At 70.2% G+C, this 47,156-nt stretch carries 38 protein-coding genes and 1 pseudogene; 13 read left to right on the forward strand and 26 right to left on the reverse strand.

Annotated elements, in window-relative coordinates:
• Nucleotides 1–589: 589 nt before the first annotated feature.
• Together VXC91_RS15655 and VXC91_RS15660 are read left to right on the forward strand one after the other, a co-directional pair.
• Nucleotides 590–1,459, forward strand: coding sequence for an alpha/beta fold hydrolase (locus VXC91_RS15655; protein WP_329507901.1), 870 nt, complete (start codon nucleotides 590–592; stop codon nucleotides 1,457–1,459).
• 169 nt (nucleotides 1,460–1,628) lie between these two features.
• On the forward strand, nucleotides 1,629–2,162 hold the full coding sequence (locus VXC91_RS15660; protein WP_408057391.1) for a TerD family protein: 534 nt from the start codon (nucleotides 1,629–1,631) through the stop codon (nucleotides 2,160–2,162).
• Nucleotides 2,163–2,321: 159 nt separating this feature from the next.
• Here the strand turns inward: VXC91_RS15660 and VXC91_RS15665 are convergent, their stop codons facing one another.
• From VXC91_RS15665 to VXC91_RS15685, 5 genes are all read right to left on the reverse strand, one after another.
• Nucleotides 2,322–3,374 (reverse strand): SPFH domain-containing protein, encoded by a 1,053-nt coding sequence (locus VXC91_RS15665; protein WP_329507870.1) that lies wholly within the window; start codon nucleotides 3,372–3,374, stop codon nucleotides 2,322–2,324.
• Between the two features lie 4 nt (nucleotides 3,375–3,378).
• Nucleotides 3,379–3,810: an NfeD family protein gene (locus tag VXC91_RS15670; protein ID WP_329507871.1), complete on the reverse strand. Its 432-nt coding sequence runs from the start codon at nucleotides 3,808–3,810 to the stop codon at nucleotides 3,379–3,381.
• Between the two features lie 205 nt (nucleotides 3,811–4,015).
• Nucleotides 4,016–5,113, reverse strand: coding sequence for a 2-keto-4-pentenoate hydratase (locus VXC91_RS15675; protein WP_329507872.1), 1,098 nt, complete (start codon nucleotides 5,111–5,113; stop codon nucleotides 4,016–4,018).
• A complete protein-coding gene (locus tag VXC91_RS15680) occupies nucleotides 5,110–5,658 on the reverse strand; it encodes a hypothetical protein (RefSeq protein ID WP_329507903.1) in 549 nt (182 codons plus the stop codon). The genes VXC91_RS15675 and VXC91_RS15680 overlap by 4 nt, the downstream gene beginning before the upstream one ends.
• Before the next feature lie 174 nt (nucleotides 5,659–5,832).
• The gene (locus tag VXC91_RS15685; RefSeq protein ID WP_329507873.1) at nucleotides 5,833–7,992 is read right to left on the reverse strand and encodes a RecQ family ATP-dependent DNA helicase; all 2,160 of its coding nucleotides are present in this window, start codon (nucleotides 7,990–7,992) and stop codon (nucleotides 5,833–5,835) included.
• A gap of 197 nt (nucleotides 7,993–8,189) precedes the next feature.
• On the opposite strand from VXC91_RS15685, the pseudogene VXC91_RS15690 reads away from it, so the two are divergent.
• Nucleotides 8,190–9,968 (forward strand): annotated as a pseudogene (locus VXC91_RS15690) (helicase-related protein); the annotation flags it as partial.
• 234 nt (nucleotides 9,969–10,202) lie between these two features.
• Nucleotides 10,203–10,841, forward strand: coding sequence for a hypothetical protein (locus VXC91_RS15695; protein WP_329507874.1), 639 nt, complete (start codon nucleotides 10,203–10,205; stop codon nucleotides 10,839–10,841).
• A gap of 379 nt (nucleotides 10,842–11,220) precedes the next feature.
• Here the strand turns inward: VXC91_RS15695 and VXC91_RS15700 are convergent, their stop codons facing one another.
• The 3 genes from VXC91_RS15700 to VXC91_RS15710 form a co-directional block, all read right to left on the reverse strand.
• Nucleotides 11,221–11,823: a hypothetical protein gene (locus VXC91_RS15700; protein ID WP_329507875.1), complete on the reverse strand. Its 603-nt coding sequence runs from the start codon at nucleotides 11,821–11,823 to the stop codon at nucleotides 11,221–11,223.
• A gap of 69 nt (nucleotides 11,824–11,892) precedes the next feature.
• Nucleotides 11,893–12,594, reverse strand: a complete 702-nt coding sequence (locus tag VXC91_RS15705) for a ribonuclease HII (RefSeq protein ID WP_329507876.1) — start codon at nucleotides 12,592–12,594, stop codon at nucleotides 11,893–11,895.
• 116 nt (nucleotides 12,595–12,710) lie between these two features.
• Nucleotides 12,711–13,334: a TetR/AcrR family transcriptional regulator gene (locus tag VXC91_RS15710; protein WP_329507877.1), complete on the reverse strand. Its 624-nt coding sequence runs from the start codon at nucleotides 13,332–13,334 to the stop codon at nucleotides 12,711–12,713.
• A gap of 175 nt (nucleotides 13,335–13,509) precedes the next feature.
• Here VXC91_RS15710 and VXC91_RS15715 point away from each other — a divergent pair, with 175 nt between their 5' ends.
• Nucleotides 13,510–15,057 carry an MFS transporter gene (locus VXC91_RS15715; RefSeq protein ID WP_329507878.1) on the forward strand — a complete coding sequence of 516 codons (1,548 nt, stop codon included), beginning with the start codon at nucleotides 13,510–13,512 and terminating at the stop codon, nucleotides 15,055–15,057.
• Nucleotides 15,058–15,311: 254 nt separating this feature from the next.
• Here VXC91_RS15715 and VXC91_RS15720 read toward each other — a convergent pair whose 3' ends face one another.
• From VXC91_RS15720 to VXC91_RS15730, 3 genes are all read right to left on the reverse strand, one after another.
• Entirely contained in the window at nucleotides 15,312–16,217 is a 906-nt protein-coding gene (locus VXC91_RS15720; RefSeq protein ID WP_329507879.1) for an ADP-ribosylglycohydrolase family protein, read from the reverse strand.
• Nucleotides 16,218–16,229: 12 nt separating this feature from the next.
• Nucleotides 16,230–16,889 carry a histidine phosphatase family protein gene (locus VXC91_RS15725; RefSeq protein WP_329507880.1) on the reverse strand — a complete coding sequence of 220 codons (660 nt, stop codon included), beginning with the start codon at nucleotides 16,887–16,889 and terminating at the stop codon, nucleotides 16,230–16,232.
• A 140-nt stretch (nucleotides 16,890–17,029) separates the two neighbouring features.
• Nucleotides 17,030–17,635 carry a YdbC family protein gene (locus VXC91_RS15730; RefSeq protein WP_329507881.1) on the reverse strand — a complete coding sequence of 202 codons (606 nt, stop codon included), beginning with the start codon at nucleotides 17,633–17,635 and terminating at the stop codon, nucleotides 17,030–17,032.
• A gap of 153 nt (nucleotides 17,636–17,788) precedes the next feature.
• Between VXC91_RS15730 and VXC91_RS15735 the strand changes: the two genes are divergently transcribed.
• Nucleotides 17,789–18,322, forward strand: coding sequence for a TerD family protein (locus tag VXC91_RS15735; protein ID WP_329507882.1), 534 nt, complete (start codon nucleotides 17,789–17,791; stop codon nucleotides 18,320–18,322).
• 190 nt (nucleotides 18,323–18,512) lie between these two features.
• Here VXC91_RS15735 and VXC91_RS15740 read toward each other — a convergent pair whose 3' ends face one another.
• Nucleotides 18,513–21,398, reverse strand: a complete 2,886-nt coding sequence (locus VXC91_RS15740) for a vitamin B12-dependent ribonucleotide reductase (RefSeq protein WP_329507883.1) — start codon at nucleotides 21,396–21,398, stop codon at nucleotides 18,513–18,515.
• Between the two features lie 151 nt (nucleotides 21,399–21,549).
• Entirely contained in the window at nucleotides 21,550–22,113 is a 564-nt protein-coding gene (gene nrdR, locus VXC91_RS15745) for a transcriptional regulator NrdR (RefSeq protein ID WP_329507884.1), read from the reverse strand.
• A gap of 557 nt (nucleotides 22,114–22,670) precedes the next feature.
• On the opposite strand from nrdR, the gene lexA reads away from it, so the two are divergent.
• Nucleotides 22,671–23,450, forward strand: coding sequence for a transcriptional repressor LexA (gene lexA, locus VXC91_RS15750; RefSeq protein WP_329507885.1), 780 nt, complete (start codon nucleotides 22,671–22,673; stop codon nucleotides 23,448–23,450).
• Nucleotides 23,451–23,638: 188 nt separating this feature from the next.
• On the opposite strand, the gene VXC91_RS15755 is transcribed toward lexA, so the two are convergent.
• The 4 genes from VXC91_RS15755 to VXC91_RS15770 form a co-directional block, all read right to left on the reverse strand.
• Nucleotides 23,639–25,612, reverse strand: coding sequence for an ATP-dependent DNA helicase (locus VXC91_RS15755; protein ID WP_329507886.1), 1,974 nt, complete (start codon nucleotides 25,610–25,612; stop codon nucleotides 23,639–23,641).
• A gap of 201 nt (nucleotides 25,613–25,813) precedes the next feature.
• Entirely contained in the window at nucleotides 25,814–26,692 is an 879-nt protein-coding gene (locus VXC91_RS15760) for a GNAT family N-acetyltransferase (protein ID WP_408057392.1), read from the reverse strand.
• 36 nt (nucleotides 26,693–26,728) lie between these two features.
• Nucleotides 26,729–28,678 (reverse strand): IucA/IucC family protein, encoded by a 1,950-nt coding sequence (locus VXC91_RS15765; protein ID WP_408057393.1) that lies wholly within the window; start codon nucleotides 28,676–28,678, stop codon nucleotides 26,729–26,731.
• A 151-nt stretch (nucleotides 28,679–28,829) separates the two neighbouring features.
• Complete coding sequence (locus VXC91_RS15770; RefSeq protein ID WP_329507906.1) at nucleotides 28,830–30,239, reverse strand: diaminobutyrate--2-oxoglutarate transaminase family protein; 1,410 nt, start codon at nucleotides 30,237–30,239, stop codon at nucleotides 28,830–28,832.
• 654 nt (nucleotides 30,240–30,893) lie between these two features.
• Here VXC91_RS15770 and VXC91_RS15775 point away from each other — a divergent pair.
• Nucleotides 30,894–32,120 (forward strand): trypsin-like serine peptidase, encoded by a 1,227-nt coding sequence (locus tag VXC91_RS15775; RefSeq protein ID WP_329507887.1) that lies wholly within the window; start codon nucleotides 30,894–30,896, stop codon nucleotides 32,118–32,120.
• A 120-nt stretch (nucleotides 32,121–32,240) separates the two neighbouring features.
• Here the strand turns inward: VXC91_RS15775 and hflX are convergent, their stop codons facing one another.
• From hflX to miaA, 6 genes are all read right to left on the reverse strand, one after another.
• A complete protein-coding gene (hflX, locus tag VXC91_RS15780; protein WP_329507888.1) occupies nucleotides 32,241–33,731 on the reverse strand; it encodes a GTPase HflX in 1,491 nt (496 codons plus the stop codon).
• 173 nt (nucleotides 33,732–33,904) lie between these two features.
• Nucleotides 33,905–35,407 carry a M1 family metallopeptidase gene (locus VXC91_RS15785; protein ID WP_329507889.1) on the reverse strand — a complete coding sequence of 501 codons (1,503 nt, stop codon included), beginning with the start codon at nucleotides 35,405–35,407 and terminating at the stop codon, nucleotides 33,905–33,907.
• Between the two features lie 108 nt (nucleotides 35,408–35,515).
• The gene (locus VXC91_RS15790; protein WP_329507890.1) at nucleotides 35,516–37,711 is read right to left on the reverse strand and encodes a RelA/SpoT family protein; all 2,196 of its coding nucleotides are present in this window, start codon (nucleotides 37,709–37,711) and stop codon (nucleotides 35,516–35,518) included.
• Between the two features lie 430 nt (nucleotides 37,712–38,141).
• Nucleotides 38,142–39,035, reverse strand: a complete 894-nt coding sequence (gene dapF, locus VXC91_RS15795; protein WP_329507891.1) for a diaminopimelate epimerase — start codon at nucleotides 39,033–39,035, stop codon at nucleotides 38,142–38,144.
• Between the two features lie 89 nt (nucleotides 39,036–39,124).
• Entirely contained in the window at nucleotides 39,125–39,613 is a 489-nt protein-coding gene (locus tag VXC91_RS15800) for a hypothetical protein (RefSeq protein ID WP_329507907.1), read from the reverse strand.
• Between the two features lie 108 nt (nucleotides 39,614–39,721).
• A complete protein-coding gene (miaA, locus tag VXC91_RS15805) occupies nucleotides 39,722–40,660 on the reverse strand; it encodes a tRNA (adenosine(37)-N6)-dimethylallyltransferase MiaA (RefSeq protein ID WP_329507892.1) in 939 nt (312 codons plus the stop codon).
• A gap of 181 nt (nucleotides 40,661–40,841) precedes the next feature.
• On the opposite strand from miaA, the gene VXC91_RS15810 reads away from it, so the two are divergent.
• Both VXC91_RS15810 and VXC91_RS15815 read left to right on the forward strand, forming a co-directional pair.
• Nucleotides 40,842–41,102, forward strand: coding sequence for a hypothetical protein (locus VXC91_RS15810; protein ID WP_329507893.1), 261 nt, complete (start codon nucleotides 40,842–40,844; stop codon nucleotides 41,100–41,102).
• Between the two features lie 25 nt (nucleotides 41,103–41,127).
• Complete coding sequence (locus VXC91_RS15815) at nucleotides 41,128–41,376, forward strand: antitoxin (RefSeq protein ID WP_329507894.1); 249 nt, start codon at nucleotides 41,128–41,130, stop codon at nucleotides 41,374–41,376.
• A gap of 102 nt (nucleotides 41,377–41,478) precedes the next feature.
• Here VXC91_RS15815 and VXC91_RS15820 read toward each other — a convergent pair whose 3' ends face one another.
• The gene (locus VXC91_RS15820; protein WP_329507895.1) at nucleotides 41,479–42,198 is read right to left on the reverse strand and encodes a class III extradiol dioxygenase subunit B-like domain-containing protein; all 720 of its coding nucleotides are present in this window, start codon (nucleotides 42,196–42,198) and stop codon (nucleotides 41,479–41,481) included.
• A gap of 120 nt (nucleotides 42,199–42,318) precedes the next feature.
• Nucleotides 42,319–43,842, reverse strand: a complete 1,524-nt coding sequence (miaB, locus tag VXC91_RS15825; protein WP_329507896.1) for a tRNA (N6-isopentenyl adenosine(37)-C2)-methylthiotransferase MiaB — start codon at nucleotides 43,840–43,842, stop codon at nucleotides 42,319–42,321.
• A gap of 384 nt (nucleotides 43,843–44,226) precedes the next feature.
• Between miaB and VXC91_RS15830 the strand changes: the two genes are divergently transcribed.
• Both VXC91_RS15830 and VXC91_RS15835 read left to right on the forward strand, forming a co-directional pair.
• Nucleotides 44,227–45,135, forward strand: coding sequence for a LysR family transcriptional regulator (locus tag VXC91_RS15830; protein WP_329507897.1), 909 nt, complete (start codon nucleotides 44,227–44,229; stop codon nucleotides 45,133–45,135).
• A 78-nt stretch (nucleotides 45,136–45,213) separates the two neighbouring features.
• On the forward strand, nucleotides 45,214–45,444 hold the full coding sequence (locus VXC91_RS15835; protein WP_329507898.1) for a hypothetical protein: 231 nt from the start codon (nucleotides 45,214–45,216) through the stop codon (nucleotides 45,442–45,444).
• A 218-nt stretch (nucleotides 45,445–45,662) separates the two neighbouring features.
• Here the strand turns inward: VXC91_RS15835 and VXC91_RS15840 are convergent, their stop codons facing one another.
• The gene (locus tag VXC91_RS15840; protein ID WP_329507899.1) at nucleotides 45,663–46,067 is read right to left on the reverse strand and encodes a pyrophosphohydrolase domain-containing protein; all 405 of its coding nucleotides are present in this window, start codon (nucleotides 46,065–46,067) and stop codon (nucleotides 45,663–45,665) included.
• A 94-nt stretch (nucleotides 46,068–46,161) separates the two neighbouring features.
• Between VXC91_RS15840 and VXC91_RS15845 the strand changes: the two genes are divergently transcribed.
• On the forward strand, nucleotides 46,162–47,156 hold a 995-nt coding region (locus VXC91_RS15845), incomplete at its 3' end, for a TAXI family TRAP transporter solute-binding subunit (RefSeq protein ID WP_329507900.1).

The raw sequence follows: 47,156 nt of genomic DNA on the forward strand, positions 1-47,156 counted from the left end.
ACCGCAGCCCTCGTCCTGCTCCAGCTCGAATACGACCGCACCATCTGAACGATCACACACAGGCATGATCGCTTACCGGGAAAGGCTCATTGGGCTGCCGCAGGTTGGTCTCGAGTGGCTTCGGTCGACTGTCGGTGGGGCATGAGAGCCTCCCGGTATGAGCTACGACCTGGCTGTTTGGTAGGGCGAACGGCCAGCGGACGACAAGACCACCGGCCGCATCCTCGTCGACCTGTACAGGCGCTACATCGACGGGGAGGCCGACCCCTCCGCTGCTGCTCCGGCTGGCGAGGAAGCAGCAGGCCCGGCGGCTTGCGCCGACCGGCGTGGCGGACGTCCACGGCACGCTCGGGAAAGCCCCCGTACTCGTACCGTGGATCGATGGATCACCCGTGTGGACCAGAGACCCTGTGACCGCACTCGACTTCACGGCCGAACACGATCAAGCGCGGCTGACCTACCTCGTCATGGCGTCCAAGCCCCGCAGCCACTAGCGGATTCGTTCGAACCGTCATCCATTCCCTGTGGGCGGCTACATTCGCTGCGACAGCGTGTTCGCCGGTTCACCGGGAGGTGCAGGCGCGTGGTGATGGGGACGGAGCGGGCCACGAGTGTCGTACGGCTGGACGAGGGCCCGGTCGAGTACCGGTTGGAGCGTAGGGGCCCGGCCACCGTGGTGGTGCTGCACGGCGGCCATACACGGGCCGGGCTGGCGGTGGGCGAGGAGATGTTCGCCGAGGCGGGATACACGGTGCTGGCGCCCTCGCGGCCCGGCTACGGCCGCACCCCGCTGTCGACCGGCACCGCGAGCGGATTCGCGGACGTTGTCCCAGCCCTCTGTGCCCATCTGGGCATCACGGAGATCGCCGCGGTGGTGGGCACCTCAGGGGGTGGGACGACGGCGGTGACCATGGCCGCCCGCCATCCCGATCTGGTACGGCCGCTGATCCTGCAGAGCGCCGTCGGCTGGCTCGCCTGGCCCGACCGCCGCACCCGGCTCGGCGCGCACATCGCGTTCGCCGCGCGCACGGAGGGAGCGACCTGGGGCGCCGTGCGGGTGCTCCTGCGCCATGCGCCCGAGACGGGGCTGAGACTGCTGCTGCAGGGCCTCACCACCCTTCCGGCCAGAAGGGTGACGGCGCGCCTGGGGCCTGAGGAGCGCGCGGCGATGGTCGAGCTGTTCTGCCGGATGCGGTCGGGCCACGGCTTCCTCAACGATCTGCGGCCCACCCCGGATCTCACCGCCGAGGTCCGCCAGCCCACCCTGGTGATCGCCACTCGGACGGACGGCGGCGTGCCGTTCGCCCACGCCCAGTCCCTGGCTGCGGCCATCCCGCATGCGGAACTCGTCGAGAGCCGAGCCGACAGCCACCTGGTGTGGTTCGGGGCCGACTGGCCGGAAATCGCCACGAGAGTCTGCGCCTTCCTCGCCGACAGCCCCAGCGGAGGGACAAGTTGACGGCCCGGTACCTGTGGCGACCGACTCCGGACGTACTACAGCTTTTCCGCCGCCGCTAGTTCAGCAGGAAGGCTGTCAAGCGAGCATCAAGTGGCTGTTCACAGGCCATACTTGACGAGTGGTGGCCAGGTGGGTCCCGCCGCGGTTCGATACGGGGAGGCGATGCCTGGTGAGCAGTGCCGACAAGGGCCTCAGGAAGGTCGAAGTGCGGCTCAAGTGGGACCCGAGTCCCTTCGGGGAGCCGCCTCGACATCTCGACATCGTCGCCGCGACCTACTCCGCGGACGATCCCCAAGGGCGGCCGGTGTACGTCGTCGCTTACGACAGCCGGTCGCCGGACGGCACCATCAACATGACCCGGCACAGCCAGACCGGGCAGGGTTTCGGCTTCGTCGAGGTGATGGTGCTGGAGCTCGACCGGCTGGCGTCCTCGTTCGGCCGGGTCGTGGTGGGGGTGGTCATCCACCAGGACCGCGGGCGTCGGACCTTCGGTGACATAGAGAACGCCGCGGTTCTGGTCGCCGAGAAGTACACGGAGCTGCTGGCCGACGACTTCGCCCAGGTCGCCGACTCCACCGCCACCACGATCGCGGAGTTCGCCCGCAACGGCTCCGGAGAATGGGAGCTGCACGAGATGATCCGCGGCTTCGACAGCGCCCCGCCAGCCTTCGCCATGGAGATGGGCGCGATCCGACCTACCTGACCGGACCATATCCCAGAGGCGAGGACAGCCACCTGCGCACCCGGGGCCTCGAACCAGTCGTCTCCGCCCTCACGCACGACACCCGACTTCCCATGCTCCTGGTCAACTCACTCGAAATCGGCGGGGAATGAGGGATCGCCCGGAGGCCGGGTGCGGCGATCACGGGTGCTGCGGAGGGTGCGGTGGCGGCATGGTGGCCAGGTCGGGGGTGGCACGGTCGGCCTTGGCTGCGTCGGCGAGGGCGGCGGCTGCGGCTTCCGCGGCCTGGGCGGTGTCGCTGGCCGCTCCGGCGGCCGTGTCGTCTGCGGGTTTCTCGCGGGTGGCCGGTGACTGCGGCAGTGCCTCGGTGAACGCGCGGGATACGCCCTGGAGTGCCGAGGTGACCTCGCTGGGGATCACCCAGAAGGTGCTGCCCGGGCCCTGCGCGAGTTGAGGCAGAGTCTGGAGGTACTGCCAGGCGAGCAGCTTGGGGTCGGGGTCGTTGCGATGCACGGCCTGGAACACCTCGTCGATGGCGCGGGACTGGCCCTCGGCCTGGAGGATCGCGGCGGTACGGTTGCCCTCGGCACGCAGGACGGCGGCCTGTTTGTCGCCTTCGGCGGTGAGAATCTGCGACTGGCGTTGCCCCTCGGCGTTGAGGATCGCGGCCCGCTTGTCCCGCTCGGCCCGCATCTGCTTTTCCATCGCGTCCTTGATGGTCTTCGGAGGATCGATGGCCTTGATCTCCACGCGGTTGACCCTCAGCCCCCACTTGCCGGTGGCTTCGTCCAGCACACCACGCAGCTGGCTGTTGATGATGTCCCGCGAGGTGAGGGTCTTTTCCAGGTCCATGGAGCCCACGACATTGCGCAGGGTCGTGACGGTGAGCTGCTCGACCGCCTGAAGGAAACTGGCGATCTCGTAGAAAGCCGCTCGTGGATCGGTGACCTGGAAATACAGGACGGTGTCGATCTCGACGACCAGATTGTCCTCGGTGATGACCGGCTGCGGCTTGAAGGAGACGACCTGCTCCCGCAGGTCGATCAGGGGATGAACCCGGTCGATGTACGGGATGACGAGGCTCAGGCCGGGATTCAAGGTCCGATGGTAGCGGCCGAGCCGTTCGACATTACGAGCGCGCGCCTGGGGGACGATACGGACCGCCCGCACCACGGTGAAAACCGCGAACAGCGCGACGATCAGGCCGACAATCAAGAACGCGGAGGTTTCCATGGTTTCAGTCCCTGGGGTAGACGATCGCGGTGGCGCCGCTGATCTCTATGACGTCGACGGTCTTTCCGGCAGGAATCACCAGCGTCTCGTCGTAGGCGCGGGCCGTCCATTCCTCGCCGTCGATACGGACCCTGCCGCCCACGCCCGTCACCTCCGAGACGACGTTGGCAGTCTTGCCGACCAGAGCGTCCACACCGAAGCGCGCCGATTGAGGCTGGAGCACATGGCGCAGCGCAATGGGGCGCACGAACAGCAGGGTGACTGTAGAGACGGCGGCGAACACCAAGAACTGGAAGGGCGCCGGCAGCCCGACCGCGGCGGACCCCGCCGTGATCACCGCGGCCGCGCTCAGCATTCCGAGCGCGGCGGTCAGGGTGAAGATCTCCGCCACAGCCAACACGGCTGCGATGATCAACCAGATCAGCCACAGATCCATTGCGTGCCTCTTCTGACCGGTGCGGGTGCGGAAAGGCTTGACTCCTCTCAGTGGACCCCGGAATGCGACGCCTGCGATACCCCTGAGCAAGAACACTCTGCCGATCCAGCGATGTGGGCCAGCCCAATACGCCCCAAACGGCTACTCCCCTCCTTTGCCTCTACTTTACCCACGCAAGGAAGATCACTACTCTCCCAGGGGCGAGTCAATCTGGTGTTGATCTTCCATGGAGAGGTCGCCGATCTGACGGGACCCCGGCATGCCCGCGGATGCCAACCGCGGTCGGATCAGGGGTGTTTGGCGGCGCCGGCTTGCTGTTCTGCTCACGACGGCCAATCGCTGGACGCCGCCGTGGGACACGATGGAGGGATAGGGCCTCGCGAGGGTGCGCTTCAATCGAGCGGCTGGAGGGGGTGTGCGGGCCAGTTCGACAGTGCGGGAAGCGGCCACGCGGCGTCGCCTTGTCCTTGAGTGTCTTGGCGTCACCCACGGGTTTCTCCTTCTGCTGGTTCCGAGCGCGTGGTGTTGAAGCGGACGCGGCCGAGGCCGGAGACGGTCGCGCTGACCGTGGTGTCCGCGGTCGGGTACGTGGCCGGTGTCGCGGCACCGGCGAGCAGGATGCCCCCGGTACCAGCGGGATCCCGTACCTGGCTGCCATGCGCACGGCCTCCGGGATGGCACGCAGGGGATCGCCCAGGATCTCCGCGGTCGAGCCGCACTCCACGAGCTGAGCGTCGATCTCGAGAAGAACACCACGGTTGTCGAGGCCGGAGGGCACCGGCTGCCAGCGGCCGACCACGAACCCGGAGGCCGAGGTGTTGTCCGCGACCACGTCGGGGAGGCTGAACCGGAAGTTCCGGTAGCGGGAGTCGATGATCTCCAGCGCCGGCGCCACCGCGTCGATGACATCGCTGAGGTCAGCGGTGCCGCGGCTCGGGTCGAAGTCCGGAGCCAGCCGGAAGGCCACCTCGGGCTCGACCCGGGGATGCACGAAGTCGGCGAGGTCGATGCGTCCGCCGTTGGCAACCATCATGCCGGAGGTGAGCGTCCCGACGTTCACGTCGTCGACGCCCATCTGCGCAGCCTTGCGCCGGCTGGTGAAGCCGAGCTTGATCCCCATCAACCGGTCGCCCCGGCCGAGACGGCGGGTGACGAGCGCGCGCTGGATCCGGTACGCGTCGTCCACGGAGAACGAGCGGTTGTCCGAGAGCTGCGGGTGCGCGATGCGGGTGAGGGCGGCGGTGTCGAGCTGGGCGGCCAGTTCCTCGACGGTGACCGCGTCCAGCACGGTGGCGGCCGTCATGATGCCGACTCCTTGGCTGCCGCGAGGTCGATGGCGACATCCACGATCATGTCCTCCTGGCCACCGACCATCTGGCGCTGGCCCAGCTCGACGAGGATGTCCCGGACGTCGATCCCGTAGCGGGCCGCGGCACGCTCGGAGTGGAGCAGGAAGCTGGAGTACACCCCGGCGTAGCCGAGGGTCAGCGTCTCGCGGTCGACGCGGACCAGACGCCGCTGCAGCGGGCACACCAGGTCCTCGGCGGCGTCCTGCAGCGCGAACAGGTCGCACCCGTGGTCCCAGCCGAGCAGGTCGGCCACGGCCACGAACGCCTCGATCGGGCAGTTGCCGGCGCCGGCGCCATGGCCGGCGAGCGACGCGTCCACACGGTAGATGCCGTGCTCCACGCCGGTCACGCTGTTGGCCACCGACAGCGAGAGGTTCTCGTGCGCGTGGATGCCGATCTGCGTCTCGGGCTCCAGCACCTCGCGGTAGGCGTCCACACGGGCCACGACATCCCCCTGGCCAGAGGCCCCGCCCGCCCCTTCGCTCCTGGGACCTTTCAGGGACTTTCAGCCCCGCCCGAGGGACTTCCGAGAGACTTTCCGACGCGTAACGCGGCAAGCCCCCGAAAGACCGGAAAGGGTCTCCGTTGCAGTTCAGAGGCCCTTTCTCAGGCAGCTCCGCAGGTAGCGGCAGACGAGTCGGGCTGTACGCCGGGCACAGACCGGTCAGGACAGTCAGCCCGCCGCAGCGAGCACCAGCGGCAGAACCTGGACGGCCCCCGCCCGCCTCAGCAGACGAGCGGCAACCGCGAGGGTCCAGCCGGATTCGGTGTAGTCGTCCACGAGCAGGACGGGCCCTGGCGTACAGGCCAGGGCGCCGGCCAGGTCCTCAGGGAGGGCGAAGGCGGCGGCCAGTGCCCGAAGCCGTTGAGCGGAGTTACTGCGTCGTGCCGCGTGCGCGCCGCTCGGCCCGGTGTACGCCAAGGTGCCCAGGAAAGGAAGCCGCCCGATGTTCGCAACTCCCTGAGCGAGGGACGCGACCAGCCGGGGGCGGCCCAGGGACGGCACGGCGACGACCCCTACCGGCCGGGCAGAGGCGTCCGGGCCGTCCGACATCCAGCCGCCCGGAGAGCGCGCCCAGTCGGCGAGGACCGTCACCACGGCCTTCAACACGTCATCGGGGACGGGTCCGTCGGACGCCTGCTCGGACAGCAGCGGGCGCAGCCGGTTGCCCCAGCCGATGTCGGACAGCCGTCCCAGAGCCCGGCCGGGGGAACACTGTTCCTGGGCCGCGATGCGCCCCTTGAGGTCGACGCCCAGTGCGGGCATGCCCGTTGGCCACATCCGCCGCGGCTCGACCTCAACTCCCGGGCGATCCAGTTCCTTCTTGGCCCCCGTCAGCGCCTCGGTCGAGACCGAGGAGTCGATCCAGGCGCCAGCGCAGTTGTCGCAACGGCCGCACCGGGTCGCTCCCTCGTCGTCCAGCTGCTGGCGCAGGAACTCCATCCGACACTGGGACATACTCACGTAATCGCGCATCGCCTGCTGCTCGGCCGCCCGCTGCCGAGCCACCCACGCATAGCGCGCGGAGTCGTAGATCCACTGCTGGCCGGTGGAAATCCAGCCGCCCTTCACCCGCTTGACCGCCCCGTCCACGTCGAGCACCTTGAGCATCGTCTCCAGCCGGGTGCGCCGAAGATCCACCGCCCCCTCCAGGGCCGGCACGGACAGCGGCCGTCCCGCATCGGCGAGGGCCGAGAGGGTCTGACGAACCTGCGCCTCGGGCGGGAAGGCCGTATCGGCGAAGTAGCGCCAGATGGCCTCGTCCTCCTTGCCCGGCAGCAGCAGCACATCGGCGTGTTCCACCCCACGGCCCGCACGCCCCACCTGCTGGTAGTAGGCGATCGGCGAGGACGGCGAGCCGAGATGGACCACGAAGCCCAAGTCCGGCTTGTCGAAGCCCATGCCCAGGGCCGAAGTCGCAACCAGCGCCTTGACACGGTTCTCCAGCAGGTCGACCTCGGCCTGCAGCCGGTCGGCGTTCTCCGTGCGCCCCGTGTACGAGGCCACCCGGAAGCCGCGCTGCCGCAGGAAGGCGGTTGCCTCTTCGGCCGCGGCAACCGTCAGCGTGTAGATGATCCCGGAGCCCGGCAGCTCGTCCAGGTGCTCGGCGAGCCAGGCCAGGCGGTGCGCGGCGTCCGGCAGCTGGACGACACCAAGTCGCAGGCTTTCCCTCTCAAGCGGGCCGCGCAGTACCAGGGCCTCACCGGCACCAGTACCCAACTGCTCGGCCACATCGGCCGTCACCCGGGCGTTGGCGGTCGCAGTGGTGGCCAGCACCGGCACCCCGGGGGCAAGCTCCGCGAGCATCGCCCGCAGCCGACGGTAGTCGGGGCGGAAGTCGTGGCCCCAGTCAGAAATACAGTGCGCCTCGTCAACCACCAGCAAACCGGTCGTGGCCGCAAGCTTGGGCAGCACCTGATCGCGAAAATCCACAGAATTAAGACGTTCCGGACTTACAAGGAGAACATCGGTCTCGCCACGCTCGACCTCCTCATAGATTGAGTCCCAGTCCTCCGGATTGGCCGAATTGATAGTGCGCGCCCGGATACCCGCCCGCCCCGCCGCCTCAACCTGGTTACGCATCAGCGCCAGCAGCGGCGAGACGATCACCGTCGGCCCAGAGCCGCGACGGCGCAGCAGAGCGGTGGCAACGAAGTACACCGCCGACTTACCCCAGCCGGTGCGCTGCACCACCAGCGCACGCCGGCGCTCCTCCACCAGAGCCGCCACCGCCCGCCACTGATCCTCCCGCAGCCGCGCCGAACCTCCCGGGGCACCGACGAGCTCAGCAAGGATGGCATCAGCTTCGGCGCGGAGCTCCAGGTTGTCCATGCCCCCATGCAACCCGATGGCACTGACAATCGGCGAATCCACCCAGCGTGACAAAGTGATCACGAAGGGTGCGCCTGCCACGCAGTGATCGAGGATGGGCAGGGCAAAGCGCTCGGCCGCGACCATTCCCGATCGGCGCGTCTACGCAGGTCAGGGCCCCAGTGCCACCTGGAATTTGAATGCCACCCCAGTTCGGTAGCCCGGAACGGCTCAACAACCCCGACTTCAGGGACCGAGTGCTCCCCGAGTTGGCAGCCGCGACCGGCCTGCTGGTGGTCGACGAGGCGCACTGCATCTCCGACTGGGGACACGACTTCCGTCCCGACTACCGCCGATTGCGCACGATGCTCGCGAACCTCCCGCCCGGCGTGCCGGTGCTGGCGACGACCGCGACCGCCAATGCGCGCGTGACGGCGGACGTGGCCGAGCAGCTCGGTACGGGGGCCGGTACGGACGCCCTGGTCCTGCGCGGCCCGCTGGACCGGGAGAGCCTGAGCCTCGGCGTGCTGCGGCTCCCGGACGCCGCCCACCGGATGGCCTGGCTCGCCGATCACCTCGAAGAGCTGCCGGGCTCGGGCATCATCTACACGCTGACCGTGGTGGCGGCGGAGGAGGTCACCGCGTTTCTGCGGCAGTGCGGGCACACCGTGGCCTCGTACACCGGGAAGACGGAGAACGCCGAACGGCAGCAGGCCGAAGAGGACCTGCTGACCAACCGGGTCAAGGCGCTGGTCGCCACATCCGCTCTTGGCATGGGCTTCGACAAGCCGGACCTCGGCTTCGTGGTGCACCTCGGCTCGCCCTCCTCCCCGATCGCCTACTACCAGCAGGTGGGCCGGGCGGGGCGCGGTGTCGAGCACGCCGAGGTGCTCCTGCTGCCGGGCAAGGAGGATCAGGCGAGCTGGGAGTACTTCGCCTCGCTCGCGTTCCCTCCGGAGGAGCAGGTGCGCCGCACCCTGGAGGCCATGGCACGGGCGGAGCGCCCCTTGTCGCTGCCCGCCCTCGAGCCGCTGGTCGAACTGCGCCGGTCCAGGCTGGAGACGATGCTCAAAGTCCTGGACGTGGACGGTGCGGTGCGCCGTGTGCAGGGCGGATGGGTCGCCACGGGCGTCCCGTGGACGTACGACACCGAGCGCTATGCCTGGGTGGCCAAACAGCGCGAGGCGGAGCAGCAGGCGATGCGCGACTACGTGAGCACGAGGAGCTGCCGGATGGAATTCCTGCGCCGGCAGTTGGACGACGAGGCCGCCGCGCCGTGCGGACGCTGCGACACCTGCGCCGGACCGCAGTTCACGGACACCGTCTCCCCGGCCGCGCTGGAAGCGGCGCTCGGCGAACTCGGCCGCGCGGGTGTCGAGGTCGAGCCCCGGAAGATGTGGCCGACGGGCCTGCAGGCGGTCGGTGTGGATCTCAAGGGACGCATCCCGGCCGGGGAACAGGCGGCGCCGGGGAGAGCGCTCGGGCGGCTGTCCGACAGCGGCTGGGGCAACCGGCTGCGGCCGATGCTGGCACCGCAGGCCCCGGACGGGCCCGTGCCGGACGACGTCGCGAAGGCGGTGGTCGGCGTCCTGGCCGACTGGGCGAAGGGACCCGGCGGCTGGGCCTCGGGAAGGTCCGACGCATCGCCACGCCCGGTGGGCGTCGTCACCATGGCCTCGCACACGCGTCCGCGACTGATCCACTCCCTGGGGGCGCGCATCGCCGAGATCGGGCGGCTGCCGCTGCTGGGTTCCGTGCAGTACGCCGGTGACGTCCCACGCGTGCCCCGGAGCAACAGCGCACAGCGGCTGAAAGCGCTCGACGGTGCGCTGACCGTGCCACCCGCGCTCTCCGCGGCACTCCGGGAGGCGGGCGGTCCCGTGCTGCTGGTGGACGACATGACGGAGACGGGCTGGACATTGGCTGTCACCGCGCGCATGCTGCGGCAGGCCGGAGCGGAGGCGGTGTTGCCGCTGGTCCTCGCCGTGCAAGCGTGACCCGTCCCCTCCCGGGGAACACATTCGGCAAAGATGCAGCAGGGGATATAGCCCACAGATCGCCAGCAACCGGCCGGTGGCCTCAATTGCTCGTTGCCGCATTCCAGTTCGACGGGAAGAATTGGGGATCCGCTCCCGGCACGGTTCGTCCGTGATCCGGTAGGGCTCCGCTGGGGTGCGCACCCCCAAGTCCGACCCCGCCCGCAGTGTGGGCGCGTGGCCGAAGGGAGGATCGTGACCTTCGGATTCGCTTCGTCCCCGGTGGCGTCCATGTCGGCATCCGCCGGACTGTCCGCCGCTTCCGCCGATCCTCTGGCCCGGGTGCTCGAGCCCGCCGAGTGGGCAGCCGCAGGAATTCCACTGCTGCGCAACCCACGTGAAGTCGTCAGCGGGCTGCACGCCCTGCACCGGCCACAGCCCTCCACGGTCGTGGTGGCCGTCCTGGATCCGGACGAACAGCTGCGGGCGAGCGCCTCGTTCACCCGCCATCCCACCCCGGCGGACGGCTGGATGTTCCGCAACGCACTGCTCGCCCAACTACGCCGGGTCATTCCGCACGACCTGCGGCGCCGCACCCCCGTGCGGACGGCCGTGCTGCTCTACTGCCGCGAGGGGGACGCGCGGTGGACGGAGGAGGACGGGGCGTGGATGTGGGGACTGCGCGACGCGTGCACGCTGCACGGGCTGCGCTGCGGTTCGTACATCACCCTGACCCGAGACGGCTGGCAGGTTCTCGGCGAGGGGCGCGGCGGACGCCGCCCCAACACGCAGTCGGCGTCGCCGGAGACCGTCGATCTGGTGGGGGCACAGCCTCCGCAGCCGCGGACCGGGGGCGTCGCCTCGGAGGTACTGCACCGGGCCGCCGCCCGCTGAGCACCGCGAGGCCCCGCCGACGCCGGGTCGCGGATGCGGGTGCCGGGTCCCGTCACGACGACGTACGACCGAGCAGATGATGGCGCGCCGCAAGACGGCGGGGCGCACGAGGGAAGGCGGGGCGGGCACACGGAGGGTCATCGCATCGGTCTGACGCAAGACGCGCCACAGCGCGCCGCCCGACCAGCGATCCCCGGTGGCGTCCCGGCGGTCTCGTGCGGGATCGGACGCCCCAGCGGGGAGCATGCCGAATCGACCGCCCTACAGGTGCCAGCGAACGCGGCACCCTCGCCGACGCCCGAAGCCAGAACCGGGTGGCCCGGCTCCGGTCTCCGTGGGAACGGGCGGGACGTGAGCGATCCGGACGGCTCCGGACCGCTCAGACGCCCGCACCGAGCACCGAGTCGATCTGCTTCGGGTCGCCGCAGACGATCAGCAGGGCACCGGCCCGGCCGAGCGCCAGCGGAAGCGCGGAGGCAACGGACCCGTCGGCGCCACCGTTGACGGCGACCACGACCACCGGGCGGGCGGCGGCGCGGGAGGCCACGGAGGCGTCGGCGTAGAAGACGTCGTCACCGGCGTCGTGCTGCGCCCAATACGCGGTCTCGCCGAAGGACAGTTCGTGCGCGGCCCACGGATGCGGTTCGCCGGTGGTGATCACCAGAACGTCGCCGGGAGCACGACCGGAGTCGAGCAGCAGGTCGACGGCTTCCTCGGCGGTATCCAGCGCGCCCTCGACCGAGGCCGGGATGAGCTGGATCTGTGGGGTGGCGGAGGGGGTGGACGGCCCGGTCTTGGCCGGTTCGCGCGTGGCGCGCTGGGCCGGCGTGGGTCGGGCCCCCGGACGGCCGGGCCGCGCGGGGGCGGCGGGGCGGGGCCCGGGTACGGGACGAGGGTTCGGCGCGGTTCGGCCGCCGGCCGGAGTGGCGCGGGGACCCTGAGCACTCTCGTGAATCTGAGGCTCCTCGGGAATGAGAGGCATAGGCTGATATCTATCAAACGCCGGTGCGGCCGGCGTCGGCGGGTGGCACATGAGTGCGATCGGAACCGGTCAGAAGTCGAAGCCGAGCTGGCCCTCGATTTCCGGTGCGCTTCCGTCCGTCCAGCTGCGGACCGTCTTGAGGTGCCGCCACTGGGGCAGCGCATCAAGATACGCCCACGACAAGCGGTGGTACGGGGTGGGGCCCCGCTCCGCGAGCGCGGCCTTGTGCACGGGTGACGGATACCCGGCGTTGGCCGCAAAACCGAAGTCTGCATGGTCGATACCCAGTTCGGCCATCATTTTGTCGCGGTGAACCTTGGCGATCACCGAGGCCGCCGCGACCACCACGCACGACCGGTCGCCCTTGATCACCGTACGGACCTTCCAGGGCGCCCCGAGATAGTTGTGCTTCCCGTCGAGGATCACCGCGTCCGGGCGGACGGGGAGCCCCTCCAGGGCGCGTACGGCCGCGAGCCGAAGTGCCGCCGTCATCCCGAGGTCGTCGATCTCCTCCGGGGAGGCGTGACCGAGAGCGTAGGCCGTCACCCACTTCTCCAACTGCCCGGCGAGTTCGGTGCGCCGCTTCACGGTGAGCAGCTTGGAGTCGGTGAGGCCCTCGGGCGGCCGGCGTAGGCCCGTGACCGCCGCGCAGACGGTGACGGGACCGGCCCAGGCGCCGCGCCCCACCTCGTCTACACCGGCGATGACCTTCGCTCCGGTCGTTGCGCGAAGGGAGCGCTCGACGGTGTGAGTAGGTGGTTCGTACGGCATGGCGCCCTCAGCCTACGCCGCCAGGATCCCCGTGCGACACCCCGGTTCCCCGGGCAAGGGAACTCCCCTCGGCAACCCGCTCGGAAGGGCGACCACCGACGGCCCCGACGGGGGGATCAGCCCTGCTGAGGCCGCAGCAGCGGAAGCATCAGCTGGTCGATCATCTCCTCGATGGCCTGCTCGCCCCATTCGCTTCCGCACATCTTTGCGCGATACATCATCATCGCCGGAATGGCGTCGAAAACGTAGCCGTTCGCAGCGTCCGGCCGCACCTCACCCCGCTCGATTCCACGGGTGATGACCTCCCGCAGCAGTTTGAGGGTCGGCTCCACCACACCGTCATAGATCACACCATGGAAGCGTTCGGCTTGCAGAGTGTCGCATTCGTGAATGACGGCCCGGAGTGCAAAACCTGGGCGCGAGTACATCGCCTCACGCGCCAGCCGGCACAGCGCAAGGAGGTCCTCGCGCACACTCCCATGGTCGGGCGCCTCGTCGAAGCGCGGCAGTCCGGCCTGGAGCGCGTCGGCGACGAGATCCTCCTTGGACGGCCAGCGGCGGTAGACCGCCGCCTTGCCGGTCTGGGCGCCGGCGGCGACGCCCTCCATCGTGAGGCCGTTCCATCCGACCGTACTGAGTTGGTCCAGGGCGGCCTCGAGGATCGCGCGCTCAAGCACAGCACCACGTCGACGAAGGGAGGCCGGCTGAGCGGAGGCGGCCGTCCAGGACGAAGTACCCATCTGCGTGTCTCCGTTGAGCATGGGGAAGCGGGGATTTCGGGGAAGGGGCGAGCGGTCGGACGCAATCGCACGGCATCGAACTCAGTGAACGCTTGCGTTCACTGATGGGGACTCACTACCGTTTGAAGCGACAGTGAACGCAGTCGTTCACTAACGACTTCGTGGGGGACCCATAGTGACAACCTCTCCTTTACTCCAGAAGCAGCAGCCGGGAGTCGCCCGCCGGGCCGGACATCCCGGCATCGCACTCACGGTCATCGCGGCCTGCCAACTCATGGTGGTACTCGACGCGACGATTGTGAACATCGCACTCCCGCACATTCAAGACGCACTTCAGTTCAGCACGACCGATCTGACATGGGTGGTCAGCGCGTACACGCTCACCTTCGGCGGACTGCTGCTGCTCGGCGGCCGGGCCGGAGACATACTCGGCCGGCGCCGGGTCTTCATGACCGGCATCCTGCTCTTCACCTTCGCCTCGCTGCTCGGTGGACTCGCCCAGGAGCCCTGGCAATTGCTCGCCGCGCGTGCCCTCCAGGGCATGGGCGGCGCCATCGCATCGCCCACATCGCTCGCACTCATCACCACCACATTCCCGGAAGGCCCCGAGCGGAACCGGGCCTTCGCCGTCTTCGCCGCGGTCTCGGCCGGCGGCGGCGCGATAGGCCTGCTGGCCGGCGGCATGCTCACAGAGTGGCTCGACTGGCGCTGGGTCCTCTTTGTCAACGTACCCATCGGCGTTCTGATCGCCGTGCTCACCCCGAGGTTCATCAACGAATCCGAGCGCCATCCCGGACGGTTCGACATCGCGGGAGCGCTCACCTCGACCCTCGGTATGGCGTCTTTGGTCTACGGCTTCATCCGCGCCTCGGAGGACGGCTGGCAGGACAGCCTCACGATCGGGTCCTTCACCGCGGCGGTGGTGCTGCTGCTGGCCTTCGGCCTGATCGAGACACGGGCCAAGGAGCCGATCACCCCGCTGCGGATGTTCACCGACCGGAATCGCTCGGGCACGTATGTGATCATGCTGAGTCTGGCCGCGGCGATGTTCAGCATGTTCTTCTACATCGTGCTCTTCGTGCAGAACGTGCTGGGGTACTCGCCGATCTCGGCCGGAGTGGCCTTCCTTCCGGTGACGGTCGCCATCGCGATCGGCGCCGGCCTGTCGCAGCGGTTCCTGCCGGTGCTCGGCCCGAAGCCGTTCATGCTGGTCGGCGCGACGCTCGTCGCGCTCGGACTCGGCTGGCTGACGCTCATCAGCCCCGACAGCTCGTACCTGTCCGGCGTGCTCGGTCCGATGCTGCTGTTCGGCTTCGGCATGGGCCTGAACTTCGTCACGCTGACGGTCACCGCGGTCTCGGGTGTCGCCCAGCACGAGGCGGGTGCGGCCTCGGGTCTCCTCAACGCCATGCAGCAGGTGGGTGGTTCGCTCGGACTGTCCATCCTGACCACGGTGTTCGGCACCGCCAGCCGGGACGAGGCGGAGAAGCAGGTCCCGAACCTCATGGCGAACGGCACGGCAGAACAGAAGGCGGAGTTCGCCAAGACACACCAGCTCCCGGCCCCCTGGGGACACGAGGTACTCGCCCACAGCATCTCGACGGCGTTCGTCCCGGCCGTGGCGATGGCGGTGCTGGCCCTGGCCACGGCCGCAGTGGTCATCCGGGTACGCAAGAGCGACCTGGAGGCCCTGTCCGGTGCGGCGGGGTCCGCCGCGGGCTGACGCGGTCCAGCTCCTGTCCTCGGGTCCACGGACCGGAGGACAGGAGCCCACGACGGCCGGACGAGCGCCTGGGCAAAGGCGGCGAAAGCGCTCTCCGACCGTCCCCGCAGTCGTGGTGCCGTCCCACTGAGGCGGTCCGGGCCCAAAGCGCCCCGACCGCCTCATCTGCGCGCAGCGGTCCGGGCGACGGCGCCCGTGTATGGTCAAATCCCCCGCACGCCGGTGCGGGTACGGCAGGGATCCGCGCCGATCGCCTACTTCCAGGGCGGCGCCCAGTCCGGCAGCCGCTCCGTACGTTGCAGCCATTCCCCGGGCGGCGTCCCCGCCTTCCCGGAGGCGAGCACTCCTCCGACGATGGAGCAGGTCGTGTCCACGTCCCCGCCCACCTGCGCGGTCGTCCAGAAGGCCTGCTCATAGTCGCTGAGGGCGCGGGCCGCCGACCAGAGCGCGAACGGCACCGTGTCGTGCGCCGTCGTACGCCGCCCGCAACCGAGCACGGCGGCGACGGTTGTGGCGTCGCCGTAGTCCAGCATGTCCCGTGCCCGCCGCAGCCCGGCCCCGACGGCGCTCTTCGGGATGAGCGCCACGACACCGTCGAGCAGGGCCTCGGGGGTCGGCGGCCCCGCCGGATCGGCGGCGAGGGCGGCGGCCGCGGCGACGGCCATGGCCCCGACCACGGCCTCACGGTGCTGATGCGTGGGGTAGGCGGAGATCTCCGCCTGGTGGGTGGCCTGCTCGGGGTCGCCCGCGTACCAGGCGCCGAGGGGGGCGATCCGCATCGCCGCGCCGTTGCCCCACGACCCTCGCCCGTTGAACAGTGCCGAGGACAGCTCGCGCCAGTCGCCGCCCTCCCGTACGAGCCTCAAGAGCCGGTTGATCGCGGGCCCGTAACCACGGTCGAAGTCGTGGTGCTCCGCGAAGGAGCGTGCCAGCGCGTCCTGGTCGATACGGCGGTGCGCGGCCAGAACGGACACGACGGAGCAGGCCATCTCCGTGTCGTCCGTCCAGTGCCAGGGACCCGATGGCAGCTCGCGGCGCTTGAGCAGCGAATAGTTCGCGGGGACGAAGAACTGTGAGCCCAGTGCGTCCCCCACCGCCAGTCCGCGCAGGGAGGCCAGGGCCCTTTCCAGGCGCCCAGGGAAAGCGGAGTCAGCGGTCATGGCCCTGCCACTCTAGCCGGTGACCCAATATGGCTGCGGGTCCCGCCAGCGCTCGAACGGGTGATCGAGCCGATACTTGCCGTCCTCACCCAGGAGGAGCATGCGCGTCTCGCCGTTCCCCGGATTCGACAGCGCTTCGAATTCGGCGACCGTCCAATGAAACCAGCGCATGCAGAACAGCCGCATGGCCAGGCCGTGGGTCACCAGGAGTACGTTCGGCGGATGATCGGGGTCCTCGAAGCTGCGGAACAGGCTCTCGAGAAAGCCGCCCACCCGGTCGTACACGTCGGCACCGGACTCGCCCTGCGCGAAGCGGTAGAAGAAGTGCCCGTAGGCGTCCCTGTACGCCTTCTGGATCCTGACGTCGTCGCGGTCCTGCCAGTTGCCCCAGTCCTGCTCACGCAGCCGGGGCTCCTCGCGGACCCGGACGCGATCGGGGTCCAGACCGAAGGCGCGCAGCGTCTCGTGGGTACGGCGGTAGGGGGAGACGTACACACTGACGTGCTCCCTGCCGAAGAGCTCCCGCAACCGCTTGCCCGTCGCCTCCGCCTGCCGCCATCCCTTCTCGGTGAGCGGCAGCGCGTGGTCGGGCTCACGCTCGTAGACGGTGTCATCGGCATTGCCCACCGACTCGCCGTGTCGGACAAGGACGATGCGCCGTGGTCGTGCCATGCCAAAACCCTAGATCGGGTGACACACGAAGGGGCACCCGGGAGGCCTTGACACGGGTCACATTCGAACCGCGCCCCTCAGCACCATCCAGTTCTCCAACCCAGCCGCGTGGCCGCCCCGTGTCCGTCCGCACCACCGGCTCACACAGTCCACGAAGGCTCCAGGTCCACGATGTCACCCGTGAGGGCCGCGACGTCGGCCTCGGTCTGCGCCCTCAGAGCCAGGCGCTCGACACGCTCCTCGCGGTACTTGCCGTGTTCCGCGGCCGACTGCCACATCGACAGGATCAGGAACTCATGGCCCGGCGCCTCCCCGAACAGCCCTCGGATCATGCCCGGCGATCCCGCCATCGCCGGATTCCAGACTTTCTCCTGCATCAGCGCGAAGTGCTCGGCGCGCTCCTCGTGCACCCGGCAGTGCGCGACCCGCACCAGGTCGGCATCCGTGAAACGGGGCTCGAAGCCCGTCTTCACGTCGAAGCGGTAGTCGAAGAGTCTGACCTGCTGCTCCTTGAACGTCCCCGACTGCGCCGCGGCCAGCCGGTCGTGGGAGCGCGCCATGAACGAGTCGTAGAAGGCGCGGCTCTCCCAGAACGCGAAGATGTGCGCCACACCGGGCCTTCCCCGGCTCCAGCCCCCGCCCTGCCCCCGGAAGCCCGGTTCCCCCGGAAGCCCCGCCCACTTTCGCTGCCCCCGCTCGAAACCGCGGCGGTCCACCACAGTGCAGCGAATCCACTTGACCAGCACCGCGCCATCGTAAGGCCCTGATGCGTGGCGTCGGTCACGCTCCGGCGGAGTGCACCCGGGCGAGCGCCCGGTTGCACGAGGCACAATGGACAACTGACCCTCTCTGCACAGCAGTTCGTGACGAGGGGCGTGACAACGGGGAGGGGATGTGTGATGAGCGATCTCAACAAGGGCATCCGCAAGGTCGAGCTGGCGGTGAAGTGGGATCCGAGCCCGTCCGGACAACCGCCGACCGATCTCGACATCGTCGCCGCGACCTACCTCGCGTCGGATCCGTACGGCAACCCCGCCTATGTCGTGCACTTCGACAGCCGTTCCCCCGACGGGACGATCTACCTCGACCGCGACAGCCTCGACGGAAAGGGCTTCGGCTGGGACGAGGTCATGACGCTGGAGCTCCACCGCCTCGACAGCCGGTACGCGCGCGTGGTGGCCGGAGTCGTCATCCAGCAGCGCACGGGCCACAAGACGTTCGTCAGCGTCCTGAACCCGGCGCTTCGGCTGCGTGAGGGATACACCGTCCTCGCGGAGGACGATTTCGGCAGCGTCCTGGGTGCGACGGCGGCAACGGTGGCCGAGTTCGTGCGCGACGCCTCCGGCGACTGGACGTTCCGCCCGGGCGTCCACGGTTACGACACGGACCCGAGGGGATTCGCCCGGGTGATGGGCGGCCCTCACGATTCCTGACGCCTCCCTCGAACGGGGCGGTCGACACCGACGGGCGGCACGGCCGCCGGCGTCGACCGCCCGTCAGGGCCGGATACCGGCGCAGAGCAATCAGACACGACGCCAGGCGTGACAAAAGCCGAGGGCGATGGAGCCGCACATCAGCTCCATCGCCCTCACCAGCAGATTCACACCCTGGAGGCGCTCAAGATCAGCTACAGCCGCTCGTCGAGCCGCAACCCTCGCAGATGTAGCAGGAACCCGCCCGCTGCATCTTCGTACCGCAGGAGAAGCACAGCGGGGCGTCCGCCTGGATGCCCAGCTGCATCTCCACCAGCTCGGCACTGGTGTGCGCCTGCTTCGGGGCCGGCTGGGCCGTCGCCGCCTCGGCCCGCGGGGTGGCCACGGCCTTCAACTCCTGGGCACGCGGGGCCGACTGGGCCAGGCCCTCGACGTCGACCTCGTCGTCGGTGGGCTCGTACGAGCCGGTCTCCAGGTGGCGCTGACGCTCCTCGGCGGAGTGGATGCCGAGCGCCGAACGCGTCTCGAAGGGCAGGAAGTCCAGCGCCAGACGGCGGAAGATGTAGTCGACGATCGACTGCGCCATCCGCACGTCCGGGTCGTCGGTCATGCCGGCCGGCTCGAAACGCATGTTGGTGAACTTCGAGACGTACGTCTCGAGCGGCACGCCGTACTGCAGACCCACCGAGACGGCGATGGAGAAGGCGTCCATCATGCCCGCCAGGGTCGAGCCCTGCTTGGACATCTTCAGGAAGACCTCGCCGAGACCGTCGTCCGGGTAGGAATTGGCCGTCATGTAGCCCTCGGCGCCACCGACGGTGAAGGAGGTGGTGATGCCGGGACGACCCTTCGGGAGGCGCTTGCGGACCGGACGGTACTCGACGACCTTCTCGGCCCTGGGCTCCGCGACGCGCGCCTCGGCCCTCTCGGGCGCGCTCTCCTTCTTCTTGGCGGAGAGCGGCTGGCCGACCTTGCAGTTGTCGCGGTAGATCGCGAGCGCCTTGATGCCCATCTTCCAGGCCTCGAAGTAAATCTCCTCGACCTCCTCGACAGTCGCCGTCTCCGGCATGTTGACCGTCTTGGAGATGGCACCGGAGATCCACGGCTGGATCGCGGCCATCATCCGGACGTGGCCCATCGGGGAGATGGCGCGCTCACCCATGGCGCAGTCGAAGACCTCGTAGTGCTCGTGCTTGAGGCTCGGCGCGTCGATCACATTGCCGTGCTCGGCGATGTGGGCGACGATCGCCTCGATCTGCTCCTCCTGGTAGCCGAGGCGGCGCAGCGCCTGCGGCACGGTGCCGTTGACGATCTGCATCGAACCGCCGCCGACCAGCTTCTTGAACTTGACCAGCGCCAGGTCCGGCTCGACACCGGTGGTGTCGCAGGACATCGCCAGACCGATGGTGCCGGTCGGGGCGAGGACCGACGCCTGGGAGTTGCGGAAGCCGTTCTTCTCGCCGAGGCGGAGCACGTCCTGCCAGGCTTCCGTGGCGGCGGCCCACACCGGGGTGTCCAGGTCGTCCATGCGGACGGCCTTGGTGTTGGCGTCGGCGTGCTGCTTCATGACGCGCAGGTGCGGCCGCTCGTTGCGGGCGTAACCGTCGTAGGGGCCGACGACCGCGGCGAGCTCGGCGGAGCGCTTGTACGCCGTGCCGGTCATCAGGGAGGTGATGGCACCGGCCAGGGCGCGGCCGCCGTCGGAGTCGTACGCGTGGCCGGTCGCCATCAGGAGGGCGCCGAGGTTGGCGTAGCCGATGCCGAGCTGGCGGAAGGCGCGGGTGTTCTCGCCGATCTTCTCGGTGGGGAAGTCCGCGAAGCAGATCGAGATGTCCATCGCGGTGATGACCAGCTCGACGACCTTGGCGAAGCGCTCGACCTCGAAGGACTGGTTGCCCTTGCCGTCGTCCTTCAGGAACTTCATCAGGTTCAGCGAGGCGAGGTTGCAGGACGTGTTGTCCAGGTGCATGTACTCGCTGCACGGGTTCGAGCCGTTGATACGTCCGGACTCCGGGCACGTGTGCCAGTGGTTGATCGTGTCGTCGTACTGAATGCCGGGGTCCGCACACGCCCAGGCGGCCTCGGCCATCTTGCGGAAGAGCGCCTTGGCGTCGACCTCCTCGATGACCTCACCGGTCATACGGGCGCGCAGGCCGAACTTGCCGCCGCCCTCGACGGCCTTCATGAAGGTGTCGTTGACGCGGACCGAGTTGTTGGCGTTCTGGTACTGGACGGAGGTGATGTCATCACCACCGAGGTCCATGTCGAAGCCCGCGTCACGCAGGGCGCGGATCTTCTCCTCCTCCTTGACCTTGGTCTCGATGAAGTCCTCGACGTCCGGGTGGTCGACGTCCAGGATGACCATCTTGGCGGCGCGGCGGGTGGCACCACCCGACTTGATCGTTCCTGCGGAGGCGTCGGCGCCACGCATGAAGGAGACGGGGCCGGAGGCATTGCCGCCGGAGGAGAGCAGCTCCTTGGAGGAGCGGATGCGGGAGAGGTTCAGGCCGGCACCCGAGCCGCCCTTGAAGATCATGCCTTCTTCCTTGTACCAGTCGAGGATCGACTCCATGGAGTCGTCGACGGACAGGATGAAACAGGCGGAGACCTGCTGGGGCTGCGGGGTACCGACGTTGAACCAGACAGGGCTGTTGAAGCTGAAGATCTGGTGCAGGAGGGCGTACGCCAGTTCGTGCTCGAAGATCTCCGCGTCGGCGGGCGAGGCGAAGTACTTGTAGTCCTCACCGGCCTTCCGGTACGTCTTCACGATGCGGTCGATCAGCTGCTTGAGGCTGGTCTCGCGCTGCGGGGTGCCGACGGCACCGCGGAAGTACTTGCTGGTGACGATGTTGACCGCGTTCACCGACCAGAACTCGGGGAACTCGACGCCACGCTGCTCGAAGTTGACCGAGCCGTCGCGCCAGTTGGTCATGACGACGTCACGACGCGCCCACTCGACCTCGTCGTAAGGATGCACGCCGGGAGTCGTGTGAATGCGCTCGATACGCAGCCCCTTGGTGGCCTTGGCACCCTTTGCTCGGGAACCTCGTGCCGGACCGCTCGCCGTCTCTGTCATGCCGCCTCCCTGTATCAGGCAATAACGCCCTGACGTGCCCTTTTCTTCCCAAGGCACGGTGTTGTGTCTGCTTGTCACGCGCGTCGTGAAGGGGCGCGCGCGACGGGTCTGTGTGCGCCGCCGACGGAACCGGAATCCTCCGGCCCTCCCGTCAGTCGGCGGCGGTGACGGGTACGGGGGCGTCGGCCGCCCCTCCGGACCCGCGGTCGGTTCTCTGGCGCTCCGCGACAGCGTTCCCGTGGTCGTCGTCGTCCACGGCGGGACGCCCGCGCTGCTGTTGCCTGAGTTCCGCGATGGCGGCCTCGAAGTCCTCCAGCGAGTCGAATGCCCGGTACACGGACGCGAACCGCAGAAAGGCGACGAGGTCGAGCTCCTGCAAGGGGCCGAGTATGGCCAGACCCACGTCATGGGTGGTCAGCTCGGCGCTCCCGGTGGCCCGCACCGCCTCTTCGACCCGCTGGCCGAGCTGGGCGAGTGCGTCCTCGGTGACAGGCCGCCCCTGGCATGCCTTGCGCACGCCGTTGATGACCTTGGTACGGCTGAAGGGCTCGGTGACTCCGGACCGCTTGACCACCATCAGCGAACACGTCTCCACCGTGGTGAAACGGCGGGAGCAGTCGGGGCACTGGCGGCGCCTGCGGATGGACGTCCCGTCGTCGGTCGTACGGCTGTCGACGACACGGCTGTCCGGGTGCCTGCAGAAGGGGCAGTACATGGCTCCAACCCTCCTTTTCAGCACGACTGACGAGACCCCGTGGGCCCCACGGGCCTCTCGAAGCAGCCCCAAGCATAGGCGATCTCCCGAGCCGGGAAGACCGGGGGGACCACAACCTATGGGCCACTACTGCAATCCAACCACTACATCTAGCGATTGGCTCGTGGATTCGGCGACGACACGCAGACGAGGTGCGGATTGGCACATGCCGCACGGCCATACCGGATCGGACCATGCGTGGATACGGTGGACGCCACATGGAGAAGGGGGGTCGGTGCCGGGTCCACGGGGCGTCGGGTGGCAGACTGGGTGCCGATCAAGGCGGCCCCACAAGGCCATCGCCCCGGCGGTGAAGGGTACAGCAATGAGCGCTTTTGCCCTCCCCCACTCTCGGCTGCGCTCGAGCGGGGGGACCCCCGCCGACCGACGTCGGCCATACACCTGCGTGCCTGACCGCGTCAGATAATTCGCGGTTTTTCACTCGAACGTGTGTTTGGCGCAACCTTTCGAAAGCAACTACCGTTGTGCTGCACGGGAGACCATCGAGAGGGGCCGACGTGACCACCACCGCAGACAGTGCCACCATCACTGCCCAGGACCGCTCCCAGGGCCGACTCGAGCCGGTGCATGCCATGAACGAAGCCACGAACCACGAGGGGCCCAAGAGGTCCCTGCCCGGCCGACCTCCAGGTATCCGGGCAGACAGTTCCGGTCTGACCGACCGGCAGCGCCGGGTGATCGAGGTCATCCGGGACTCCGTGCAGCGACGTGGCTACCCACCGTCGATGCGGGAGATCGGCCAGGCCGTGGGTCTCTCCAGCACCTCCTCGGTGGCACACCAGCTGATGGCGCTGGAGCGCAAGGGCTTCCTGCGCCGCGACCCTCACCGGCCGCGCGCGTACGAGGTGCGCGGCTCGGACCAGTCGGCCTCCGTACAGCCCACGGACACCGCCGGCAAGCCGGCCGCGTCGTACGTCCCGCTCGTCGGCCGCATCGCCGCCGGTGGCCCCATCCTCGCCGAGGAGTCGGTGGAAGACGTCTTCCCGCTCCCCCGGCAGCTCGTCGGCGACGGTGAGCTCTTTGTCCTGAAGGTCGTCGGTGACTCCATGATCGAGGCCGCGATCTGCGACGGAGACTGGGTCACCGTCCGCCGTCAGCCCGTCGCCGAGAACGGCGACATCGTGGCCGCCATGCTCGACGGCGAGGCCACCGTCAAGCGCTTCAAGCGCGAGGACGGCCATGTCTGGCTGCTGCCCCACAACTCGGCCTACCAGCCCATCCCCGGCGACGAGGCGACGATCCTCGGCAAGGTGGTGGCGGTGCTGCGGCGGGTGTGACGCCCACGCGGCGGGCGGACGTTGCGACGCCCACCCCTGATCCGGGCCCCGGGACCCCTGCGCCGGTTCCGGGGCCCCATGCCGTCGGGCCACCGGAATCCCCACCACACAGGTCAGTACGCTGTCCGGCGGCCCTGGAGGGCCGCCGGACAGCGTACTGACCTGGACAAACGCGGGCCCTCACCGGGCTACGTCTCCTGCGCCTTGGCCGCCGCATCGATGGCCGCGAGCGACCTGCGCACCTGGTTACGGTCCGTCGTGTACCAGAAGCCGGGCAGTGACGCCTTCAGATAGCCCCCGTAGCGGGCCGTGGCCAGCCGCTGGTCCAGTACGGCGACCACACCGCGGTCCCCCGTCGCCCGCACCAGACGGCCGGCGCCCTGCGCCATCAGGAGCGCGGCGTGGGTGGCGGCCACCGCCATGAAGCCATTGCCCCCCGCGTCCTCGACGGCTTTCTGGCGGGCGCTCATCAGCGGATCGTCGGGGCGCGGGAAGGGGATCTTGTCCATGACGACCAGCTGGCAGCTCGGGCCGGGGACGTCGACGCCCTGCCAGAGCGAGAGCGTGCCGAACAGGCAGGCCTTCGGATCGGCTGCGAAGTTCTTGATCAACTCGCCGAGTGTCTCCTCGCCCTGGAGCAGGATCGGGAACTCGGGGATGCGGGTGCGCAGCTCTTCGGCGGCGAGTTGGGCGGCGCGCATCGACGCGAAAAGGCCCAGCGTACGACCGCCGGCCGCCTGGATCAGCTCCGCGAGCTCGTCCTGCATGTCCGCTCGGTCACCGTCCCGTGCCGGCCGCGACAGATGCTTCGCGACGTACAGGATGCCCTGCTTCGGATAGTCGAAGGGGGAGCCGACGTCGATGCCCTTCCACTTGGGCATGTCGTCTCCCTCCGTGCCCTCGGGGGCGAGGCCCAAAGACGCCCCGACGCCGTTGAAGTCGCCGCCCAGCTTCAGGGTGGCGGACGTCAGGGTCACGGAGCGGTCCGCGAAGAGCTTCTCCCGCAGGAGGCCGGAGACGGACAACGGGGCGACCCGCAGGCTCGCACCGAAGCGGTCGTGCCGTTCGTACCAGACGACATCCCACTCCGAGCCGTGGGTGATCCGCTCCGCCACGTCGTGCACGCTCTCCACGGAGGCGAGCGCCTGCTTGCGGACGGCGTCCTCGTCCTGGACGGACTTGTCGCGGGTCGTCCCTAGCGCGGAGATCACCGTACGGGCGGCGTCGCGCAGCGCCATGAGGGCGTATCCGAGATCCTCCGGGATCTCCTCGAGGCGCCCGGGCAGGGCGAGCTCCATCAGCCGCTCGAAGCCCTCGGCTGCGGTCTGGAGCTGGTCGGCGGCCTTCTCGTTGACGAGCTTGGCGGCGCGGCGCACCGCACGGTTGACCTGTCCGGGGGTGAGCTCGCCGGTGGCCACACCCGTCACCCGGGAGACCAGTTCGTGGGCCTCGTCGACGATGAGTACCTCGTGCTGGGGGAGGACGGGCGCTCCCTCGATGGCGTCGATGGCGAGCAGCGCGTGGTTGGTGACGACCACTTCGGCGAGCTTGGCGCGTTCGCGGGCCGTCTCGGCGAAACACTCGGCGCCGTACGCGCACTTCGAGGCGCCCAGGCACTCCCGGGACGACACCGAAACCTGAGCCCAGGCCCGATCCGAGACGCCCGGGGTGAGGTCGTCCCGGTCACCGCTCTCCGTCTCCTGGGACCAGTCGCGCAACCGCAACAGGTCCTGACCCAGCTTGCTGGTCGGCGCGGCGGCCTCGAACTGGTCGAACAGGCCGTCCTCCTCGTCCTGCGGCACCCCCTCGTGCAGGCGGTGCAGACACAGGTAGTTCGATCTGCCCTTGAGCATCGCGAACTCCGGACGGCGGCGCAGCAGCGGGTGCAGCGCCTCGACCGTGCGCGGCAGGTCGCGCTCGACGAGCTGGCGCTGCAGCGCCAGGGTGGCGGTCGCCACGACGACGGGCTCCCCGTGGGCGAGGGCGGGCACCAGATAGCCCAGCGACTTTCCGGTACCGGTGCCGGCCTGGACCAGCAGATGGGAACCGTCGTCGATCGCCTCCGCGACGGCTTGGGCCATGGTCACCTGACCGGGGCGCTCCGTACCGCCGACGGCTGTGACGGCGGCATGCAGGAGTTCGGGGAGTGAGGGCTTCGTCATAGCGCGACCACCCTACGGCCCGGCGCTGACAAACGGGCACGCGTTCCCGCAGCGCACCGAGGGATCACGAGCGGCATGACTGATCCAGGACGGCTGCCGGGCCGGTGGGCGGATGCGGCACGGTACTCCTCCGTGGGACATGAGTGCGTTCGGCAGGGACACCGAGGCGGACGGCTGCGAACCCGAACGGGGCACTCTTCGTCACGGACAGTGACGACGCGGAAGCACATGACGCAGGGCCCGGTCCCGGATCATCAGGGCGGCCCCCTTCTCGGGCAGGTCGACCTCGGCAGAGAAGCGGAAGCCGGCGTTCAGGAAGGCGGCGACCGAGGGGGTGTTGCGGAGGTCGGGTTCGGCGACGACACGCGAGCACGAGGGACGCCGGTCGAGGACGAGCTCGGCGACGGCGCGCAGCAGGGCGGATCCGAGACCACGTCCGCGGTCGTCGACACCGCCGATGAGGAGGTGGATTCCGGTGTCATGGGGACGGGCGGGGTAGTAGCGGGCCAGGGGGTCGAGGTCCGCGCGGTAGATCTCCCAGTAGCTCACGGGCGTGCCGTCCAGCACGCCGAGGCACGGGACGCTGCGCCCGTCACCGGCGAGCCGGGCCCGCAGATGCCGCTCGGTGACCGCGGCGTCTCCCGCCAGGTCCCAGAACACCGCCACCGCCGGGTCGTTCATCCAGCGCGTGACGAGCGGGAGATCGCGGCCCAGGTGCACCGGGACGAGGCGGAACCTGCCGGCGGGGGTGGAGGTCGCGCCCCAGTCGGCCACGTGGTCGAGGAGGTCGTCGTCCTGCGGGATACCAGGCCGCACGTCAGGCAGGGCCAGGGCATCGGCAGGGCCGTCCGGGGCATCGACGGCGAGGGGAGCCGCCGCCCTGCTCCGGCTCGCCTCGCGGTTCGCACCGAGGGCCATGAGCTGGTCGGGCAGCCGGAGATCGAGGGTGTCCTCGCAGTCCGAGCGGGGGTCCGGGCGAAGACGTCCGTCCGCACCGGATCCGGAGCCCGAGTGGGCGGCGGACCCCGCGGCCGGGACGGAGGCGATGCCGGCGCCGCTGTTCGCGTCGATGGGAGACACGTCGACGCTCCTCTCAGGAGAAGGGACGGGTCGTCTTCAGGGATGAAGGGGATTGGTGACGGTGACGTAGACGGACTGGGTGTCCACCGGGCCGACGAGTTCGTCCAGGCCGTGCAGCCGGGTCAGCAGATTGGCCTTGCAGCGCAGGACGGGTGATTCGAGCAGGCGGGCCGGCAGGGAGGTGCGCAGCCGGCCGGGCCCGGTGGTGGTGGCGGCCAGGAAGCGGCGGAAGGCGGCGAGCAACAGCCGTTCCTCGGCGAGGCCCTGAGAGCCGAACGCGCCGATGAGACCGAAGACGTTGTTGATGCCGAGGTAGTACGCGAAGCGTTCGTCGGCCACCTCGTCGGAGACGAAGGTGCCGCTGTGCTCACCGATGCCGGGCAGCCGGGCGTCGAGTTCGGCGCGGCGGGACTCTCGGAAGTAGTAGCCCTGGTTGTCGCGGTAACGGCCGCCCACGGGCCAGCCCTCCGGGTCCAGGAGGACGACGGTGTTCTGCTGGTGCGCCTCCACGGCGATGCCGGCCTCGCCGTCCAGCCAGAGCACCGGGCGCACCACCTGTTCCAGGTAGCGCAGGAACCATTCGGTGGCGACGGCGCCGCGCGAGCGGCCGGTGCGCTCGGCGAGGCGGAGGACGGTCTCGGCGAGCCGGGAGCCCGGCCCGGGGCGCTGCGGCCCGGCGGGCAAGGCGCGTGCCCTGGGCGAAACGAGGCCGGCGAGGCAGCAGGCGTCGTCCGTCGGTCCGAACGGGTTGTGGCGGATCACCACGTCCAGCCCGGCCACAGGCATGCCGGCCATATCGTCGACGGCCAGCCAGGCCGGGTCGCGCACGATGTCGAAGCGGGGGTGCACGGACCGCCACTCCTTGCCGAGTCCGCCGCGCAACAGCCGGTGCACCTCGGCGCCGCGGTGGAGTTCCTTGCGGAGGTTCTCACGTCGGGAGTTGGTGATACGCAGACCCAGCGACAGCTTCAGCATCGCCGGGACGCCCGAGCGGTGGACCGTGCGTACGGAGGAGGTGGGGCGCCAGGGCTCTCCGTGTGCCCCGAGGTCGCGGATCAGTCCGGCCTCCAGCAGAGCCGCGGCCTGTGGGCGGTGCCGGATCTCACGCGCCTGCCAGGGGTGAAGCGGCAGAGCGGTGAAGCCCTCGGGGAGTGGAAGGTCCGCGGCTGCGAGCCGTAGGGCGAGCAGGTCGGCGGGCACGGTCCGGCCGCGCTCCGTCCAGGCCGAGTCGGCCGCGAGCACGGAGGGCGCGACCGCCATCCAGTGCAGCGGGAAACAGCCCCTCAGCTCGGGCGAGTAGAGCCGCGCCTCGGCGTCGGAGAGTCCCTCGCGGCTCTTGGCCGTCGGGTGCATCGGGTGCCCGAGCAGCAGCGCCTGCTCGGCGGAGAGAAAGAGGTCCGCCTCGTCCGCGGGGCGCTCGCGTCGCTCCGCGATGAAGGTCGTGGTGCGGCGGACGGAGTCGGCGACACGGGCCACCAGATCGGCGACGTGGTCGTGGGGGAAGACCGCCGGCGAGGATGGTACGGAGGCCGGGACCGAGGCGACTGCGGGGCGGGCCGCTCCGGCCTCCCGGGCCAGCAGGGTCGCCACCGTCACGGCGTCCGCGGGAGGGGCCGACTCGGGTACGCCGGCCAGGCGCGGCAGGCCGAAGCGGTGCCAGCCGGTCAAGGACCAGTACCGGACGGGGACGAGGAGCGCCGTCGCGCCGGCCGGGAGCGGGATGCGCAGGATGCCGTCGGCCGGCGCCGCGAGATCGTGCTCGCGGACCCAGCAGCGCAGCAGGTTCTCCACGGTCGCGGCCTGGGCTGCCAGATGCGGATCGGGATGCTCCAGCAGGTCGGCGTCGCGCACCTCCCCCGGATCCGGTGAGACTGCCTCCTGCCGGGGAACCGTGGGGGTCTTCGGCGCAAGCGCGATGACCTGTGCGCCGCCGGTCTCCTGCTCGGGAATCCGGGGGCCGCCGTCGGGTGTGGGGGTGGCGTTCAAGGTCGTTCCTCGTGAGGTCTCCGGCTCGTGCGGCGACGGGCCGTGCGGTACGGGTGTGCAGGCGAGTACGGCGTCGTGGGCCTTGGTCTCCTTCGGTGGTTTCGGGCGCGGGCCGGGCTCCGGAGCCGGTCCGGGGAGCCCGGCCGGGGCCTCAGGGCTCGACGGTCCCCCGCGCCACGGCGGTTACCGCGTCCGCCAGTCGGTCCAGGACCGCACTCGTCTGCTCGTCGGTGATCGTCAGCGGTGGCAACAGCCGGACGACACTCGCGTGCCGCCCACCCAGTTCCACGATCAGGCCGCGCCGCAGGCACTCCCGCTGGACCGCGGCGGCCAGTGCGGGCGCCGCGGGGAGGGGGCTGGCCCGTCGGGCATCGGCGGTGGCGGAGTCCTGGGACATCGGTCCGTTCGCGCCGTCGGCCTCGACGATTTCGATGCCGATCATCAGCCCTCGGCCACGAACATCACCGATGAACGGGAACTCGGCCACCAGAGAACCGAGTTGGGTCAGCATGCGGGTACCGAGAGCGTCGGCGCGCTCGGCGAGGCCGTTCTCACGGACGTGGGCGAGAGTCGCCGTGCCCGCGGCCATGGCGAGTTGGTTGCCGCGGAAGGTGCCGGCGTGGGCACCGGGTTGCCAGACGTCGAGGTCGTCGCGGTAGACCACGACGGCGAGCGGCAGGCTGCCGCCGATCGCCTTGGAGAGGACCATCACGTCGGGCACCACACCACTGTGCTCGACCGCCCAGAAGCGTCCCGTGCGTCCCACGCCCGTCTGCACCTCGTCCGCGATCAACGGGATCGACCGGGCCTCGGTGATCTTGCGCATGCGGCGCATCCATGCGTCCGGCGCGGGATTGACCCCGCCCTCGCCCTGCACCGGTTCCAGGATCATCCCGGCGGGCAGTGACACGCCCGACTTGGCGTCGTCGAGGAGCGACTCGGTCCAGCGGGCTCCGAGTTCGGCGCCGCGCTCGCCGCCGATACCGAACGGGCAGCGGTAGTCCTGCGGGTACGGCAGGCGGGCCACACGGACGTCGGTCGCGCCTCCGGACACCTCCAGGGCCCCGGTGGTCATCCCGTGGTACGCGCCGGTGAAGGCCAGGATTCCGCTACGACCGGTGGCCACGCGCACCAGCTTGAGCGCGGCCTCCACGGCGTCCGTCCCGGCCGGACCGCAGAACTGCACGCGCGCGTGGTCGGCGAAGCCGGGCGGCAGGGTGCGGAGCAGTTCGGTGGTGAAGGCGTCCTTGACGGGGGTGGCCATGTCCAGGACGTGCAGCGGGGCACCCGAGTCGAGGACCTTGCGGATCGCCTCCAGGACCACCGGGTGGTTGTGGCCGAGGGCCAGTGTGCCCGCGCCGGAGAGGCAGTCGAGGTAACGGCGGCCGTCCGCGCCCTCGATGGTGAGCCCACGCGCCCGCACGGGCACGATCGGGAGGGCGCGCGCATAAGTGCGCGCCGCGGACTCGCGCGCCGACTGACGCCGCAGAATGTCCTCGTGCGCCGTGCGCACTCCCCCGGTCTCGCGTGCCGCGCGCTCCCCCTCCGTCGCCGCGCACACCTCCGGCTCGCCCTCCACCGGCACCACCGCAGTCTCCGTCACGGTCACGACGTCAGTTCCTCCCGCTGTCCAGAGGGGATGGGGCGAGCGGTTGACCACGGACAGCAGATCACCCCGTACATACCAACGACGTGAACGGCCTGTGGAAGCGGGTGAGAGCAAGATCCTTGCCGGTCGGTCCTCGACGACTGCTGCCCTCGGGAGGCCGGCACGGGTGCCGGCTCATCGCGATGGGCAGCCCCCTCGATGACATCGGAACCGAGCGGCCGGTGCCGTCCGGGTACCGGCCGACGCGGTGGCAGTGCGCCTGCGCCGCCTCCCCCGAACAGGCCACACCCGCCGGGCAGTCCTGACCGTGGGCGACCGCATCTTCGGCATCGTCCCTGCGGGCCACCGCAGGCTTCATCTCGCCAGCCTGACGCCAACGCCGTTGTACCGCCCGGACGTGAGTGACTGCGCTCGCGTCAGATCCTGGATGACCGACAGCGCGAACGCCTTGTGGCCGAACCGTTGCCGTTCCGTCGGAGGCCTCCCACAGCGCACGCATAGTGTGTGGTGCTGTTCAGCGGAAGCACATGCCCGTCCACGAGGTCCCGCCGGCACGGCGGTGCACAGTCCTCTTCACACAGGTTCATTCCAGGGGGAGTTCAGACCATGCGACCGATACGCCCGTTCTTCGCAGCCCGCCGGGGAAGGAGCGCACGCCACACGGCCTTCCCCTCGCTGGTGGCGGTCGGCCTCGCCACGGCGCTGGCGCTGACCGTGACGGCGTGCGACGCGGGCGGGGACAGCAAGGCGGGCGGCGAGGCGAGCGCGTCCGCGTCCTCCGCGAGCGACGACAAGATCCAGATCCCGGACGACATCAAGCAGAAGCTCAGGGAACACGGGATCGACATCGACAAGTGGAAGAACGGCGCCTGGAAGAACTGGGACAAGGACGACTGGCTGCGCGAGGCCGACGAGTTCATCAATCCGATCATCAAGGGTCTGTGGAACCCGGACCGGATGCGCCAGGCCGATGACCCCGACAGGGGCGTCGACGACAACGACCTCTCGGGCGATCAGGGAGTGACCGACCCGACCCCGGCACCGGTGAAGGCGCAGTCGGTGCCGGCCACGTATCACGACAACGCCCCCACTGCGGGCAAGGTGTTCTTCGACTCCCCCAAGGGCACGATGGTCTGTTCGGCGACCGTCGTCCAGGACCCGGCACACCCGGGCAAGTCCAACCTCGTGTGGACGGCGGGCCACTGTGTGCACGCCGGCAGGAACGGCGGCTGGTACCGCAACATCGCGTTCGTGCCGGCGTACAACAACTCCGGGAAGCCGGAGGCCGAGCTGAAGAACGCCACGCGCGAGGAGATCGCCCCGTACGGTGTCTGGTGGGGTGACTGGACACAGACCTCGGAGCAGTGGATCGAGCAGGGCAGCGAGACCGGCGGCCAGGGCGCGTCGTACGACTTCGCCGTGATCCATGTGACGCCCGAGCAGGGCACCGGCGGCAAGTCCCTGGAAGAGACGGTCGGTTCGGCCCTTGCTGTGGACTTCGACGCACCGGCCGTTCCGAAGGTGGACAGCATCACCGCGACCGGCTATCCGGCGGCGGCTCCGTTCGACGGCCAGAAGCTGTACCAGTGCCAGGACAAGCCGGGCCGGCTCTCGATCGAGAGGACGGATCCCACGATGTACCGCATCGGCTGCACCATGACGGGCGGTTCGTCCGGCGGCGGCTGGGTGGAGAGGGGCTCGAACGGCAATCCGGTGCTGGTGTCCAACACCTCGATCGGCCCGGTGGCCTCCGGCTGGCTGGCCGGACCGCGGCTCGGCGACGTGGCCAAGGGGATCTACGAGTCGGTCAGCAAGAAGTTCGCGAACCGGTGAGACACCCCACGTGACGGGTCCGGACGGCTGGTGACCCGCGGAAACGGGAAGGCCCGCGCCCCGGAAGGTGCAGGGAGCGGGCCTTTCGCTCGTGGGCGGAGCTCCGCCGGCAGCCGCGGCTCAGAACGCGGGGGCCGGAGCGTACGGCGCCAGCTCGGCGGCCAGCTCCTCGTGCACCCGGGCCTTGAGCAGCGTGCCCTCCGGGGTGTGCTCCTCGGAGATCACATCGCCTTCGGAGTGGGCGCGTGCCACCAGACGACCCTGCGTGTAGGGCACGAGTGCCTCGATCTCGACCGACGGCCTCGGCAGCTCGTTGTCGATCAGCGCGAGCAGCTCCTGGATGCCCTTGCCGGTGCGGGCCGAGACCGCGACGGCACGCTTCTCCGTCCGCAGCAGCCGCTGGAGGACCAGCGGGTCGGCCGTGTCCGCCTTGTTGATCACGACGATCTCGGGCACATCGGTGGCACCGACGTCGCTGATCACCTCGCGAACGGCGGCCAGCTGCTCCTCCGGCACCGGGTGCGAGCCGTCCACCACGTGCAGGATCAGGTCGGAGTCGCCGACCTCCTCCATGGTGGAGCGGAACGCCTCGACCAGGTGGTGGGGCAGGTGCCGGACGAAACCGACGGTGTCGGCCAGTGTGTACAGCCGTCCGCTCGGGGTCTCGGCCCGGCGCACGGTCGGGTCGAGGGTCGCGAACAGCGCGTTCTCGACCAGAACCCCCGCGCCGGTGAGCCGGTTGAGCAGGGAGGACTTGCCGGCGTTGGTGTAGCCCGCGATGGCGACCGACGGCACCTTGTGGCGCCGGCGCTCCTGGCGCTTGATCTCGCGGCCGGTCTTCATCTCCGCGATCTCCCGGCGCATCTTCGCCATCTTCTCGCGGATCCGCCGCCGGTCCGTCTCGATCTTGGTCTCACCGGGACCACGGGTCGCCAGGCCGCCGCTACCGCCGCCCATCTGCCGGGACAGCGACTGACCCCAGCCGCGGAGCCTCGGCAGCATGTACTGCATCTGCGCGAGGGCGACCTGCGCCTTGCCCTCTCGGGACTTGGCGTGCTGGGCGAAGATGTCCAGGATCAGAGCCGTGCGGTCGATGACCTTGACCTTGACGACGTCCTCGAGGTGGATCAGCTGGCCGGGGCTGAGCTCACCGTCGCAGATGACGGTGTCCGCGCCGGTCTCGAGGACGATGTCCCGCAGCTCGTCGGCCTTGCCGGAGCCGATGTAGGTGGCCGCGTCGGGCTTGTCGCGACGCTGGGTCACGCCGTCGAGGACGAGCGCTCCCGCGGTCTCGGCGAGGGCTGCCAGCTCGGCGAGGGAGTTCTCCGCATCCTGCACGGTCCCCGAGGTCCACACCCCGACGAGCACGACGCGCTCCAGGCGCAGCTGCCGGTACTCGACCTCGGTGACGTCCTCGAGCTCGGTGGAGAGGCCCGCGACACGGCGCAGCGCCGCGCGCTCGGAGCGGTCGAACTGGTCGCCGTCCCGCTCTCCGTCGATCTCGTGGCTCCAGGCGACGTCCTCTTCCATCAGGGCATCGGCCCGAAGGCCCTCGGGGTAGGCGTGCGCAAAGCGCTTGGCGTCCTGGGAAGGGGAAGAAGAGGAGGTCATTGGGTCCTTACGTCGTTGAGGGTTCCGTTCGCGGCGACGTGTGCTGGCGCTTTTCGGCCATACACCTCATCACAGGTGCCAACGCTCGAGCGGCCCAGGACATTCCCGGTCGCCCGCCGTCCTTGGGGCCGCGCCGCCGACCCGACGATGGTCGCACGGCACGGCCCACCGCGTCACCCGACTTGTCGCGCGGCTGTCGGGGCCTGTACAGGGTCGCGCTTCCAGTCCGGGTGCCCCGGCATCGGCGGTGTCTTCTCGCTGTACAGCCAGGCCCTGAAGAACACGCTCAGGTCGCGTCCGGCGATGACGGACGCCAGGTGCTCGAAATCGGCCGTGGTCGCCGTGCCGTCCCGGTGCACGGCGACCCAGGCCCGCTCCAGACGCTCGAAGGCGGGGCGCCCGATCTCCTGGCGCAGCGCATACAGGACGAGCGCGGAGCCGTCGTAGACGTTCGGCCGGAAGAGGCTGATCTTGTGGCCCGCCTTCGCCGGCTGGGGGTCGGCGGGCGGGCCGCCCGTCGCCCGCCACTGGTCGGAGCGGGTGTACGCCGCCTTCATACGCGTCTCCAGGGACCGGTGCGCGGTCTCCTCCGCGTACAGGGCCTCGTACCAGGTGGCGTGCCCCTCGTTCAGCCACAGGTCGGACCAGCCGCGCGGGCTGACGCTGTCGCCGAACCACTGGTGGGACAGCTCGTGCACCATGATCGACTCGACGTACCAGGCGGGATAGGCGGGGTCGGTGAACACCTGCTTCTCGAAGAGGGAGAGCGTCTGCGTCTCCAGTTCGAAGCCGGTCTGCGCCTGGGCGATCAGCAGCCCGTAGGTCTCGAAGGGGTAGAGGCCGACCTTCTGCTCCATCCAGGCGATCTGGCCGGGCGTTTTCTTCAGCCACGGCTCGAGGACCGTCGCGTCCTTGGCGGGTACGACGTCACGGACGGGCAGCCCATGCGGTCCCCGGCGGTACAGGACGGTGCTGCGGCCGATGGAGACCTGGGCGAGTTCCGTCGCCATGGGGTGCCGGGTGCGGTAGGTCCAGGTGGTGGACCCACCGGTCCGCTCGCTGCCCCTGGACACACCGTTCGCCACGGCCGTGTAGCCGTCCGGCGTGGTCACGTGGATGGTGAACATCGCCTTGTCGGAGGGGTGGTCATTGCACGGGAAGACCAAGTGGGCGGCGTCGGCCTGGTTGGCCATCACGAGCCCGTCGTTCGTGCGTACCCAGCCGCTGTCCCGGCTCTTCGCGGGCACGGGGTCGCTGGTGTGCCGCACGGTGATCCGCAGGGCGCCGCCCCTGGGGAGCGGGGCGGCCGGCGTGATCACCAGATCCTCCCCCGCGCTGGTGAAGGACGCGGGCACGCCGTTGACGTCGACGGACTGAACCGTGCCGTACGCAAAGTCGAGGTTGACGCTCTCCAAGCGCTGGGTGGCCCACGCCTTGATCTTGGTGACAGCAGTGAGGGGCTTGCTGTTGCTGCCGGGATAGGTGAAGGAGAGGTCGTACGACTGGACGTCGTATCCGGGGTTGCCGAGCGTCGGGAAGAGGGGGTCACCGATGCCCAGGGGCGTGGTGGGCGACGGGGCGCTCGCGGCGATCAGGCAGCCGGAGACGGCGGAGGCGAGCAGGGCGGCAGTCGTACGGCGGGCACGGGGGATCACGGAACGGAGGCTGTGCGGCATGGACCACCGCTACCAGCGCACACCTGTCGCGCGGTGACGACGCGCGCCGGTCACACTCGAACGGGTTCAGCGCCGACGCTCCGCCCCCAACGGGTTTGTCATACAACGCTACTGGGCGGCCGTGGGGTGCTGAGCGCGGCCCACGTCGTAGACACCGGCCACGTTCCGCATCGCACGCATCAGGGCCGGCAGGTGCGCGGCGTCCGGGAGTTGGAGCGTGTACGTGTGGCGCACCCGCTGTTGGCTGGGCGGCTCGACGGTGGCGGAGACGATCCCGACGCCTTGCAGGGCGATCGCCTCGGTGAGGTCCGCGAGAAGGTGCGGGCGCACAAAGGACTCGGCGACGAGCGTGACCCGGCACTCGGTCGTCTCGCCCCAACGCACGCCTACTTCCGCTCGCCCCGTGCCCTTCATGCGCGCCACTCCGGCGCACTCGACACGGTGGACGGTCACCACGCCGCCCCGTACGGCGAAGCCGGTGACCTCGTCGGGAGGCACGGGCGTACAGCAGCCCGCGAGGCGTACGGAGGCTCCGGGCAGGTCGGCGACCGCGTTGGCCGCCGGGGTACCGGAGGTGTCCGGGGTGGGGAGCGCGGGCAGCGCGGGCGGGCGAGAAGCAGGCCCGAGCGCCGCAATGCGCGCTGCGGTACCGTCCGGTGACGTCTCCGCGCGGTACCGCGTGTCGCCCGGGTCCAGCCCGTCGTCGGACGGGTCCTCCGGCACCGGATGTGCCGCCAGCCAGCGCTGGATGGCGATCCGTGCGGCCGGCGTGTGGGCGTGCTCCAGCCACTCCCGGGAAGGCTCCGAGGCCGGGTCCTGCCCCATGAGGAGTTGCACGGTGTCGCCGTCCTTGAGGACCGTGCTCAGTGTCGCCAGGCGGCCGTTGACACGGGCCCCGATACAGGCGTGGGCGTCCTCGCCGTACTGCGCGTACGCGGCGTCCACACAACTGGCACCCTCCGGGAGCCCCAGTGCGCCCCCGTCCTGGCGGTACACGGTGATCTCCCGGTCCTGGGCGAGGTCCTCGCGCAGCGTCGACCAGAAGGTGTCGGTGTCCGGGGCCGCCTCCTGCCACACCAGAAGCCGGGACAGCCAGCCGGGGCGGGTGGGGTCGGCCCGCTCGCCGTCGGCCGGGTCGTCGGAGGCCGGAGCGTACGGATTGCCGAGCGCGATCACGCCGGCCTCGGCCACCTTGTGCATCTGGTGGGTGCGGATGAGGACTTCGGCGACCTCGCCGTCCTCGCGCGCGATCGCGGTGTGCAGCGACTGGTACAGGTTGAACTTGGGGACCGCGATGAAGTCCTTGAACTCCGAGACCACCGGGGTCATGCAGGTGTGCAGCTCGCCGAGGACCCCGTAGCAGTCGGCGTCCTCGTTCACGAGTACGAGGAGCCGGCCGAAGTCCGCCCCACGCAGTCGGCCCCGCTTGCGGGAGATGCGGTGTACGGAGACGAAGTGCCGTGGCCTGATCAGGACTTCGGCCTGGATGCCGGCCTCGCGCAGGACGGTCCGCGCCTGCTCGGTCATCTCGGCGAGGGGGTCGTCGCCGTGCGCCGCGTTCTCGACGATCAGTTCCCTGGTGTGCTCGTACTCCTCGGGGTGCAGTACCGCGAAGACGAGGTCCTCGAGTTCGGTCTTGAGTGCCTGGACGCCGAGGCGTTCGGCGAGCGGGATGAGCACGTCCCGGGTGACCTTGGCGATGCGTTCCTGCTTCTCACGGCGCATCACGCCCAGGGTGCGCATGTTGTGCAGGCGGTCGGCGAGTTTGATCGACATCACCCGGACGTCGCTGCCGGTAGCCACGAGCATCTTGCGGAAGGTCTCGGGTTCGGCGGCGGCGCCGTAGTCGACCTTCTCCAGTTTGGTGACGCCGTCGACGAGATAGCGCACCTCCTCGCCGAACTCCTCGCGCACCTGATCGAGAGTGACATCCGTGTCCTCGACGGTGTCGTGCAGCAGGGAGGCGGTCAACGTGGTCGTCTCGGCGCCGAGTTCGGCGAGGATCAGGGTCACGGCGAGGGGGTGCGTGATGTACGGCTCGCCGCTCTTGCGCATCTGCCCCCGGTGCGAGGACTCCGCCAACAGATAGGCGCAGCGCAGCGGTTCGAGGTCCGCGTCCGGGTAGTGGGCACGGTGCGCCTCGGCGACATGGCCGATGGCGTCCGGCAGCCGGTCGCGGGTGGCCGGGCCGAGCAGCGCAGCCCGGCCCAGCCGGCGCAGGTCGATCCGGGGGCGGCTCTTCCTGCGATGCGCCCCCGGTGTCGCGGGGGCGGGGTTGGCAGGATTCGTGGCCTCCGCACTCATTGGGCACCTCCGGCTGCGTCGACCGGCGGACGGGTGCCCCATGGCGTACGCGGCGCAGGGGATGGCGACAATCCCCCGTCCGGGCCGGTGCTTGATGCTACCGAGCCCATCACGCGCGCCCGACCGGCTCTCGTCGAGCGTGAAACGGATCACCCATTCGAGCGAAGGTTCCGCACGTTTACGGTTTTCCGCCAGGGGCATGAGCGTCGACCGTCGATTCGCCCGTCCCCCGCGCCCAGGGACTGCGGATCACAGCATCCGGTGCGCTCCCGTCTGCGATACGGAGCCGTGCGGCCGGGCGACCGGCCGCGCTTTCCAGCCACGTGGCGCTACGGCGTGTCCCCGTGCACGTGCCACATCGCGCTTCACAGCGCCGCCCGTTCGCCCCCGGGGACACGTCGGCAGGCTGGATTCCGCCGGCCGTCGCGCGTCAGCGAGCCGCGGCGGCCAGCCACACGGCGTCGATCTCGCCCTCGGCGACGATCACCGCTGGTCCGGTCATCTCGATCTCGCCGTCCGGACGTTCGGTGATCACGAGGGTGCCGCCCGGGACGTCCACGGTGTACGTCGCCGGGACGCCCGTCACGGCCGGGTCGGCACCGTCACGACGGGCGGTGGCGACGGCCACCGCGCACGCACCCGTGCCGCACGAGCGGGTCTCGCCGGAACCGCGCTCGTGGACGCGCATCGCGACGTGCCGGGGCGCCCGGTCGACCACGAATTCCACGTTCACCCCGTCCGGGTAGGCCGACGCCGGGCTGAACGGGGGCGCGTCGTACAGGTTGCCGGCGTCCGCGAGGTCGTCGACGAAGGCGACCGCGTGGGGGTTGCCCATGTTCACGTTGCGCGCGGGCCAGGTGCGCTCATCGACGCTCACCTCGACGTCTCCCCCGGGCAGGATCGCCCTGCCCATGCCGACGGTGATGTCCCCCTCCGCCGAGTCGCCGCCGGACCCGGTCTTCGCGATGTGCACGGTCTTCACGCCCCCGCGCGTCGCGATGGCGAGGTCCCCCTCGCCCGCGTACCCGGCGCGCTGGAGGTAGCGTGCAAACACCCGCACGCCGTTGCCGCACATCTCCGCGACCGAGCCGTCCGCGTTGCGGTAGTCCATGAACCATTCCGCCTCGGCCGCCATCGCGCGGGCCTCGGGGTGCGCGGAGGAACGCACGACGTGCAGCAGCCCGTCGCCACCGATGCCCGCACGACGGTCGCACAGCGCCGCGACGGCGGCCGGGGGCAGGTCGATGACGTTCTCGAGGTCAGGGACGATCACGAAGTCGTTCTCGGTGCCGTGACCCTTGAGGAAGGCGATCCGCGTGCTCATTCCTCGATCGTACGGGGTCGCACCGGCACTCTGCGGCGGACGGCCGGCCCCGCACCGCGGACGGCCCGTCCGGTCTCAGGACCGCGGCATCAGCGCAGCCTGGCCACACGCCACACGGCCAGCACCACGACCGCGGCGACGACCACCGCGTACGCGAGAGCCACCCGCCAGTCGGCCCGCCGCCCGGAGCCGCGCGGCGACAGGCCGGGCCATGTGTAACCGACGCGACGCGCGGCCATCATCCCCCAGCCGGCCGCGCACGAGCAGATCAGCAGGCCGAGCATGGCGACCACGGCGCCGCCGTCACCGAACTCGAAGGCCAGGGGGAAGGCGAACATCAGGGAGCCGATCGCCGCCAGCCCCACGATGGGGGCGAGCTGCCAGATCCGCAGCCGGCGCTGCGGCCGCAGTTCGACCTCCACCTCGGGTCCGGCCATCAACTCGTCCGCGTTCGGACCGTCGGCGGTCACACCGCCCGGCGGCTCCTGACCGGGTCCGTCGGAACTGAGCCCCTGCTCCCCGCCCTGCGCGGTGTCGTACTCCGCGCCTTGTGCGGTGTCGCGAGGGCCGGCCTCCATCGCCACGCGCCCTCCCAACTCGGACTCCACTTGGTCGATCGAAGCTCGATGATGGCATGCCGCCGGAGGCCCGTATGACGGCCCGAGCGTCCCGATGCCATCACGTGATCAGGCTGTAACCGGTCGTTCGACCAACGCCAGCGCGAGGTGCGGAAGTTCCCCACGGTTCTCGGCCGCGCCACTGAGCCAGTGCACTCTCGGATCCCGACGGAACCAGGAATCCTGACGGCGCGCGAAGCGCTTGGTGGCGCGCACGGTCTCGGCGCGCGCCTCTTCCAGCGTGCACTCCTCCGCGAGCGCCGCCAGTACCTGCTGATATCCGAGTGCACGCGATGCCGTGCGCCCCTCCCGCAGCCCCCGCCCCTCCAGGGTGCGCACCTCGTCGACGAGTCCCGCCTCCCACATCCGGTCGACCCGGTGCGCGATGCGCTCGTCGAGTTCCGGGCGCGCCACGTCGACCCCGATCTGGACGGTGTCGTAGACCGAGTCGTGACCGGGGAGATTGGCGGTGAAGGGCCGACCTGTGATCTCGATGACCTCGAGGGCACGGACGATCCGGCGGCCGTTGCTCGGCAGAATCGCGTGCGCGGCCTCCGGATCCGCGGAGGCCAGGCGCGCGTGCAGCGCCCCCGGGCCACACACCGCGAGCTCCTCCTCGAGCCGGGCGCGCACCTCGGGATCGGTCCCCGGGAACTCCAGATGGTCGACCGCGCCGCGCACATACAGCCCCGAGCCGCCCACGAGGACGGGCCAGCGGCCCTCGGAGAGCAGCGCATCGATCCGGGCACGGGCGAGGCTCTGGTACTCGGCGACGGACGCGGTCACCGTCACGTCCCAGATGTCCAGCAGGTGGTGCGGCACTCCGCCGCGCTCCTCGGGCGTCAGTTTGGCGGTGCCGATGTCCATCCCCCGGTAGAGCTGCATGGAGTCGGCGTTGACGACCTCGCCGCCGAGGCGCTGGGCGAGGAACACACCCAGATCGGATTTTCCGGCCGCGGTCGGTCCGACGACGGCGATGACCCGCGGTGCGGGGGCTGCACTACTCACCGCAACAGTCTCGCAAACCTCCGGACCCCGTCTCGAACGAGTTACGTAACGCCCCCGATGCGGGTTCGTTGCCCGATGCGGGGTTCCGGTCACCGGTTCCAGGACGAATGAACCGGGCAACGCAAACGGACTCACCGAGCTGCACGGTATTTCGCCCGCACGAGTAATGTATGGAGTTGATATGGGCGTTTTTGGACGGCTTTTCCGGAGGTCGAGGACGACGGAGGAGGCCCGGTCCGCCGCGGTGGAGGCCACACGGCCGACGACCCCGGCCGGAGCGGATGCGCCCGACGAAGCGCAGGACGCGACCACGTCCGCAGCCGGGTCGAAGGGCGCGGTGGAGGTGACCATCCGGACCGCCGACCAGGCCGTCGGGATCCCGAAGCAGCAGTCCGCCGAAAAGGCCGTCGACAACGGGGCCGACGAGGGCGCCCGCAGATAACTGCCCCCGCAAGGGAAGGTGGATCATGCGTCTCGTGGACAATCTGAAAGCCAAGGTCTCGGACTTCGCGCAGCAGCACGAGGGAAAGGTCGATCGTGGCCTTGACAAGGCGGCGAAGGTGATCGACGAGAAGACCAAGGGCAAGTACAGCGACAAGATCCACACCGGCACGGACAAGGCGAAGGGCGCGATGGAGCGCCTCGCGCACCGGGAGACCGGCCCGGCGGGCGGCGAAGGGACGCCACCGGAGGCACCGCCACCCACGGCCTCCTGAAGACGTCCTGGTCGACGGAGGACACCTCGGCGGACGGCCCTGGGGCGGCATCGCCTCCCGGCCGTCCGTCATCTCCGGGATCCGGCCGAGCCCGGGCTCGCGCTACGACCAAGCCGCCACCAGGTACCCCACTCCGTACGGCGCGTCGTCGTACAGGAGCGCGCCGGAAAGGCCCGCGCCGACGGCCGCACCCGCGAGGATCTGCCAGGGGGCCCGGCCGCACGCCTTCAGCTCCTGGGCCGGCTCCACGTCCAGCGCCTGCACAGCCGCCACGTCCGCGTCCCCGAAGGCACGCGCGACCCCGGCGTCGAAGGCCGTCGCGCGCTCGTCCAGATAGCCCGGTGCCTTGAGCGTGCGGCACGCACTGCCGTCGCCCATGACCAGCAGGGCCACCCGCTCGTCCCGCCGGGCGAGCTCGGCTCCCACCTCGGCACACCGCTCCGGGGCGAGGGATTCCGCCACGCCCAGCCCTTCGACGGGCGCGTCCGCCCAGTCCGTACGCTCCAGCAGCCATGCCGCGACAGCGAGTGAGGGCGGAAGCGCACGCCCGGACGCCTCCGGATCCGGTCCGCCGGCGCCCAGCCGTACATCGACGTCCACGCCGAACCCGCGGAACGACCCCGGAGTGCCTTCCAGGTGAGGGCCGCGCCCGCTCGCGTCGGCGGGACCTACGACCATCAGCCGGTCGGGGCGGGCGGCGGCGAGCACACCCAGCGCGTCCACGCATGCGGCGCGAGCGCCGTCCAGTTCGGGCGCGGCGCCCGCGGCGACCTCGGGGACGAGCAGCGGCGGGCAGGGGCACACGGCGGCAGCGACAAGCATGATCCGCAGGGTAACCCCGCGGGAGCACCACTCGTCACTGCCCCGCGCGTGTGTGCGAAACGCAGCGCGCACGCTCACGGCGGAGATCGCCGGACCTCGCGCACGTCGGTGACGGGAGTGTCAGTCGCTGCCGCAAGCCGCGGCCGCGGGCAGAGGCTCGGGGACGCCGATCTTCGGCAGCCCCAGCATCACACCAGCCGGCTTGGCGGCCGGTGCGGCGTTCCGCTTCTCCCACGCGTCGCCCGCGGGTGTGCGGCGCACGCCCAGGACTGGCCCCTCGGCGAGCAGGTGGTGCGGTGCGGCGTACGTGATCTCGACCGTCACCACGTCTCCGGGGCGGACCTCCTCGTCCGGCTTGGTGAAGTGGACCAGGCGGTTGTCGGGGGCGCGGCCGGACAGGCGGTGGGTCGCGCCGTCCTTGCGGCCCTCGCCCTCGGCGACCATCAACTCGAGGGTGCGGCCGACCTGCTTCTTGTTCTCCTCCCAGGAGATGTCCTCCTGGAGGGCCACGAGCCGCTCGTAGCGCGCCTGGACGACCTCCTTGGGGATCTGGTTCTCCATGGTGGCGGCGGGCGTGCCGGGCCGCTTGGAGTACTGGAAGGTGAAGGCCTGCGCGAACCGTGCCTCGCGCACCACGTCCAGCGTCTGCTCGAAGTCCTCCTCGGTCTCGCCCGGGAAGCCCACGATGATGTCGGTGGTGATCGCGGCGTGCGGGATGGCGGCCCGCACCTTCTCGATGATCCCCAGATAGCGCTCCTGACGGTACGAGCGGCGCATCGCCTTCAGGACCGTGTCCGACCCGGACTGCAGCGGCATGTGCAGTTGCGGCATCACGTTCGGTGTCTCCGCCATGGCGGAGATGACGTCGTCGGTGAAGTCGCGCGGGTGCGGCGAGGTGAAACGGACCCGCTCCAGACCCTCGATCTGCCCGCAGGCGCGGAGCAGCTTGCTGAAGGCCTCGCGGTCACCGATGTCGGAGCCGTAGGCGTTCACGTTCTGCCCGAGCAGTGTGATCTCGGAGACGCCCTCGGCGACCAGGGCCTCGACCTCGGCGAGGATGTCGCCGGGCCGGCGGTCCTTCTCCTTGCCGCGCAGGGCCGGGACGATGCAGAAGGTGCAGGTGTTGTTGCAGCCGACGGAGATCGACACCCATGCCGCGTAGGCGCTCTCGCGGCGCGTCGGCAGCGTCGAGGGGAAGGCCTCCAGCGACTCGGCGATCTCGACCTGCGCCTCCTCCTGCACACGGGCGCGCTCCAGCAGGACGGGCAGCTTGCCGATGTTGTGCGTACCGAAGACGACGTCCACCCAGGGCGCCTTCTTCACGATGGTGTCGCGGTCCTTCTGCGCGAGGCAACCGCCGACGGCGATCTGCATGCCGGGCCGCTGGGCCTTCTTCGGCGCGAGGCGGCCGAGGTTGCCGTAGAGCCGGTTGTCGGCGTTCTCACGGACGGCACAGGTGTTGAACACGACGACGTCCGCGTCGCCGTCCGAACCCTCGGGCGCGCGCACGTACCCGGCCTCTTCGAGCAGCCCGGACAATCGCTCGGAATCGTGGACGTTCATCTGGCACCCGTAGGTTCGGATCTCGTACGTCATAGTGCTGGGAACGTCCGCTGCCGGGCTCCGGTCGCTGCTGCTGGTCATGGCTCAAGGGTAGGTGGTTGCCGCAGTGCGCCCACCACGGTCGGCGGCATACCTCGTGCTCGCCGCCGGCCCGGCTCCGTTCCCCCGCGTCAGGGCACGCCGGGCGAGCGTCCCGATGCCGACGCGCTCGTCGCGGCGCCGTCCGGGCCGAACAGGGTCGACCGGGCGCGCCGGACGGTCGGCGCACCTGATCACGGGCCGAACAAAGCCACGTCCCACGGCCGTCGCGCCGGCCGGACACATCGTCGGCTCGCCCGCAGGGGCGGGGCTCGCACTGCCCGGCTTCCGCCGCAGCGGCACGAGCATCACGTGCAGAAAACGTCTCCTGAGATGTTCATCAAGGAGATCGGTGATCTCGTGGCGCAGTCCGGCCATAATCGACCCATGGAGCTGCGACAGCTGGAGTACTTCGTCGCCGTGGCCGAGGAGTTGAGCTTCACACGCGCGGCGGAGCGGCTGCACGTGGTTCAGTCGGCCGTCTCCGCGGCGATCCGTTCACTGGAGCGGGAGCTGGGTCCGACGCTGTTCGAGCGCTCCTCCCAGCGCGTCACCCTCACCGCCGCCGGCGCCGCACTGCTGCCGGCGGCCCGGAACACCCTGGACTCGGCACGGGCCGCGCGTGAGGCGGCGCAGCTCAGCGAAGGGCGGCTGCAGGGCACATTGCGCATCGGGACGTTCAGCTCGCTCGTCCGTCCCGATCTGCCGGAGCTCCTGGGACGCTTCCACCGACTGCACCCGGCGGTGACGCTGAGGCTCGCGGTGTCCCCTCGGGGATCGGCGGGGCTCGTGGAGCGGCTGCTCGCGGGCAACCTGGACCTGGCCTTCGTCGCGCTGCCCGGCGACCCCCCGGCGGGACTGCATGTGCGCGAGCTCTACACCACCCCGATGTCGCTGCTCGTTCCGGCCGACCACCCGCTGGCCCGGGCGGACGTGCCGCGTGAGCTGACGGAACTCGTCGACGAGCCGTTCGTCGACACCCCGCCCGGCTACGGCAACCGTGAGGTGACGGATCGCGCCTTCGCCCGCGCCGGACTGCACCGGCAGGTGGTGCTGGAGGCGTCCGACGTCGGCACCGTCGCCTCCTACGTACGGGCCGGGCTGGGCATCGCCTTCCTGCACGACAGCACGGCCGACGTGGACGGCACGGGGCTGGCCGTCCTGCCGCTGGCGGACCCGGCCCTGCGGTGGACGCTGTCCGTGGCGGTGTCCGCGACCCGCCGCGCGAGCGCGCCGCTGCGGGCCCTGCTGGAGGTGCTCGAGGAGGCCGTGCCGGCAGGCCCGTCGCAGCAGTAGACCGTGATCGCCTCACGGCGAGCACCACGTGGCAGAACTCACAACACTTCGAACTTTGCGCAACTTTAAAGTACAGCCATGGATCTTCACGTCGCGACGAAGTGGGAGACTGCGGTCCTCGCTGGAGGGCCCGCCGACGGCCTGCACATGCAGGTCGCGGGCCGGCCCTCGGTGTTGCAGGTGACCTACCCCTGCCGGGTCGAGGCCCCGGCGGACGGTGTCCGAGTGGAGGCGGTGTACGTCTACCGGCGCCATCTCGGCGTACACGACGAACCGTTGGCGTACGGCTACGACTGCGCGAGCCCCTGATCGACGCGTCTCAGCGGATGGCGGACGGCGGCTCGGCAGCGGCCGCCTCAGCGGAGGCGGGAGACAGGCCGCGGTCCCGAGCAGCGTGACCGACGGCGGCCCGTGCTGCGGCCGCACTTGCGGCCGCAGCCGGCGAGGGCTTCCGCCCGGCGGTGGCGGTCGAGGAGGGCCGACGGGCCGGACTCCCCCCTGTGGCTTCGCACCACCGAGGCCGTTTCCTACGACTCCGGGGGCGTCCAGCCCTGATCGCGCAGGACCGCCGAGACGTCCGGGGCACGATAGTGGTCGCCCTTGAGGACCTTGCCGTCGGTCCGGCGGGAGACCGTGCCGTCCGGGCCGATCTTGGTCATGTTGGCGCGGTGGATCTCGGCGATCACGGCGTCGAGGTCGATGCCGTGCACGAGGGCCGTGCCGTAGGCGATGTACACAAGGTCGGCCGGCTCGTGCGCCAGCCGGTCCAGCGGGCCGGTGACAGACACCTCCGCGACCTCCACCGCCTCCTCGGCGAGCAGCTCTCCGCGGTGCGCGGCCAGCTCCGGGGAGACCTCCGTCGGCACGGTGCGGACGTCGAGCCCGAAGGCGAGGTGGAACTCACGGACCAGGGAGGCGGGGGAAGGGCGCATCCAGTGACCCTACCGGTCGCCGTCGCCGGTCCGCCTGCCACGCCGCGGGCCCCCGCCCTGGTCAGGGGGCCCGCGGCCTGGCAGGATCGCGCGCATGTTCCAGGCTCTCCCCCGGATCGGCAGACGCCGCGCGCTGCTGGGCTCGGCGGCCGCGTTCGTGGCCTTCGGGCTGCTGCTGTGGTGGCTGCTGCCGCTCGGCGAGGAGTCCCCGAGCGGCACGGTCACCTTCAGTACGGGCACCCCGGCCGGCGTCTACCAGAAGTACGGCATCCTGCTGCAGGAGGCGATCGCCAAGGACATGCCGAAACTGAACGTCCGGCTGCTGAACAGCGACGGGTCGCAGGAGAACGTGAAGCGCGTGGCCACGGGGAAGGCGGACTTCACGATCGCAGCGGCCGACGCCGTGGAGTCGTACAAGCTGGGGAACAAGCCGGGCGCCGGCCGGCTGCGCGGCTGCGCCCGGCTCTACGACGACTATGTGCACCTCGTTGTCCCGCGCTCGTCCCCCGTGCGGTCCGTGGCGGACCTGAAGGGCCGCAAGGTGGCCGTGGGACCGGGTGGATCGGGCGTGCGGCTGATCGCGGAGAACGTGCTCAAGGCGGCCGGGCTCGATCCGGAGAAGGACATCAGGCCCCTGTCCGACGGCATCGGGACCATGCCCGGCCTGCTTCAGCAGCACGGGATCGACGCGTTCTTCTGGTCGGGCGGGCTCCCGACCGGCGCGATCACCCACTTGTCGCAGCACTTCGCGATCCGGCTGGTCCCGATCGGCAGTGACCTGGTGGCGAAGCTGCATGCGCAGGGCGGGGCCTCGCGCTACTACCGGGCCGCCGTGATGCCCGCCGACGCCTACCCGGACGCCGAGCAGGGATCCTCCGTGCAGACCGTGGCCGTCGCCAACCTGCTGATGACCCGGCAGGACATGAACGCGGACCTGACCGAGAAGCTCACCCGTACGGTGATCGACAGCCGGGACCGTATCGGCCGCCGGGTGCATGCGGCCCAGCTGGTCGACCTGCGCACGGCGATCTACACGGATCCGCTGGAGCTGCACGAGGGCGCGCGGCGGTACTACCGGTCGGTCAAGCC

This window comes from Streptomyces chiangmaiensis (assembly GCF_036281785.1).
GTDB lineage: Bacteria > Actinomycetota > Actinomycetes > Streptomycetales > Streptomycetaceae > Streptomyces > Streptomyces chiangmaiensis.

Bases quoted from the DNA above. Each gene is read 5' to 3' on its own strand.
- VXC91_RS15655 (WP_329507901.1), top strand. From the start codon at position 590: ATGGGGACGGAGCGGGCCACGAGTGTCGTACGGCTGGACGAGGGCCCG.
- VXC91_RS15665 (WP_329507870.1), bottom strand. From the start codon at position 3,374: ATGGAAACCTCCGCGTTCTTGATTGTCGGCCTGATCGTCGCGCTGTTC.
- VXC91_RS15670 (WP_329507871.1), bottom strand. From the start codon at position 3,810: ATGGATCTGTGGCTGATCTGGTTGATCATCGCAGCCGTGTTGGCTGTG.
- VXC91_RS15675 (WP_329507872.1), bottom strand. From the start codon at position 5,113: ATGACGGCCGCCACCGTGCTGGACGCGGTCACCGTCGAGGAACTGGCC.
- VXC91_RS15685 (WP_329507873.1), bottom strand. From the start codon at position 7,992: ATGGACAACCTGGAGCTCCGCGCCGAAGCTGATGCCATCCTTGCTGAG.
- VXC91_RS15700 (WP_329507875.1), bottom strand. From the start codon at position 11,823: ATGCCTCTCATTCCCGAGGAGCCTCAGATTCACGAGAGTGCTCAGGGT.
- VXC91_RS15705 (WP_329507876.1), bottom strand. From the start codon at position 12,594: ATGCCGTACGAACCACCTACTCACACCGTCGAGCGCTCCCTTCGCGCA.
- VXC91_RS15710 (WP_329507877.1), bottom strand. From the start codon at position 13,334: ATGGGTACTTCGTCCTGGACGGCCGCCTCCGCTCAGCCGGCCTCCCTT.
- VXC91_RS15720 (WP_329507879.1), bottom strand. From the start codon at position 16,217: ATGACCGCTGACTCCGCTTTCCCTGGGCGCCTGGAAAGGGCCCTGGCC.
- VXC91_RS15725 (WP_329507880.1), bottom strand. From the start codon at position 16,889: ATGGCACGACCACGGCGCATCGTCCTTGTCCGACACGGCGAGTCGGTG.
- VXC91_RS15735 (WP_329507882.1), top strand. From the start codon at position 17,789: ATGAGCGATCTCAACAAGGGCATCCGCAAGGTCGAGCTGGCGGTGAAG.
- VXC91_RS15740 (WP_329507883.1), bottom strand. From the start codon at position 21,398: ATGACAGAGACGGCGAGCGGTCCGGCACGAGGTTCCCGAGCAAAGGGT.
- nrdR (WP_329507884.1), bottom strand. From the start codon at position 22,113: ATGTACTGCCCCTTCTGCAGGCACCCGGACAGCCGTGTCGTCGACAGC.
- VXC91_RS15755 (WP_329507886.1), bottom strand. From the start codon at position 25,612: ATGACGAAGCCCTCACTCCCCGAACTCCTGCATGCCGCCGTCACAGCC.
- VXC91_RS15775 (WP_329507887.1), top strand. From the start codon at position 30,894: ATGCGACCGATACGCCCGTTCTTCGCAGCCCGCCGGGGAAGGAGCGCA.
- hflX (WP_329507888.1), bottom strand. From the start codon at position 33,731: ATGACCTCCTCTTCTTCCCCTTCCCAGGACGCCAAGCGCTTTGCGCAC.
- VXC91_RS15785 (WP_329507889.1), bottom strand. From the start codon at position 35,407: ATGCCGCACAGCCTCCGTTCCGTGATCCCCCGTGCCCGCCGTACGACT.
- VXC91_RS15790 (WP_329507890.1), bottom strand. From the start codon at position 37,711: ATGAGTGCGGAGGCCACGAATCCTGCCAACCCCGCCCCCGCGACACCG.
- dapF (WP_329507891.1), bottom strand. From the start codon at position 39,035: ATGAGCACGCGGATCGCCTTCCTCAAGGGTCACGGCACCGAGAACGAC.
- VXC91_RS15800 (WP_329507907.1), bottom strand. From the start codon at position 39,613: ATGGAGGCCGGCCCTCGCGACACCGCACAAGGCGCGGAGTACGACACC.
- VXC91_RS15810 (WP_329507893.1), top strand. From the start codon at position 40,842: ATGGGCGTTTTTGGACGGCTTTTCCGGAGGTCGAGGACGACGGAGGAG.
- VXC91_RS15815 (WP_329507894.1), top strand. From the start codon at position 41,128: ATGCGTCTCGTGGACAATCTGAAAGCCAAGGTCTCGGACTTCGCGCAG.
- VXC91_RS15820 (WP_329507895.1), bottom strand. From the start codon at position 42,198: ATGCTTGTCGCTGCCGCCGTGTGCCCCTGCCCGCCGCTGCTCGTCCCC.
- miaB (WP_329507896.1), bottom strand. From the start codon at position 43,842: ATGACCAGCAGCAGCGACCGGAGCCCGGCAGCGGACGTTCCCAGCACT.
- VXC91_RS15830 (WP_329507897.1), top strand. From the start codon at position 44,227: ATGGAGCTGCGACAGCTGGAGTACTTCGTCGCCGTGGCCGAGGAGTTG.
- VXC91_RS15835 (WP_329507898.1), top strand. From the start codon at position 45,214: ATGGATCTTCACGTCGCGACGAAGTGGGAGACTGCGGTCCTCGCTGGA.
- VXC91_RS15840 (WP_329507899.1), bottom strand. From the start codon at position 46,067: ATGCGCCCTTCCCCCGCCTCCCTGGTCCGTGAGTTCCACCTCGCCTTC.